Source organism: Mycolicibacterium helvum, from assembly GCF_010731895.1.
In the GTDB taxonomy this organism is placed as follows: Bacteria; Actinomycetota; Actinomycetes; order Mycobacteriales; family Mycobacteriaceae; genus Mycobacterium; species Mycobacterium helvum.
Genome location: NZ_AP022596.1, coordinates 6021732 through 6078018 on the forward strand (window position 1 = coordinate 6021732; position 56287 = coordinate 6078018).

The following is a 56287-nucleotide window of genomic DNA, read 5'->3' on the forward strand; positions in this document are numbered from 1 at the left end:
TCGGTGTCGATCAGGCCGCGAACCTCGGCGGCCTCCTTGTACCGCTCATGGTTCGGGTCGGTGATGCCCGACAGCGGGATGTCCTTGGCCATGATCGGCGGCGGCAGCGCCTTGGTGATCCGGTCGGCGATCGCGAAGCCCGGCTGCCCGTAGTGGACGCGCGCCGAATCCTTCAGTGCCGCTTTGGTCTTGATGGTGCCGAAGGTGATGACCTGGGCAACCCGGTCACTGCCCCACTTCTCGGCGGCGTAGCGCACCATCTCACCGCGACGGCGGTCGTCGAAGTCGATATCGATATCGGGTGCCGACGGACGTTCTGGGTTGAGGAAGCGCTCGAACAGCAGCCCGTGCGGGATCGGGTCGATATTGGTGATGCCGAGCGCGTAGGCCACCAGCGAGCCGGCGGCAGATCCGCGGCCGGGGCCCACCCGGATATCGATCGAGCGCGCGTAGTTGATCAGGTCGGCCACGATCAGGAAGTACGACGGGAAGCCCTTGCCGCAGATGACGTCGATCTCATAGCTGGCCCGTTCGGTGTACTCCGGCGGCACCACATCCGGAAAACGGCGCCGCAAACCGGCATCGACCTCGTGGCGCAGCCAGCTGCCCTGGTCGTGTCCGTCTGGCACCGGGAAGATCGGCATCCGGTCGGCCGGGGCCCACACGTCGGCATAGGACTGCACCCGCTCACCGATCAGGAGCGTCGAATCGCAGGCCTCCGGCACCTCGGCGTCCCACAGCGCGCGCATCTCGGCGGCCGATTTCAGGAAGTAGCCATCGCCGTCGAACTTGAACCGGTTGGGGTCTGAGAGCGTCTTGCCGGTCTGGATGCACAGCAGCGCTTCGTGGTTGTGCGAGGCGTCGCGGGTCACGTAGTGGCAGTCATTGGTGGCCAGCGCTGGAATGCCGAGCTTGCGACCGACGTCGAGCAGGCCCTCGCGGACCCGGCGCTCGATCGACAGCCCGTGATCCATCAATTCCAGGAAGTAGTTCTCCGCGCCGAAGATCTCCCGCCACTTGGCGGCCGACTCCAGCGCCTCCTTCTCGTGGCCCAGCCGCAACCGGGTCTGCACCTCACCGGATGGGCAGCCGGTGGTGGCGATGATGCCCGAGGCATGCTCGGCGATGATCTCGGCGTCCATCCGCGACCACTTGCCCAGCTGACCCTCGAACGAGGCCAGCGTCGACAGCTTGAACAGGTTGCGCAGTCCGGTGGCGTTCTCGGCGACCATCGTCATGTGGGTATAGGAGCCGCTGCCCGACACGTCGTCACTCTTCTGGCCCGGATCACCCCACAGGATGCGGCGGGTGTCGAACCGAGAACCGGGTGCGATGTACGCCTCGACACCGATAATCGGCTTGATGCCGACCTTGGTGGCCGCGTTGTAGAACTCGCTGGCCCCGAACATGTTTCCGTGGTCGGTCATGCCGATGGCGGTCATCTCGAGGCGCTGCGCCTCGGCGAGCATGGGCGTGATCTTCGCGGCCCCGTCGAGCATCGAGTACTCGGTGTGGTTGTGCAGATGCACAAAAGATCCGGCAGACGTTCCATTACCCATAGGCCCGTCAGTCTAGAGCCGCCGACCGACAGCCTTCGGCGTGTCGCTGCACGTGTCTGGCCGGTGGCGGCAATTCTCCTGGGATCTCTTCCACCCACGCGGGCGGCACTGGTAGGCAGAGCGTATGTTCGCGCCCAAACCTCCGCTGCGCAGTGTGGGGACCGACCCCGATTACCGGTTCACGCTAGCCAACGAGCGAACGTTTCTGGCCTGGTTGCGCACCGGGCTCGCGCTGCTGGCCGGGGCCGTCGCACTGGCCAGCCTGGTCCACGATTTCGGCCCTCGACCGTTCCGGATCGCCATCACCGTACTGCTGCTGGCGTTAGCGCTGACCGTCACGATCGGCGCCTACGTGCGATGGGATCGCACCGAACGGGCGCTGCGCGAGAAGCGGCCCCTGCCGAACGATCCGCTACCGCGAATCATCGTCGCCGGCGTCGCGATCATCATCGTGGCGGCCGCCGTCCTGGTTTATCTCGCCGAATTCAGCCGGTAGATGGAACCGGCGGGCAGGAGCGAAGCGACCCGGGGAATGGAACCGGCGGGCAGGAGCGAAGCGACCCGGGGAATGGAACCGGCGGGCAGGAGCGAAGCGACCCGGGAGCCGGCGGACGAGCAACTCCTGGATGCCACCGCAGTGGCGGAGCGAACGGCGCTGGCCTGGCAGCGCACGCTCATCGGTTCGCTGCTCATCGGCGCGCTGGTCGTGCGGTGGAGCGTGACCGAACACTTCCCACCGTGGCCGGGCGTCGTCCTCATCACGGTGTCCGCCCTGGCCAGCCTGCTTCTGGTCGGCCGGCGCTATCAACGGGTCCGCGGCACCGTGCTCGCCGACCAGACACCGCTGTCGCGCTATCTGGTCCCCGGGGCCACCACCGTCATGATCGCGCTCATTCTCGGTATCGGCGCGGGCATGGCGCTGGAGTACACCCGCCGCTAGCCTTCGTCAGGCTTCGTCCTTCAGCATCCGGGCGATCTCTCCTGCCTGCTCGGCCGTCACCTCACCGGAGAGCTGCAGCACCGCACCGTCGATCTTCTCGGTGATCTTCGGCGCCCACACGACAACGCCGGCCCGGACGAACGCGACCTGCTCGTTGATGTGGGCAGCCGTGTAATCAGCGAAAGCTCGAGCCGATTCTTCGGTCATGGTGACCTGCACGGTCTGCTTGGCGGTCAGCGGGTTCAGGAACGAGTCGACATCGGTCAGTTGGAGCGTCAACGCTTGCGGCCCCAGCTCGTACACCGCCGACTGGAGGACGTCACAGATGCGCAGCGGCGCATCCGGCGGTGTCGGCGGCGGCGGGTCGCAGTCCCCGGGTCGGATGACGAATGCACCGCTCACCGGGCGCAGCGCCAGCGGCTTGATGGTCAGCGGGGGCGGCGTGGTCGTGGTGGTGGTGGCCATCGCCGTGTCGGTTTGCTTGCTCAGCACGCCCGGCGTCAACAGCACGCCGACGACCGGTACCACGATGGCCGCTGCCGCCACCGCCGCAACGATCGCGATCAGGATCCGCCGATTGCGTTGAGAGTTGTCAGTCATGCACTCCTCGATCTGCGTTCTCGTTGGCTCACATGGGCACCGGCGCACCGAAGCCGGGAATGATCCCGACCGGAATCACCGCCAGCAGGATGGCGCCGACGGCGAACACGATCAGGGTGCGACGGGTCGGCGGCTGGTCGACCTCCGGCTGATTGCGGGTGTACAGCAGGAACACGATGCCGAGGTCGAAGGCGATGATGACCCACCAGCGGACCCAGTCCACTCCCATGGCGAACACCGGCAGGATCATCACCAGCCCGATCAGCAGGGTCAACGGCCGTCCCCGCAGGATCGCGCCGAACCGCCGCAGAGGGACGCCCGCAACGTGGCCGATCGCCAGCATGCTGATGGCCAGTGTCACGACCCCGTAGACGGTCGAGCCGGCCAGCGCGACGACGCCGATGCTGCCAACGAACCGAAGCCCCTCGACGAACGTCATATCGAACAACGGCAGGAAGGCCCGGCAGAACCAGTCGTGGTAGTCGACGTAGTAGTGAAAGCCGCGCAGGAGCTGGCCGATGGTGGGCTTGCCGGCCAGCGGATGGTTCATCGGCCCGTGCTGCACCAGCTGGCACAGCTGGGCCGACACCTTGTGCTTACCGAAGGCGGCCAACGCCATGGCAGTGACGATCGCGGGCCCGAGTGCCAGCACGACGCTGACCCGAAACGCCTTGGCGTCCAGCCGGTCCGTCAGCACCGTCAGCGCCGCCAGCGCGCCGAGGCCGAACAGGAACGGGGTGGCCTCGTGGATCAGTGTCAGTACGGCCAGCACCAAACCGTAGACGGCACTGGAGATTACGGTCGCACGGGCGGTGGTGACCCGGGTCAGCGCAATCGCGAACCCGACGAGCGCGGCACCTCCCAACAGATCGGTGCGCGCCGAAAACAGGCCGAACGCGAACCCGAACGGCAGAACCGGAATCAGCAGGGCGAGCAGCCGCCGGCGCTCCGAACGGCCCGACCTGACCGCGACCGACCAGGCCACCGCGGCGAGACCGAGCACGAAGAACACGGTCGGAACCCAGCGCAGCACGGCGAGCGCACCGAAGTAGTGCGCCCTGGGAAACAGCCCGAGGATCTCGCCGGCCAGTCCACGCCGAATGAAACCGGTGGTGTAGTCAATGGCGAAGTAGGAGTACCAGTAGCCGTCGGGGACCACGGTCAGCGCGATCGTCAGCAGGATCGCGGCCCACACCGCGAGCAGCACGGTGAACGTGAGGAAAAAGCCACGCCGGCCACCGGTCTTGACCGCGGTGTCCGGCATCTATCCCCCACTGACTTGCGACGGCCCGTGCCGCCGGGCGCGGCCAGGCCGCGTCGATGAGTATAGGTTGCCGCTGTTGACGCGAACCCGTGCGATGCCCCGAAGGACCGTCAGCGAAGGTCGACCGCGCGTTGTGGGGCAGACCGCTCCAAACGGGCCCGGCGCAGCGCGTCACCGCTGAACACCAGCAGCGCCAGCCAGATCAGCGCGAAGCCGACCCAGCGCGCCGGCGGCATCGGCTCATGGGCCACCACCACGCCCCAGGTCATCTGCATGGCGGGGGTCAGGTACATCAGCAGACCGAGGGTCACCAGCGGCAGGCGGTGGGCGGCGGCGGCGAACAAGAGCAGCGGGATCGCGGTGATCGGACCCGACAGGATCATCAACGCGATATGACCCGGGCCGTTGTTGGTGAACTGGCCGTGCCCGGACAGCTGCAGCACGGCGATGTAGATGATCGCGAACGGCGCCGCGATCGCGGCCTCCAGGCCCACACTGACCCGCGGGTCGGTGGGCACCACCTTCTTGACCGCGCCGTACAGCCCGAAGGTGAAGGCCAGGCCGAGCGCGATGAACGGCGGTCCGCCGACCTCGAAGCCCAGCAGCACCACCGCAGCCAGCGCAATCAGCAACGCCACGATCTGGGGCCGGTTGAGCCGCTCGTGAAAGATCAGCACCCCGAGCAACACGCTGACCAGTGGGTTGATGAAATAGCCAAGAGCCGCGTCGACCACGTGACCGTTGTTGACGGCGTAGACGTAGATGACCCAGTTGCCCGATATCAGCGCCGACGCGCAGACCAGCAGCAGCCAGGTGCGCCCGGCGATCGACCGCAGGTCGGCCAGCTTGCGCATGGCCACCACCACGCCGACCATCAAGACCAGTGTCCAGACGATCCGGTGGGCCAGAACCTCCAGTGCGCCAGCGGGTTTCAGTAACGGGAAGAACGCCGGGAACAACCCCCAGGATCCGTACGCACCGATGCCGTAGAGCAGCCCGCCGGGCTTGGTGTCCGGTTGGCCATCCGTCACGAGTCGACGCGCAGCAGGTCCAGTGCGTGCTGCAGATCGGCCGGGTACGGGCTGGTGACCTCGAAGTGCCTGCCGTCGGCCGGATGGGCGAACGCCAGCGACCGCGCGTGCAGCCATTGTCGTTCCAGGCCGAGCCGCTTGGCCAGCACCGGATCGGCACCGTACGTCAGATCGCCGGCGCACGGATGGTGCAGTGCGGAGAAGTGCACCCGGATCTGGTGGGTGCGACCGGTTTCCAGGTGGATGTCGAGAAGGCTTGCCGCCCGAAACATTTCAACGGTGTCGTAGTGGGTGATGCTGTGCCGCCCGGTTTCGGTCACGGCGAATTTCCAGTCGTGACCGCGATGCCGGCCGATCGGCGCATCGATGGTGCCACTGGAAGGATCCGGATGGCCTTGCACCACAGCGTGATAACGCTTGTCGACGGTGCGGGCCTTGAAGGCGCGCTTGAGCACCGTGTAGGCCCGTTCGGACAGCGCGACCACCATGACCCCTGAGGTGCCGACGTCGAGACGGTGCACGATGCCCTGGCGTTCGTGGATACCCGAGGTGCTGATCCGGAACCCGGCCGCGGCCAGCCCGCCGAGCACGGTGGGACCGTGCCAGCCGACCGTCGCGTGGGCGGCCACGCCAGGGGGCTTGTCGACGGCGACGATGTCGGCGTCGGAATACAAGATTGTCATGCCCTCGATCTCGACCGGCGTGTTCTCCGGCGGCGGGGCTTCCTCGGGGATGTGGACCTGCAGCCACGCGCCCGCCTCGAGCCGGTCGGACTTGCCGGCCCGCACGCCGTCGAGCTCGACGCCGCCGTCTTCGGCGATCGCGGCCACCGCTGTGCGGGACAGTCCCAGCAGCCGGGCCAGGCCAGCGTCGACCCGCATGCCGGCCAGACCCTCGGGGACCGGCATCGACCGTTCTGCCATCAGGCGGTCTCGGCCTTGTCGTCGGTCGCCGCTTTGGCGTCGGTCTTGGCGGGCTCGCTCGTCCGCCGGCCGGTGGTGTCGAAGTCGTAGCCGAACAGGGACAGGACCACCAGCAGGATAGCCCCGCCGACCACCGCCGGGTCGGCCACGTTGAACACCGGCCACCAACCGATGGACAGGAAGTCGACGACGTGTCCGCGCAGCGGGCCGGGCGAACGGAAGAACCGGTCCATCAGGTTGCCCAGCGCGCCGCCGAGGATCATCCCCAACCCGAGGGCCCACCACGGCGACACCAGGCGACGGCCCATCCAGAAGATACCGACCACCACACCGGTGGCGACCAGCGTCAGCACCCAGGTGTAGCCCGTGGCCATGGAGAACGCGGCGCCGGAGTTGCGGACCAGGGTCCAGGTGACCGTGTCGCCGATGATCGAGACCGGTTGCCCGGGGGTCAGCCACCGCACCGCCAGCACCTTGGTGATGACGTCGAGGGCCAGCACCACGGCCGCCACCGACACCAACAGCCGCAGCTGCCGCGGCGACGATTGCGGCTCGGTGCTGCCCGGGGATTCGTCGGTCACTCCCCCATCATTCCCTAGACCTGTCACTGGGCTGCTTTCCGGCCGGTGCGCCATGATGGCGGGCATGCCCCGACTTGTCGTCGTCACCACCGGCGGAACCATCGCCACCAGCGCCGACCGCGAGGGTGTGCTGCGACCCGTGCACGGCGGTGCGGAGCTGGTGTCGGGCTTGGATGCGCAGGTCATCGACCTGTTCACCATGGACAGCTCGCAGCTGACGCCCGCCGAGTGGCTGCGGATCGGCGCCGCCGTGACCGAGGCCGCGCGTGCCGCCGACGGTGTCGTGGTCACACACGGAACCGACACGATGGAAGAGACCGCGCTGTGGCTGGAGCTCACCTACAGCGGCTCCGCGCCCGTGGTGGTGACCGGCGCGGCGCTGCCGGCCGACGCCCCCGACGCCGACGGGCCGGGCAATCTGCGCGACGCCCTCGTCGTGGCAGCCAGCCCGCTGGCTCGGAATCTGGGAACGCTGATCTGCTTCGCCGGGGCGGTGCGGCCCGCTCTTGGCACCACCAAAGTGGGCGGCCCCGGTCTGTTCGGCGGTCGCCCGCCGCTGGGCGTGGTCAGTGACGGCCTCTTCGGTGTCACGGGCGGCAACCAACGGGCCTATCTGGGCCCAGCCACCGACGCCGCGCGGGTAGACATCGTGGCGGCCTACCCGGGCGCCGACGGTGCGGCCATCGACGCGTTCGTCGACGCGGGTGCGGCCGGCCTGATCGTCGAGGCAGCGGGTGCGGGAAATGCCGGCACCCCGATCGTCGAAGCAGTGCGGCGCGCTGGTTCCCGCGGCGTAGCCGTTGCGGTGACCACGCGGGTGCCCGGGGGCCGCACCGCCGCCCGCTACGGACCGGGCCACGACCTGGTCGAAGCGGGGGCGGTGATGGTGCCGCAGCTGCGCAGCAGCCAGGCCCGGGTGCTGCTGATAGCGGCGCTGAGTCTGGGGCTACCCGTGGGCGACGTCATCGCCCGCTGGGGCTGACCGGTCCAGATACTCGCGCCAGTCCAGGCTGTCCACCGGATTGGCTTTGAGCAGCCCGGGCTCGGCGGCGCTGAATGTCCGCATCACGCCGGGGCCGCTGCCGCGGGTCTCGAACCGCACGCTCACCACACCGTGCCCGGCGCCCTGAACCCAGCCGTGACCGAAGCCGGCATGGCTGACGTCGTCGCCGACGCGCCAGCCGCCGGCATCGGCTGCGGGCACCGACACCGGCACCGGCACGTGGGTGTCCAACGTGTCAGCCACCGCTGCCTCCAGGTGTTCGAGATCGGGGAACAACGACTCTTGGCGAACATCGGATAGTCCCGAAAAGCCAACGCCGAGAAGGCGAATAGGGCCGACCTCACGAGGGTCGAGTAGCAGCCGGTGCGCGGTGGCAGTCAGCGTGCCGACATCGCCGGTAGCGTACGGCAGCGTCGCCGAGCGGGTCAGGGTGGACATATCGGAGCGCTTGAGCTTGACCGTGACCGTACGGGCGCCGCGGCCGTCGCGCTCCAGACGCCGGTGGGCATGCTCGGCGATCGGGCTGATGGCATCGCGCAGCTGCTCGATCGTCGTGAGGTCGGCGGGGAACGTCGACTCGGCGCTGATCTGCTTGGCTTCGGCACGTTCGGCCACCGGCCGGTCATCGATCCCGCGGGCCAGCCGGTGCAACGCCGGGCCGACGGTGGCGCCCAGGATGCTGGCCGCTTCGGCGTCGGACAGGGCGGCCAGTTGTCCGACCGTGTCGATGCCGAGCCGGTGCAGCTTCTCCTCGGCCACCGGGCCGATACCCCACAACCGGCGCACCGGAAGCCCGTCGAGCAACCGACGTTCCTCGTCGCGGCGGACCACCCGAAACCCATCGGGTTTGGCGAGTTCCGAAGCGATCTTGGCGACCTGCTTGCCCGACCCCGCCCCGACCGAGGCCACCAGTCCGGTCTCTTCGCGGACCCGCCGGCGCAACCGGACTGCGAATTCCTCGACCTCCGCGGCGCTGGCCCCGACCAGTTCGGCCGGTTCCCCGAATGCCTCATCGAAGGACAGCTGCTCGAGGACCGGCACCATGGCGCGCACGGTGTCCAGCACCCGACGGCTGGCGACGCCGTAGACCACGCCGCGGGGCGGCAGCACCACCGCGCCGGCCCCGACCAAACGGCGGGCCTGGTGCATCGGCATCGCCGAGCGGGCACCGAACACCCGGGCCTCATAGCTGGCCCCGGCAACCACACCGCGGCCACCGAGCCCGCCGACCAGGACCGGCCGGCCGCGCAACGTGGGGCGGGTCAGCTGTTCGACGGACGCGAAAAACGCATCCATGTCGAAATGCAGGACCCAGCGCTCCATGGATTGATGCTATTGCCCGCCGAGTGACCAGTTATGACACGGCATTTACTCCTGGGAAGACGCACCGATAAGCCCCACGGTCGGCGCAACCTAGGCGGCGAGCACTCCCTTGGCGCGCAGGATCGGAAAGACGCCTTCGGCGAACCAGTAGGCCTCTTCCAGGTGCGGATAGCCGGACAGGATGAACTCGTCGAACCCGACGGTGTGGTATTCCCAGATCAGGTTGGCGACCTCTTCGTGGCTACCGACCAACGCGGTTCCAGCTCCCCCGCGGACCAGGCCCACACCGGCCCACAGGTTCGGATAGATCTCCAGCTTGTCGGTGCGCCCACCATGCAGGGCCGTCATCCGACGCTGCCCCTCGGACTCCGAGCTGGCATGCAACTTGGTGGCCTGCTCGATCTGGTCGGGTGTCAGCTCGCTGAGCAGCTCCTCGGCAACCGCCCACGCCGCGGCCGAGGTGTCGCGGGTGATGGTGTGCAGCCGGATACCGAAGCGCAGCTTGCGCCCGCGCGCCTCGGCCAGCGCGCGCACCTCGTTGATCTTGGCCGCCGCGGCCTGCGGCGGTTCACCCCAGGTCAGATAAACATCCACGTGCTCGGCCGCGATCGGCAGCGCCGCGGGAGAAGAGCCGCCGAAATAGAACTCCGGCAACGGGTTCGGTGGCTCTGATACTCGCCCGTCGCGAACTTTGTAGTGTTCCCCGTCGAAGTCGAACGAGTCCTGGGCCCACACCGATTTGACGATCTCCAGGAATTCGCCGGTGCGCGCATACCGCTGGTCATGGCTGAGCCAGTCACCGAACCGTTGCTGTTCCACGTCATCGCCGCCGCTGACGATATTGAGCAGCAGTCGACCGTCGGAGAACCGCTGCAGCGTCGCCGCCTGTTGCGCGGCCAGGGTCGGCGGTACCAGGCCGGGCCGAAACGCCACCAGGAACTTCAGTCGCTCCGTCTCGGCCAACAACGACGCAGCGGTCAACCAGGCGTCCTCGCACCATGTTCCGGTCGGCGTCAGCACCCCTTCGAAACCGAGCCGGTCAGCCGCCCTGGCCACCTCGGCCAGATACCGCCGGGTCGGCGCGCGGTACCCGTCCGGAATCGTGTGGTGCGCCGATGCGTGCGACGCACCCACGATGGACCGGCTGTCACCGTTGGTCGGCAGGAACCAAAAGAACTTTGCAGGCACGTCGCCCTCCTTAGTTGGCGCTGATGAGGACGGGCTCGAGCACGCCGGCATAGCGGCGGTCCACCCATTTGGAGAAATCGGGCGCGGACTGAATCTGACCCGACTTGGCGAATAGATCCGCAATCTTCTGCTCCGAAGCTACCACCTCGTCACTCAGGGCCGTCGGCAGCCGGAGGCTCCTGCCCTGCGACACTTCCGCAGCCTTTGGATCCAATCCGACTGCCGCAGCGTATTTTTCGGCCCACTCCTGCGGGTGATCCTGAGCCCACTTCGCAGCCTTTGCGAATCTGACGAGCAGATCGGCCAACGCGCTGTTGCGCTTGGGATCGGCCAGTGCCGCATCCGAGGCCACGCCGAACCAGTACCCGTTGGTCACGCCCTTGGCCGCAGCGATGCTACGGACCTTCAATTGCTGCTCGGCTTGCGCGGTGAACGGATCCCAGATCGCCCATGCGTCGCCCTGGCCGGCCTGGAACGCCGAGAACGCGTCAGCAGGTTGCAGGAAAACCAGTTTCACGTCGGCAGGCGTCAGTCCCGCCTTGTCCAGCTGACCGAGCACGTTGCCGTGCGCTGAGCTGCCCTTGCCCACCAGGATGCTCTTACCCCGTAGGTCGCTGACCGAGGTGATCGGCGAGTCCGCGGGAACCAGAATCTGGTCGCCGACGCCGCCGCCGTTGTAGGCGGAGACCACCTTCACTTTCGCATTCGACGCCGCGCCGAAAATCGGAGGCGTGTTGCCGGTGATGGCGAAGTCGATCTTGCCCGCCGTCGCCGCTTCGATCTGCGGCGGCCCGGATGTAAACGTGGAGAAGGCGATCTGGTACGGCAGATTGTCCAGCGCACCTGCTGCGCGCAGCAGGGACTCGGTACCGCCCTTCTGATCGCCGACCTGCAGGACGAGTCCGGACAGCTCGGTCAACGGCACCGTCGCCGGCGCCTGCGACACCCCGGTGTTTTCCTGGCGCGACACGCAGCCCGTCAACAACAGACCCAATACGGCCAGCGCGACCATCAAGCGACGAAATACCCTGGGATACAAGCTTGCTCCTGTCAGATCTGGACGCCGAGTTGCTCGAGCAACTCGACTCGATGGTTGTCGGTCGCGGTCGACGAGCTGCCCGGCGGCCGCCGCGGGTCGGTGATCGCCGTCTGATACACCACTTCCCCGGCTTCCAAGACCAGCACCCGATCCGCCAGTCCGACAGCTTCATTGACGTCATGGGTAACCAGCAGGACCCCGAATTGATGGTGGCGCCACAGGTCGAGCAACAACGCGTGCATGCTGAGCCGGGTCAGCGCATCCAACGCACCGAACGGTTCGTCCAGCAGAAGCAGCCGTGGCTCGCCCACTAGCGCCCGTGCCAGCGAAACGCGTTGCGCCTGACCGCCAGACAGGGTCAGGGGCCAGGAACCGGCACGATCGGCCAGGCCAACGTCGGCCAGCGCCTTGTCGGCCCGCGCCGTCACCTCCCCGCGGGGTAGCCGGGACCGCGTCAGCCCGTAACCGACGTTGGTGCGCACTGTGCGCCACGGGAACAGCCGTGGCTCCTGGAACGCCAGCGCGGGTGCACCGGCCACCTGACGCTCACCGGTGTGGTCGTTCGACAAACCGGCGAGCACACGCAGCACGGTTGATTTGCCTGAGCCGCTGCGCCCCACCAGCGCGACGATCTCCCCGGCACCGACGGTCAGCGACACGTCCCGCAACACCTGATGCTCGCCGTACCACTTGTCGATGTTCCGAAGCTGCGCGGCCACCCCGGTTGTGCGTTCGGACGTCACAGTCATGACCGATACCTCAGTGCTCGACGTTCCAGTGCCCGCACGACGGCATCGGTCGTGATGCCAAGCAGCGCATAGACGATCAGGCCGAAAATGATGATGTCGATCCGCAGGAAGTCACGAGCGTTGTTGATCAAGTAGCCAATACCCTTGTCGGCGTTGATCTGTTCGGCGACGATCAACGTCAGCCAGGCAATCGCCAATGATTGGCGCAGGCCGACCAGCACCTGTGGGGCTGCGCTCGGCAGAATGATGTGAGTGAACCGCTGACGGAACGAGAAGCCAAGCACGTCAGCCGTTTCGAACAACTTCGGGTCGACCTGACGGATCGCCGAGAACGTATTGAGGTACAGCGGGAAGCTGACCCCGAGGGCCACCAACAGCACCTTGGGCAGCTCGCCGATACCGAACCACAGAATGAACAGTGGGATCAGACCCAGGTGCGGCAACGCTCGCAGCATCTGCATGGGTGGGTCGACGGTCGCCTCGGTCCACCGCGACAAGCCGACCGCCGTGCCCAGCCCGATCCCCAGCAACCCGCCCAGTAGCAGCCCCTGCACCACCCGCACACCGGAGACCTGCAGCGCGTCGGCAAGCTGACCGTCGCCGATGAGCTCCACTCCCGCCTCGGCGATCAGCGAGGGGGCAGGCAGGACGTCCTGAGAGATCACCCCGAGCGCACTGCCCACCTGCCACAGCGCCAGCAAGACCACCGGCGAGGCCCACCGCACGATCGTCCACTTCCGCTGCCTGTGTTGAGCACGCGCACGGGTGCCTACCGGTAGGACCGGCGGGGCGGGCGTGGTCACGATGTGGAGTCCCTTGGCTGACGCGTGAGTGGCTGGCGATAGGCATGCAAAACCGCAACATCGCGGCGTGCCTCGACCCTAGGAACGACCGACCCGTTTGGTTAAGGGTTTGATTCGCGGTGACCTAAAGCAGCCGGCGTTGACCGTCGAGAGCCAGCCTCAGCGCCATCCGTCGGCAGCCTTGGCGGCCTTGACCAGCGCATCGCACAGGTCACGCAGCTCGTGGGTGGCCGCGCCCTCGTCCACCGCGATCGCGACGTCCTCGGCGGCGCAGCGCACCTGATAGACCCGATCGGACAGCTCGGCGGCCTCGTCGGCGGAGAGCACCACCGCATCCTCGGGAATCGCACTGCCCTTGACCAGGGCACGCTGTTCGTATGCACGCTGCCGGCACGACTGCCGGCAGTACTGCCTGCGTCGGCCCATCCCGGCGTCGGCCACCTCTCGGCCGCACCACCGGCACGGCTGAGAGCGGGTACGACGCGTCACGCCTTGTGACTGTAGACGGCCGGGCGCGGTGATCCCGGTATCATGGGGGGCCGAGTCGGGAACCGCAGAGTGTGGTCTTACGTTGACTACCCGGACTTCATAGAGCGTTGTACTTCATAAAAGAGTCGTGAGGAGAGTTGACGATGGCTGATCGTGTGCTGAGAGGCAGTCGGCTCGGAGCCGTGAGCTACGAGACCGACCGCAACCACGACCTGGCGCCGCGTCAGATCGCGCGGTACCGCACCGAGAACGGTGAGGAATTCGAGGTTCCGTTCGCCGACGACGCCGAGATTCCTGGCACCTGGCCTTGCAAGAACGGCCTGGAAGGCACGTTGATCGACGGCGATCTGCCGGAGCCCAAGAAGGTCAAGCCGCCCCGCACCCACTGGGACATGCTGCTGGAGCGCCGTTCGGTCGAGGAGCTCGAAGAGCTGCTCAAGGAGCGCTTGGACCTGATCAAGTCCAAGCGTCGCGGAAGCTGACCTAGCGGACGACGCCGCGGGCGCGGTCCACGCGCCCGCCGATGCCCCACTGGGCGACCTTGACCATCGCTTCGCGAATGTTCGAGCCGCTCATTTTCGACACCCCCAGTTCGCGCTCACGGAACGTGATGGGCACCTCTGTGACGGTGAAGCCGCTGTTGATCGTGCGCCAGGTGAGGTCGATCTGGAAGCAGTAGCCCTTGGAGTCGACCGCCGACAGGTCGATCTTCTCCAGAACCTCGCGCCGGTAGGCGCGGTAACCGGCGGTGATGTCGTGGATGCCGACACCGAGTAGGACACGCGAATAAGTGTTGGCGGTCCTGGACAGCACCAGCCGTCGGTAGGGCCAGTTGCGGACCGTCCCGCCCTGAACATAGCGCGAGCCGATGGCCAGGTCGGCGCCATTGTCGATGGCGTCCAGCAGGCGATAGAGCTGTTCGGGAGCATGGCTGCCGTCGGCGTCCATCTCCACCAGCACGTTGTACTGCCGGCCCAGCCCCCAGGCGAACCCGGCAAGGTAGGCCGCACCCAAGCCGTCCTTGGCGTTGCGGTGCATCACGTGGATCCGGTCGGGATCAGCCAGGGATAGTTCGTCGGCGAGATCACCGGTGCCGTCGGGGCTGCCGTCGTCGACGATCAGCACGTGGACGTCGGGGCGTGCCGTGTGCACGCGGCCCACGATCAGCGGCAGGTTCTCCAGCTCGTTGTACGTGGGGATGATCACCAGGGTGCGCTGGCTGGGAAGCTCAGCGCCCGTTTTGCCCCGGTCGGTCATGACTCTCCTTTGTCGTGCTGTCCGGCCAGGGCTGAGGATGATTCACCCTGCTCCGGCGGGTTGTCGCTATCGTCGCGGCCCCCGGACATACTGCTTGCGTCCCCTTCCCGCTTTCTGCGGCGAATCGGACGTATGAACCAACCATTGTGCAGCATGGCGGCCATCAAAACGGCAACAGCGGCTCCGACCAGCACCCATTGCACCAACGGGCCCCATCGGGTGGCTAGCGTTTGGCTGGTCTTGAGCCGCACCACGACGTCGAGATAGGCCGGCGTGAAGAACTGGGTCCGAGCCACCTCACGGCCGTCCGGCGCGATCACCGCGCTGATCCCGGTGGTGCCGGCCACCACTACGTAGCGGTCGTGCTCGACGGCCCTGGCGCGGGCGAACGCCAGCAGCTGTTCGCTCATGTTCTGGTCGAACGTCGCGTTGTTGGTGGGAACTGCCAGGACCTGCGCGCCGTTGGTGACCGACTCGCGAAGCGCCCGGTCGAAGATGACCTCCCAGCAGGTCGCCACCCCGACCGGCACCCCGGCGGCGTGCACGACGCCCGAGCCGGTACCCGGCACGAAGTACCCGGCGCGGTCGGCGAACGACGACAGATGGCGGAAGAAGCCTCGCCACGGCAGGTATTCGCCGAATGGCTGGATGATCTGTTTGTCGTGGCGCTCCCCTGGTCCGGCGACCGGATCCCAGACGACGGCGGTATTCGACGCCGTCGGGTTCTGCGGGGTCCAGTCCGGGCGGGCGATGACAGTGCCGACCAGGATCGGCGCGCCGATCGCCTGCGCGGCCACGCTGATCTGTTGGGCGGCGTCGGCATTGGTGAACGGGTCGATATCCGAGGAGTTCTCCGGCCAGATCACGAACTGCGGCTGTGGCGCCTTGCCCGCGTGCACATCCTCAGCCAGTTGCACGGTTTGGCGGACGTGGTTGTCCAGGACGGCGCGGCGCTGGCTGTTGAAGTCGAGCCCCAGTCGCGGCACGTTGCCCTGGATCGCGGCCACCGTGACCGTCGGCTCGTTGCCGGCACCGCCGGCGGCGCGGCGCACCTGCGGCGCGGCCACCGCGGTGGTCAGCAACACCGCGGTGATGCACAGGCCGGGCAGCAGTACGCCTGGCAGCGACGCGGGCTCGGATGTCTCGGCCGTGCCACTGCGCTGCAGCCAGCGCACGATCTCGCTCGTCAACGCGGCCAGCGACGCGCCGAGCAGGACGATCCCGAACGACAGCAGCGGTACCCCGCCGAGCTGAACCAACGCCAGGAACGGCCCGTTCGTTTGACCGAAACCGACTACCCCCCAAGGGAATCCACCGAACGGCACCGTCGACTTCAGCCATTCCTGCAGTGCCCACATCAGCGCGAGCCACAGTGGCCAGCCTGGCAGCCTGCGCACCATGACGGCCAGTGCACCGAACAACGCCGGGAAGATCGCTTCCATCGCCGACAGCGCCAGCCAGGGCACCGGGCCGACCAGTCCGCTGATCCATGGGATCAGCGGGATGTAGAACGCCAGCCCGAACAGGTATCCGTAGCCCAGTCCGCCGGCCGGTGTGGTCTTGGGGTGCAGCAGTACCCAGCTGAGCATTCCGAAGCTCACCACTGCCGACCACCACCAGCCGATCGGCGGGAAGCTGATGCACAGCAGCAGCCCGGCGGTCACCGCAACCAGTAGCCGCATCAACCGCGGTGGCAGCGCGGTGCGCAACCATGTGAGCAGCCGGCTAGCCATGCAGCACGACACCTCGATGGACCGTCTGGCGGCAGTGCGGCAGCGGGTCGCCGGGGTCCAGCCGCGGCAACGCGGGCACCCGCGAGCGAGGGTCGGTGGACCACCGCTGGACGTTGTCGGAAGGAGCACTCACGTCCAGCTCCCCGCCGAGATCCCACACCGCGTACGACGCCGGCGCGCCAGGCACCAACGTGCCGCTGAGCCCGTCGCGCTCACCGCCGGCGCGCCAGGCGCCTCTGGTTGCAGCGGCAAAGGCTGCCCGCATGGAGATCGCGCTTCCCGGGGTTTGATGACGGCTCGCCGCACGGACGGTTGCCCAGGGGTTGATGCTGGTCACCGGGGCATCTGAACCGAACGCCATGGGCACGCCTGCCGATGCTAACAGCGAGAACGGGTTGAGCAGGGCGGCTCTGCCGGAACCGAGCCGGCGCGCGTACATGCCCGTGCTGCCGCCCCACAGCGCGTCGAAATTGGGCTGCATGCTGGCGATGATGCCGCAGCGGCCGAGCATGGCCGCCTGCTCGGCACTCACCATCTCCAGGTGCTCCAGCCGGTGCCCGCACCGGGCGACGGCCGGCGCCCCGAACCGCTCGACCAGACCGGCCACGGCGTCGACCACCGCGCGCACCGCCGCGTCGCCGATCACATGGAAGCCGGCGGTCACGCCGGCCTCGGTGCAGGCGATCAGATGCTCGGCGATGCCGTCGGGGTCCAGGTAGCAGTTACCGGTGCTGTCCGGCGCATCGGCGTACGGCTCGCACAGCCACGCGGTGTGAGAGCCCAGCGCGCCGTCGACGAACAGGTCGCCGGCCAGTCCGCGCGCCCCGGTCTCCTCGATCAACGCCCTGGCCTGGGCGGCGCTGGAGACAGCTTCACCCCAGTAGCCGATGACCACGACGCCGTGCTCGGTGGCGCGCAGCTCCTGCCAGTCGTCAGCCCCACCGATATCCGGTCCGGCGCATTCGTGGACGGCGACGATGCCCGCGGCAGCCACCGCATCCAGTGCGGCCCGCCGGGCGTCGGCGCGCTGCTGCGCGGTGAGCAGCCGACGAGCTTCGCTGCGGACGAGGTGGTGGGCGTCGGCCGACAGCGGTTTGTGCGGGTCGTATCCGGCGACCGCAGGCAAGCCGGGGACCAAGTCACGTAGCGCCGTCGAGGCCACAGCTGAGTGCACATCGACGCGGGCCAGGTAGGCCGGCGTCATGCCGGCGATGGCGTCAAGCTCCGCGGTGCTCGGGGCCTCGTCGCGCGCCCAGCCGGTGTCGTCCCAGCCGTGCGCCCAAATCGGCTGGCCCGGATGCGCCGCCATGTGCTCGGCGACCAGGGTCAGGCAGTGCTGTTTGGTTCTCGCCGAAGTCAGATCCAGCCCGGTCATCAGCAGGCCGGTAGAGGTCAGGTGGATGTGGCTGTCGACGAACGCGGGTGACACGAAGGCACCCTGTAGGTCGACGACCTGCGCATCACCGAATTGCGAACGGGCCACGTCGTCACTGCCGAGCCAGGAGACGACGCCGTCGCGGACGGCCATCGCGGTGGCATCCGGATGTGACGGGCTATGAATGCGCCCGCCGAGCAGCAGTGTGGTCACGGTGGATCAGTCTGCCCCGGTGTGGCGGGGCCGCAGCACCGGGTCAGAACTCGCGGTAGGCCGTCGAGCGCGGAACGATGTCGGCATCGTGGATGGGGCCAGAAACATGCCCGCCCTGCTCAACTACCTCGCCGTCGATGTAGTCGCCGCGCCCGGGATAGCCCGGCGCGGTCAGGTTCACGACGGTGACCCGGCGGGCGATACCGCGGGTGAGCAGCATCCCGGCCACTGGACGCACCACGCGGCGGGTCGGCGGCAGCAGCATCAGCGCACCGAGCGCGGTGCTGACCAAGCCGGGGATGAACACTCCGACGGTGCCGAGCGCGACGAGCATGCTGTCGGCCACTGCGCCCTGCGGGTCGTTGCGGGTGCGCTGTAGACGCAGGATCTGCCGCTTGACCTGGGATCCGGCCAGCGCAACGCCGACCACCGAGGTGGCCAGCAGGATGAGCAGCGTCCACCCGAGTCCGAGAGACCAGGTCAACGCGGCCAGGACGGCCAGCTCGACCACGGTGTAAAGGAAAAACGTCCGCATCACCATGCAAAGCCAACGAGCTGGCTCGGCCACCGGTTCCGGTGAGCCTGATAAGAGTCTGTGAGTTCTAGTGCGGGGTGATCTCGAGCGCGACGTGCACCTTATCGATACCGCCCCGGACCAGGCTGTGCAGATAGAACCACCCCGCGTGCTGCCAGTGGCGGCGCAGCACCTTGGTGTAGACACCGCGGGTCTCGGAGTCCGGGAGCACCCGAGCCGTCGCCTCGACCGGCTCGCCCTTCGGCTTTCCCAGCACTCCGCATTCGGCGATGGTCACCCGCGAGGTGTTGTGGATCCGCTTGACCTTCCAGGACACCCGGTCGGTGATCACCAGCAGACGGTCTGGTGAGCAGCAGATACTTGGCGCGTGCGACATCCTTGAAGGTGAGCGACATCGTTCAGGCGGCTCGTAATTCCAGGCCGATCGTCCGTTTGGCGCCGCCGCGCAGCTTGCTGAAGAAGTTGAAGACCTGGCCGACGATCCCGTAGCGCTTGGCGATCGCCTGATAGACGCGTTCGGTCTGAGATTCGTCGAGGATGCTCGCCACCGCCTCGACGGCATCGCTGCGGACGTTGCCGCGCATATCGCAGATCGCCACCGTCACCCGCGGGGTGTTGCGGATGCGCTTGACCTTCCACGCGTTCTTCTCGGTGATCACCAGGGCGGCATCCCCGTCGGGCACCACCCAGATCGCGGTCGGCTTCGGTCGGCCGTCCTTGGTGAACGTGGTCAGTGAGATGTACTTCGCCTTGACGACGTCAGCGAATGTAAGTGCCATGGGCCCAACCTATATCCCCGGGTCGCTTCGGTCTCCCCCTCGCCTTCTGCCGGGCCGTGCCCTCAGCCCGCTAGGTCCTAGCGCGCTTCCAAGTCCCCTTCAGTCTCGAGAAGCACCTGGCGCAAGCTGTCCAGCGTGGCCGGATCCGGGTTCTCCCAGAGCCCGCGGCCGACAGCCTCGAGGAGCCGCTCCGACATCCCGTGCAGCGCCCAAGGATTGGACTCGTTCATGAACTTGCGGTTCTCGGGGTCCAGCACGTATTTCTCGGTCAGCTGTTCGTACATCCAGTCGGCCATCACTCCCGCGGTGGCGTCATACCCGAACAGGTAATCGACCGTCGCGGCCATTTCGAAGGCACCCTTGTAGCCGTGCTTGCGCATCGCGGCCATCCACCGCGGATTGACCACGCGGGCCCGGAAGACCCGCGTGGTCTCCTCGGACAGGGTGCGGGTGCGCACCGCGTCGGGGCGGGTGTTGTCGCCGATATAGGCCTCCGGCGCCTGACCGGTCAGTGCCCGCACGGTCGCGACCATGCCGCCGTGGTACTGGAAGTAGTCGTCGGAATCGGCGATATCGTGTTCTCGGGAGTCGGTGTTCTTGGCGGCCACCACGATCCGGCGGTACTGCATCGACATGTCGTCGGCGGCGGGCTTCCCGTCCAGTTCCCGGCCGTAGGCGAACCCGCCCCAGGCGGTGTAAACCTCGGCGAGGTCGGCGTCGTCGCGCCAGTTGCGGCTGTCGATCAGCTGCAACAGGCCGGCCCCGTAGGTACCCGGCTTGGAGCCGAAAATACGTGTGGTGGCGCGTCTTTCGTCACCATGTTCGGCGAGGTCGACCTGGGCATGGGCGCGCACGAAGTTCTGTTCGACCGGCTCGTCGAGCCCGGCGACCAGCCGCACCGCGTCGTCGAGCATCGTGACAACATGCGGGAAGGCGTCGCGAAAGAACCCGGAGATCCGGACGGTCACGTCGATGCGGGGGCGGTTCAACTCGGTCAGCGAGATGGCCTCCAGATCGACGACGCGCCGCGACGCATCGTCCCACACCGGCCGGACGCCCAGCAGCGCAAGAACTTCGGCAATATCGTCACCCGAAGTACGCATCGCCGAGGTGCCCCACACCGACAGCCCGACGGATCGCGGCCAGTCGCCGTGGTCGGTGCGGTAGCGCGCCAGCAGCGAATCCGCCATGGCCACACCGGTTTCCCAGGCCAGTCGGGACGGGACCGCCTTGGGATCGACGGAGTAGAAGTTACGTCCGGTGGGCAGCACGTTGATCAGGCCACGCAGCGGCGAACCCGACGGACCGGCCGGGATGAACCGGCCGTCCAGTGCGCGCAGCACCTGGTCGATTTCCGCGGCCGTACCGGCCAGCCGCGGTACCACCTCGGTCGCCGCGAACCGCAGGATAGCCGCCACGCCCTCATCGTCGGTCAATTCACCGACGCGGCCCGCGTCCCAGCCGCTGGCTTGCAGCCCAGCCAGCAGGGCGCGGGCCTGGTGCTCGGCTTCGTCGACGCTGACCCGGTCGGCGGTGCCGTCTTCGGCCAGACCGAGGGCCTGTCGAAGGCCGGGCAGGTGCTGCTCACCGCCGAAGAGCTGACCGGCCCGCAGGATCGCCAGCACCAGGTCGAGTTGGGCCTCCCCGGCCGGGGCAGCACCGAGGATGTGCAGGCCGTCGCGGATCTGGACGTCCTTGATCTCGCAGAGCCAGCCGTCGACGTGCAGCAGCATGTCGTCGAAGGAATCGTCCTCAGGTCGTTCGGCCAGGCCCAGGTCGTGGTCCATCTTGGCCGCCCGCATCAGGGTCCAGATCTGCTGGCGAATGGCCGGTAGCTTGCCCGGGTCGAGCGCGGCGATGTTGGCATGCTCGTCGAGAAGCTGTTCGAGGCGGGCGATATCGCCGTAGCTTTCGGCCCGTGCCATCGGCGGAATGAGGTGGTCGACCAGGGTGGCATGCGCGCGACGCTTGGCCTGGGTGCCCTCCCCCGGATCGTTGACCAGGAACGGGTAGATCAGCGGCAGGTCACCAAGCGCGGCATCGGTCCCGCAGGCGGCTGACATGCCAACGGTCTTGCCGGGCAACCATTCCAGATTGCCGTGCTTGCCCAGATGCACGGCGGCATGCGCACCGAACCCGTGCCGTAGCCATAGATAGGTCGCCAGGTAGTGGTGGCTCGGGGGCAGATCGGGATCGTGATAGATGGCCACCGGGTTCTCACCGAACCCGCGCGGCGGCTGGACCAGGATCAGGATGTTTTCCGATTGGATTGCGGCGACGACGATCTCGCCGTCGGGATCACGGCTGCGGTCGACGAACAACTCGCCTGGCGGCGGACCCCAATGGGTGACCATCGCGTCGGTCAGCTCGGCGGGCAGCGTCGCGAACCATTCGCGATACTGAGCCGCGGGGATCCGGATGGGGTTGCCGGCCAGCTGGCCGTCGGTGAGCCAGTCGGGGTCCTGGCCGCCGCGTTCGATGAGCGCGTGCATCAGCGCATCGCCGTCGGAAGCGTCGACACCGGGAATCTCACCGATGCGGTAACCGGCGTCGCGCAGCGCGTGCAGCAGTGCCACGGCGCTGGCCGGGGTGTCCAGTCCGACCGCGTTGCCGATCCTCGAGTGTTTGGTCGGGTAGGCCGAGAACACCAGCGCCAGCCTCTTATCGGCCGGCGCGACCCGGCGCAGGGTGGCGTGTTTGACGGCCAGGCCGGCCACCCGGGCGCACCGCTCGGGGTCGGGCACATAGGCGATCAGGCCGTCGGAGTCGATCTCCTTGAACGAGAACGGGACCGTGATGATGCGTCCGTCGAATTCCGGCACCGCGATCTGGGTGGCGACATCCAGCGGGCTCAGACCGTCGTCGTTCGCCGACCAGGCCTCCCGAGAGCTGGTCAGACACAGCCCTTGCAGGATTGGGACATCAAGGGCTGCAAGGTGTTTGACGTTCCAGCTGTCATCGTCCTGGCCGGCCCCCGCGGTCGCCGGGCGGGCTCCGCCCGCGGCTAGCACGGTGACCACCATGGCGTCGGCAGTGCCAAGCAGTTCCAGTAGTTCGGGTTCGGGTGTACGCAGCGAGGTGCAGTACACCGGAAGCGCCCGGCCGCCGGCCTGTTCGATCGCCGCGGACAGCGCCTCGATGTAGGCGGTGTTACCGGCCAGCTGCTGGGCCCGGTAGTACAGCACCGCGATCGTCGGTCCGGCCGCCGGTGTGGCCGCCCGCTCCAGCACCCCCCAGGCCGGGGTGGCCGCCGGCTTGTTGAAACCGAATCCGGTCATCAACAGCGTGTCGGAGAGAAACGCGTGCAGCTGACGCAGGTTGTCCACCCCGCCCTGCGCAAGATAGATGTGGGTCTGCACGGCGATCCCGGCCGGCACCGTGGAGCGCTCCATCAGGTCGGCGTCCGGAGCCTGCTCACCGCTGACGACGACGGTTGGGCGGCCGCTGGCCACCACCGCGTCGATACCGTCCTGCCAAGCCCGGTAGCCGCCCAGGATGCGCACCACCACCAGGTCGGCGCCGTCGAGCAACTCGCCGAGTTCACCGTCGATCAGTCGTGCCGGGTTGGCCCACCGGTAGTCCGCACCGCTGGCACGGGCGGTGAGCAGGTCAGTATCCGACGTCGACAGCAGCAACACGGTAGGAGGCACCCACCATTCGTACCGCATGACCAGCGCCGAGCCCTATTCGGATCGTGGCTAGCGCAAGGGTGTACGGCGCGCCGGCGCGCCGAGACCATCGAGGTCATGACCAACTCCCTCGACGTTTCCAAGCTCGGCGCCAACATCGGCGCGGTGATCTCCGGTGTGCGCCTCGGCGGCGATCTTCACCCCGCCACCGTCGACGCGATCCGCGCGGCACTACTGGAACACAAGGTCATCTTCTTCCGCGACCAGCATCACCTCGACGACGACGGGCAGGTGGCGTTCGCCGGCCTGCTCGGGGTGCCGACCATCGCCCACCCCACCGTCACCTCGCGCGGCGACACCGTGCTGCCCATCGACTCGCGCTACGACAAGGCCAATTCATGGCATTCCGACGTCACCTTCGTCGACCGGGTACCGAAGGCGTCGCTGCTGCGCGCGGTGACGCTACCGACATACGGTGGCAGCACGGTGTGGGCAAACACCGAGGCCGCCTACGACCAGCTGCCGCCGCCACTGCGGGCGCTCGCCGAGAACCTATGGGCCACCCACACCAACCTCTACGACTACGTGGACGGCCACCGTGACGCGATCTCCGACGAAACCCGGCAGTACCGTGCCGAATTCGAGTCCACCTACTACGAGACCGAGCATCCGGTGGTGCGGGTCCATCCAGAGACCGGCCGGCGCGTGCTGGTGCTGGGCCATTTCGTGAAACGGTTCGTCGGGCTGAGCAACAGCGAGTCGGCAAGCTTGTTCGCGCTGCTGCAGAACCGGATCACCCGGCTGGAGAACACTGTCCGGTGGACCTGGCAGGCCGGTGATCTCGCGGTGTGGGACAACCGCGCCACCCAGCACTACGGCGTGGCCGACTACGACGATCAGCCGCGGTTCCTGCGCCGGGTGACGCTGGCCGGTGATCTCCCGGTTGACATCCACGGCGGGCGCAGCCGAGTAGTCGCCGGGGATGCGTCGCGCTACTCCGACGTTGTGACTCCCGATGTGGTTGCCGCACAGCGAGTTCCGGTCGGCTAGTCCTCGCCGTGCAGGAACGGGCTCAGCGCGATACCCATGGCGGCGACGACGGCGACGGGAGCCAAAAGCGGCAGCCACGACAGTCCTGACGGCAACGTGGTGGCCAGGATTCCCACCGCAGCGAAGCCGGTGATCCCGACGGCCGTCGGTCGCGTCACAGCGGTGTGCGTCAGCACCAGGTACGCCGCAGCACACACTCCCGACACCGCGGCCAGCATTGGCTGGGGTCCGGTGAGCGCGACGGCGCAGATCACCGCGAGCACGGCCACGGTGGCCGCAACCCGCAGGTAGAGCCCCGCCAGCACGGCGATCAGGGCCACCGTGACGGCGATCAGGCCCCGGCCGTCGGCGCCGACCGCGGCCGCACCGGCCATCACGACCCCGAAGACCACCGCCAACAGCCGCCGCGACGTCATGACCGGCGGCGGGCTCGATCGGGCACCAGGCTCATCGCCTGATCGAGGGTGACGTCCGCGGGCCAGGACACCACGTCGACGCCGATCACCAACATGTCGCGGTACATCGCCGAGCGCTGCAGCGCCCACATCCGTTCGAGGATCGGGTCGTCACCGTCGGTGAACGGCCAGCCCTCCAACACGTCGACCGCCACGACGGTGTGCCCCCGCTTGCACAGATCGATCAATGCCAGCGCGAACTCGGTGTCCAGCATGGTCGAGAAGCCGACGACGACCGCGCCCGGCGGGACGGCAGCCCGCGGCGCCAATGTTCCTGCGGTGTCTTGGTATTCGCTGCCCACTCCGAGTGCGGCGTCAAGTATCCGGTAGAACTGGCGGCGGCCGATGTCGGCGCCGAGCCAGCGGGGCCGGCGGCCACCGAGCCCGACGATGCCGGCCCGGTCACCGTTGCGCAGTGCGGTCTGCACCACCTGAGTGGCGCCGCGCAGCGCTCGCTCGGTGACCGCAGTCGCCGGACCGGCTGGTTGCGCGCTCATGTCGACGAGCACCACTACATCGGCGGCACGGTCGGTCAGCCGCTCGGTGACGTGCAGGCTGCCGCGGCGGGCGCTGACCGACCAGTTCACTGAGCGCAGCTGGTCGCCGGGCAGGTAGGGCCGGATGTCGGCGAATTCGACCCCCGGGCCGATATGCCGAGTGAGGTGGGTGCCCAGCCGGTCCGGCAGTTCGGTTCGCGGAATCCCGGTCGGCTGTGGGGGCGCGACCGGGAAGACGAAGAGGTCCGCGGCGTCGATGATCGCGCCGCCGATGAGCAGTCCACCGGCCGCGACAACCTCGACCTGGGTGCGCAGCGGGTAGCGGCCCCACCGTGACGCCTCGGCGGACACGGTCGTTCCCGCGCCATCGCCCTTGATCGCGTGAGTCTGCAGGCCCGGCACCGCACAAACTTTCAGCATCGCCACCGCGTCAGCCGACTCGCCGGCCAGCTCAGCGCTCAGCTGGATTCGCTCGTTCTCGAAACACCGCGTCATCGCCGGTCGGCCCAACACCGAGGCCGTCGCCGGCTTGTACTGCCACCCGATCGAGGCCAGCACACCGAGCATGGGCGCCACGAACGCGATCAGCTGCCACCGCGACCCGATCACCGCCACCGCCAGCGCGACGCCGGCGCACGTGGCGAGCGCCCGGGTCAGCGGCGATGCGGCCCAACGTAATACGGCATCGGTCTGGCGAGCGTCTTCCATCACTGGCCCTGGCCGCGCGCCCGCGGAACCGGCAGGCGTCGCAGCAGCTGCTCGACCACGTCGGAGCCGTGCACGCTGCGCACCCACATCTCCGGCCGCAGGCTGATCCGGTGGGCGATCGCCGGCACAGCCAGCGCCTTGACGTCCTCGGGTATCACGTAGTCCCGGCCCAGTACCAGTGCGCGGGCGCGGGCGAGTTGGACCAAGTCGAGTTCGGCGCGCGGGCTGGCGCCGACGGCCACCTGCGGGTGGCTGCGGGTGGCCGTCGCCACCGACACGACGTAGTGCAGGACGTCATCGTGCACCGACACCCGCTCCACCGATTCCCGCATGGCCAGAAGGTCTTTGGCGTCCACCACCTGATTGATCGTCACGTCCGCCGAACCTCGCTCGATGCGGCGGCGCAACATCGATGCCTCCTCGGCCTCGGAGAGGTACTTCAGGGCAACCTTGACCGCGAAGCGGTCAAGCTGAGCCTCCGGCAGCGGGTAGGTGCCTTCATATTCGATCGGGTTGTCGGTGGCCAGGACGATGAACGGGGAAGGCAGCGGATGGGTTTCGCCATCGATGCTGACCTGGCGCTCGGCCATCGCTTCCAGCAGTGCGGCCTGCGTCTTGGGCGGGGTCCGGTTGATTTCGTCAGCCATCACCAGATTGGTGAAGATCGGACCGGGCCGGAACTCGAAACGGCCGGACTGCATGTCGTAGATGGTGGAGCCGAGCAGGTCGGCAGGCAGCAGGTCAGGGGTGAACTGCACTCGGGTGAAGCGCAGCCCCAGCGCCGCGGCGAACGACCGCGCGATCAGGGTCTTACCCATCCCGGGCAGGTCCTCGATCAGCACATGCCCACCGGCCAGCACGGTGGTCAGGATCAGTGTGAGCGCGGCGCGTTTGCCGACCACCGCGCGCTCGATCTCGTCGAGCACCGCTTCGCAGTAGGCCGTCATGGCCGGAGCCGGCATCGTCATAGGTCTTCCATCCGTCGCAGGATCTCCTCGAGGGTCGCGTACCCGGGACCGGGTTCGCGACCGCGGCCGCGCGCAACATTATTGGGATCGACCCAGCCCCACAGATCGTCGCCGAACACGATGCGCCCGGTCGCCTGCAATGCCACCGGATCCCGCTGGCGGGTGGCGAGCACGAACTCGCGAGCCAGCCGGGGCCGCAGGTGCCGGTCCCAGTCGTCCCGGGTGGAATCCGCCCACCGAATCGTCGACTCGGTGCGAGACCTCCAGCGCCGCAATGCTTCCGCAGGATCGTCGTTGACCCCCTCGGTAGCCGGACGAGGTTGCGAAGCATCGAAACTCAGCCTGGCCGCCAGAAGGAACACCGCCACCGCCAGGCCCGCGATCGGTAGCACCCACTGCCTGCCGGCCAGCACAAGCGCTAGCACTTCAGCGCCCGCGACCAGGAACAACCCCCCGGCGACCAGTCTGATCACACCGGGCTCCTCAGCTCATCGAGGACTAGGCGAAGAGCGCGTTCGGCGGCTTCACGATGCCCCTCGTTCATCACGTGAGTGCTGAACCTGGCCTCGGCGAACAGCGCGACCAGCTCGGTCGCGCTGCCGGCATGGATCGCTTCGTGCTCGACGGCACGGGCCAGTACCTCCGAGGGGGTGTCCGATTCCTGGGGCGCCGCGCCGGGAGCGTTGGCCAGCGCATGTTCCATCGCTGCGTAACACGCGATGATGGCCTCTCGCGGTTCACGGCTGAGGTCGCCGACCTCGGCCAGGCCCCGTTCGGCCGCCAGGGCAAGCGATCCCGGGCCCGTCGGCACCGGCTCCTGCTCAGCGCCGCCCATCATCAGCGGCGCCGACGCCGCATCGCGGCGGCCGCGAACCCGGAGCACGATCATGCCGACGACCACGACCACCAGCAGGGCGGCCATGGCGAACATGAGGTACCAGAACACGGGGTTTGTGACGCCTGGCTGCGCTGACGGTGCAGGCGGGACGGCACCTCGGCCGGGCGGGACGGCGCCGGACGGCGCAGTGGTGACCGGCGAGGGTGCTCTGCCCCGGAGCTGCGGCAGGCGTAGCTGGACGAGCAGCGAGACGACCAGCAGCCAGGCCAGGATCGCGGCGAGGATGACCAGCACGAAGCGCCAACTTCGTCGCACGCCACCGCCTCCGCCGCCCGGGACCTCGTAGTGGGCAGACGGTCTGGCGCGGCGCGGGTCGCGCAGCGACGCCACGATCGACACGATGATCACCAAGAGGCACGCGACCACCAGGGCCAGGATCCCCAGCAGGCCCGCGGTGGGGTCGGCCGGTTGTTCACGGTTGGCCGATTGAGCCCCGGGCAGCTGTCCACGAAGTGCTATCCCGAGCAGCAGCACCACGGCGACCAGCGCAACCACCCGCATCTTCGCCTGCCGGTGATGCTCGAAGTCGATGGCAGCCGTCGCCATTGCCCGAACATACGCCCGTACGGTAGATGGGTGGACCGCTTGCGTGACGACGACGCGTGCCCCGGTGCCCTGCAGGTGCACCAGGCCGCCGACGGAGCGCTGGCCCGGTTGCGACTGCCGGGCGGGATGATCACCGCCGCGCAGCTGGAAGCACTGGCGCACACCGCGACCGAGTTCGGCAACGGCACGCTGGAGCTGACCGTGCGGGGCAATCTGCAACTGCGCGGGGTGCGGGATGCGACGGCTGTCGCGCAGGCAGCGGCCGCGGCCGGGCTACTGCCCTCACCCACCCATGAACGGGTGCGCAATATCGTCGCTTCCCCGCTGTCCGGCCGGGTCGGCGGCCTGGCCGATGCGCGGCCGTGGGTGACCGAACTGGACGTCTGCATCCAGGCCGACCCAGACCTGGCGCAGCTGCCGGGGCGATTCCTGTTCGGCATCGACGACGGCCGCGGTGACATCTCCGGGCTGGGCCCCGACGTTGGCGCACATGTTCTGCCCGACGGTGTGGCGCTGCTGCTGGCCGGGCGCGACACCGGAATTCGGCTTCCGGCGGGCGCGGTGGTCGCCACGCTGATCACGGTGGCGCGCCGGTTCGTCGAAGTCCGCGGAAAGGCTTGGCGGGTAGCAGAATTGGATGACCCGTCCGCGTTGGTTTCGGATTTCGTCACGACAGCGCCAGCCGGCGCGACGTACCCACCGGCGCTGCGTCCTCCGGTCGGCTGGATCACTCAGGACGACGGCCGAGTGGCGCTGGGCGCGGCCGTCCCGCTGGGTGTGCTGCCGGCCCGGCAGGCCGAGTTCGTCGCCGCCATCGACGCACCGGTGGTGATCACCCCGTGGCGCTCACTGCTGGTCTGCGATCTGGCTGAGGGGGTGGCCGACACGTCGTTACGGGTGCTCGCGCCGATGGGACTGGTGTTCGACGAGAATTCACCGTGGCTTGACATCAGTGCCTGCGTGGGCAGCCCCGGGTGCGAGAAGTCGCAGGCTGACGTGCGCGCCGAGGCGACCCGGGCGGCCCTCGACGGAGCTGTCGACGGGCACGTGCACTACGTGGGCTGCGAGCGGGCGTGCGGCAGCCCCCCGACCGGGCAGGTGTTCGTGGCGACCGCGGAGGGGTTCCGGCCAGCATCGCGCTAGGTCGTAGGGTGATCGCGTGCTCGACTACATCCGCGACGCCGCCGAGATCTATCGGCAGTCGTTCGCGACGATTCGTGCCGAAGCCGACCTGACGTCGTTTCCCGAGGATGTCGCGCGCGTGGTCGTCCGGCTGATCCACACCTGCGGGCAGGTCGATGTCGCCGAGCAGGTGGCGTTCACGCCCGGCGTGGTCGCTGCGACCCACGCCGCCCTGCTGGCCGGGGCGCCGATCCTGTGTGACTCGTCGATGGTTGCGGCGGGGATCACCGCCGCCCGCCTCCCCGGCGGCAACGAGGTGGTGTCGCTGGTCGCCGATCCGCGGGCCGCCGAGCTGGCCCAGCGCCGCGAGACCACCCGCTCGGCGGCCGGTGTGGAGCTGTGGGCCGACCGGCTGGCCGGGGCGGTGGTGGCTATCGGCAATGCGCCGACCGCGTTGTTCCGGCTGCTGGAACTCGTCGACGACGGGGTGCCCGGCCCGGTGTCGGTGCTCGGCGGACCGGTCGGGTTCGTCGGCTCGGCGCAGTCCAAGCAAGAGCTGATCGACCGTCCGCGTGGAATGGAGTACCTCGTGGTCAAAGGTCGTCGGGGTGGCAGCGCAATGGCCGCCGCCGCTGTCAACGCGATCGCGAGTGAGCGCGAATGACCCACGGCACGTTGTATGGGGTCGGCCTCGGCCCGGGCGATCCGGAGCTGGTGACGGTCAAGGCCGCCCGGATCATCGGCGCGGCCGACGTGGTGGCCTATCACAGCGCGCGGCACGGCCGCAGCATCGCGCGGCGCATCGCGGAGCCCTACCTGCGCGCCGGGCAGATCGAAGAACACCTGACCTATCCGGTGACCGTTGAGACCACCCAGCACCCGGGCGGCTATGCGGGTGCGATGGAGGACTTCTACCGGGAGTCGGCCGAGCGGATCGCCGTCCATCTGGATGCCGGACGCGACGTGGCATTGCTGGCCGAGGGTGATCCGTTGTTCTACAGCTCCTACATGCACATGCACACCCGGCTGACCGAGCGGTTCAGCGCGGTGATCATCCCTGGCGTGACGTCGGTGAGCGCTGCCTCGGCGGCGATCGCGACCCCCCTGGTAACCGGTGACGAGGTGCTCTCGGTGCTACCCGGCACCATGCCGGTGCGGGAGCTGGCCCGTCGCCTCGCCGACGCCGACGCCGCGGTGATACTCAAACTCGGCCGCTCGTATCCCCAAGTACGGGAAGCACTTTCGATGGCTGGCCGACTCGACGAGGCATTCTATGTCGAACGCGCCAGCACCGACGCGCAGCGAGTGCTGCCAGCCGGTGAGGTTGACGCCGACGGGGTGCCGTACTTCTCGTTGGCGATCCTGCCGGGCGGGCACCGCACGAAGCCGGCCACCGGTGGCGTCGCGGTGGTGGGCCTAGGCCCTGGCGACGTGGACTGGATGACGCCGCAGAGCCGCCAGGAGTTGGCCGCGGCCACCGATCTGATCGGCTACGGTCCGTACCTGGACCGGGTGCCTGCGCAGCCGGGGCAGCGTCGTCATCCCAGCGACAACACCGACGAACCGGCGCGGGCGCGGCTGGCCTGCGAGCTGGCCGAGCAGGGCCGGGCGGTCGCGGTGATTTCCTCGGGCGATCCGGGTGTGTTCGCGATGGCGACCGCCGTGCTCGAGGAGGCCAAACAGTGGCCGAATGTCGCGGTGCGGGTGATCCCGGCGATGACGGCCGCGCAGGCGGTGGCCAGCCGGGTCGGCGCCCCGCTTGGCCACGATTATGCGGTGATCTCACTGTCTGACCGGCTCAAGCCGTGGGATGTCATCTCCGCCCGGCTGTCGGCGGCGGCGCAGGCCGATCTGGTGCTGGCGGTCTACAACCCGGCTTCGAAGAGCCGCACCTGGCAGGTCGCCGCTATGCGAGATCTGCTGCTGGAGCACCGCGAACCGGGCACCCCAGTGGTGATCGGCCGCGATATCGCCGGTCCCGGTGAGTCGGTGCGGATCGTGCGGCTGGGCGACCTGGATCCGGCCGATGTCGACATGCGGTGCCTGCTGATTGTCGGCTCGTCGCAGACGCAGTGGTACGGCGACACGGTGTTCACCCCGCGGCGCTACCCCGCCTGACCTCAGAAATTTCTTTAGGCTCGTCAGCCACAGCAGTCACAATCCGGCAGAATCCGTCGGGACATCGAACTAATGTTCGAATTGTGTTGGAGATGCTGGACGATGTGCTGACCGCCTGGGACAAGGTGGCGGCACACCCGGCGAATGCCGTGACTGCGCCCGAACTCCTGTCGGTGCTCGAACGCGTAGAGCGGCTGCGCCGGATGCTTCCCGCGGTCGAACACACCGTCCTGACGCAGCTTAAGTCGCAAACAACACCCACTACTATGGGTGCCAAATCGTGGCGAGCCGTCCTCACCAACCGTCTCGCCATCAGCGGCGCCGACGCCACCCGGCGGATCAACGAAGCCGCCGAGCTGGGGCCACGGCATTCCCTGACCGGACAAGCACTTCCACCGACACTGCCCACGACTGCCGCCGCCCAATCCCGTGGCGAGATCGGCGCCGACCATGTGGCGGTTATCCGGTCATTCATGGACCATCTGCCCGCATCCGTCGATATCGCGACCCGCGAGCATGCCGAAGCTCAACTGGGCGGGCTGGCCGGCGGGCTCAGCCCGGAAGGTCTGCGCACGCTGGCTCATCAGCTGATGGCCATGATCAACCAAGACGGCAGCCTCGACGACGAGCGCGAGCAGGCCCGCAAACGCGGGATCGCCATCGGGCCGCAACAAGTCGACGGCATGAGCAGGATCACCGGCTGGGTGGATCCGGAAATGCGGGCGGCCATGGATGCCACCAACGCAAAACTCGCCGCCCCCGGCTACTGCAACCCCGACGACGAATCACCCTGCGTGGACGGGACCCCCACCCGCGAGCAGATCGAAAATGACTCGCGCACTTCGGGACAGCGCACCCACGATGCACTGAAGACCCTGTGTATGGCGATGCTGTCCTCAGGGCAGCTCGGTCAACACAACGGACTGCCAGTGACGATAGTTGTCACCACCACCCTCGAGCAGCTGACGTCCGCGGCCGGGCTTGCCCACACCGGCGGTGGCACGCACCTGCCCATGCCGACCGTTATCCGGATGGCTTCGCACGCCCACCCCTACCTGACCGTGTTCGAATCACCCAGAGAAATCCGGCTTTACCACGGACGCACCCGCCGCACTGCGAGTCCTGGACAACGCCTCGCCCTCTACGCGATCGACAAAGGCTGCACCAAACCCAATTGCACGGCACCTGCCTACCAAACCCAAGTCCACCACGCCACCCGCGACTTCGCCCGCGGCGGCAACACTGATATCCACGACCTCACCTTGGCTTGCGGATGCGACAACCGCATGGTCAACGACGGTCCCAACGGCTGGACAACCCGAAAACGCAGACGTGACAACAAGACCGAATGGATTCCGCCTCCGCACCTCGACCGCGGACAAACGCGGGTGAACTACCTCCATCACCCCGAGGAACTTCTCTGCTCCGACGACTAATGGGGCAGACCGGTGGCTATCGCTCGAGACCCGCAACCCAAGCCGCGGCTTCGTCGACGGTGCCGACTGCACCCACTCCGGCCGGCAGCGGCGGCCGGTCGATCATTACGACGGCAACGCCCAGATCGGCTGCGGCCTTGAGCTTGGCGTGCGTCAGCTCTCCCCCGCTGTTCTTGGTCACCAGCACGTCGATTCTGTTGTCCCGCAACAGTGCACACTCGTCGACGTAGCCGTACGGCCCGCGAGACAACAGCACCTCATGGTTGCGCGGCAGTACCACGGCTTCAGGCGGAGTCACGACCCGGATCAGGAACCACGCATGACTCGACGTGAACGGCCCCACCCCAGAGCGTCCGGTGGTGAGGAACACTCGCGAATACTGTTGGTCGGCGACGACCTGCGCGGCCTCGACATCGGAGGCCACCCGCGCCGCACCCGTCGCGTCCCACGCCGGACGGGACAGCACCAGGTGCGGCAAACCCCGTTCAGCGCACACCTGCGCGGCATGTGCGGTCATGGTCGCCGCGAACGGATGGGTTGCATCGACCACGGCATCGATCGCGTTGTCGCCCAACCACTGCCGCAAACCCGCCACCCCACCGAAGCCGCCGATGCGGACGGGTCCGGCCGGAAGCGCCGGGTCGGGCACCCGTCCGGCCAGCGAGCTGACGATGTCGTGGTCCGGGTGCAGCCGGCCCGCCAACGCCCGGGCCTCCCCGGTGCCGCCCAGCAGCAGGATCCGCATCAGTGCCGGCTTCCCCGGGTGCGCCCGGAGGAATACAGGTAGCTGTCGGTAAACCCTTCGGCAGCAAGCACATCTCCGACGACGATCACCGCGGTTTTGGTGATCTGCCCATCGTGCATCTGCCCGGCGATATCCGCCAGGGTGCCGCGTAGCACGACCTCCTGCGGCCAGCTGGCGAAGGCGACGACGGCGACCGGAGTATCGGGCCGGTAGCCGCCCGCCAGCAGTTGCGGCACGATCGCGTCGATCCGGTGAGCGGCCAGATGCAGAACCAGCGTGGCGCCGGGCGCCGACAGCGTGATCAGATCCTCGTCGTCGGGCATGGCCGTCGACAGGGTGGACACCCGGCTCAACGTCACGGTCTGCGCCACGCCAGGAACCGTGAGCTCCCGCCCGAGCGCGGCGGCGGCAGCAGCGAATGCCGGCACACCGGGGACGATTTCGTAGGAGATCCCGAGCGCGTCGAGCCGGCGGCACTGCTCGGCCAGCGCACTGTAGATCGACGGGTCGCCGGAATGCAGGCGCGCCACGTCGCGCCCAGCGGCGTCGGCATCGGCCAGTTCGGCGATGATCTGCTCGAGAGTCAGCGGACCGGTATCGACGATTTTGGCATCGGCGGGACACAGCGCCAGCAGATCCTCGGGCATGATCGAACCGGCGTACAGGCACACCGGGCAGCGCTGGAGTAGCCGCTGACCGCGCACAGTGATCAGGTCGGCCGCGCCGGGCCCGGCGCCGATGAAGTAGACCGTCATGGCTTGCGCACCACCCACTGAGTGACGGGCATGGCGGGCCGCCAGCCGGTGAAGCCACCCACGGCCTCGCCACGATAGTGCTGGAAGCGTCGCAACTGACCACCAAGGTTCGAATAGTATTGCAGCAGAACCATTTCAGATTCTGCCGTCACAGTGTTGACAACCAGTCGACCGCCGCTGGGCAATCGCTGCAGACACGCGTCGAGCAGGCCCGGTGTCGTGAGGCCACCGCCGATGAAGATCGCCGCCGGGGTCTGCACACCGGTGACGCCACCGTCCGTCAGTTCAGCGTCGGCGAAAGCTTCGGGCGCCGCACCACGCACCTCGACGTTCACCCCGAACATGAAGGCGTTCGCGGCGATCCGGGCACGTCGCACCTCATCGCGTTCGAATGCCACTGCTGCGCAGGATGAGCCGCTTCGGCACCACTCGACGGCAACGCTTCCCGAACCGGCACCGACATCCCACAGCAACTCGCCGGGGCGAGGAGCCAATGCCGCCAACGTGACCGCACGCATCGACTGTTTGGTGAGTTGCCCGTCATGGGCGAGCACATCGTCAGGCAGCACCGACAACAGCCGCTCGTCAGGCAGATAGCGCACGGCGACCACGTTCAGATCATCGACGCCGCCCGGCGGTGTGCTGGCCCAGACCGCTGCGGTGCCGTCGCGCCGGCGTTCGGCCGGGCCACCGAGCTGCTCCAGCACCGTCATCGGTGAGTCGCCCCGGCCCGCGTCGGCGAACACAGTCGCCAGCTCGCCGGGTCCCGAACCGTCGCGGCACAGCACGATCGCCTGGCCGCCGCGGCGCACCGCGGCACGCGGCTGCGCATTCATCAGGCTGATCACCTCGGTGTCCTGGACCGACCACCCGAGCCGGGCGCACGCAAGCGTCACGCTCGACACGTGCGGCAGCACCGTCACCCGGTCGGCACCGCACAGCCCGATCAGCGACGCGCCGACGCCGTGCAGCATCGGGTCCCCGCTGGCCACCACGTGCACGTCCCCATCGAAATCGCGGATCGCATACAGCGCGTCCCGGAACGGTCGGCCCCAATCCCTGCGCTCCGCGATGACCGATTCGTCGAGCAGGTCAAGCTGACGCTTGGACCCATAAATGACTGTGGCCCGGTTTAATTCGGCGCTCGATGCCGGCGTGAGCCCGGCCATCCCGTCGGCCCCGATGCCGACCACAACGATGCGGCTCATCTCGGCATCCTGCGCCACACAAACTGCGGCAACATCCGAAACGCGAAAGCCAACACCGCGAGCGGCGCGGGCACCCAGACCGTGCGCCGGCCCTTGTGCAGTGCGCGAACCGTCGCGTCGGCCACCTGAGCCGGCGTACTGGACAGCGGCGCGGGTTCCATGCCCTGCGTCATCCGCCCGATGACGAAGCCGGGCCGCACGATCAGCAGCCGCACCCCGCTGCCGTGCAGGGCATCCGCCAGCCCGTTGGCGAACGCGTCGAGCCCGGCCTTGGCCGAGCCGTAGACGTAGTTGGCGCGCCGCCCGCGCACCCCGGCGATCGAGGAGAACACCACCAGCGCACCCGTATCGGCCGCGCGCATCGCAGTAGCCAGGCGGGTCAGCAGGTTCACCTGCGCGACGTAGTCGGTCTGCACGACCGCGACGGCATGCTCGGCGTCGGCTTCGGCGCGGGCCTGATCGCCCAGGATCCCGAACGCCAGCACAGCGGTGCCCATCGGACCATGCTCGGCCACCAGCGCGTCCACCAGCGGGCCGTGCGAGGCAAAATCGTCGGCGTCGAACTCGATGGTGTGCACTGCCGTCGCCCCAGCGTTGCGCAGCGCGCTGACCTGCTCATCGAGCTGGTCAGCACGCCGGGCGGCCAACACAACCGTCGCGCCGGACGCCAGCCGCGCGGCGACTTCGACGCCGATTTCGCTGCGGCCGCCGAAGATCACGACCGGACCGGCCCCCGTGTCATTCACACCTCGAGATTATTCACTGCGCTAGCCTCGACCTTGATGGCGAACTCAACGACCCGGCTGACCAGCGACGCGCTGGCTTTCCTCACCGAACGCCACCTCGCGATGCTGACAACTCTGCGCTCGGACAATTCACCACATGTGGTGGCTGTCGGTTTCACCTTCGATCCCAAGACCCACATCGCCCGCGTCATCACCAGCGACGGCTCGCAAAAGGCGATCAACGCTGAGCGATCCAGAGTCGGCGTGCTGTCCCAGGTCGACGGTGCCCGCTGGCTCTCGCTCGAGGGCGCAGCCAGTGTGAACCGTGATCCGGCCGCAGTCCGTGACGCCGAGCTGCGCTACGCCCAGCGCTACCGCACCCCGCGCGTCAATCCCAAGCGTGTCGTCATTGAGGTGCACGTCACCCGGGTGCTGGGCTCCTCGGGACTGCTCGACCACTCGACGAGCTAGACCGGCACCACGGTCAGCTCGTGCGGGCCGGTGTTGACGGCCAACGCGCCGTCGGCAGTGACGATCACGATGTCCTCGATGCGGGCGCCCCACTGGCCCGGGAAATAGACGCCCGGCTCGACGGAGAACGCCATGCCCTCGGTCAGCGGCAGGTCGTTACCCGCCACGATGTAGGGCTCCTCGTGCACCGAAAGCCCGATGCCGTGCCCGGTGCGGTGCACGAAGTACTCGGCCAGCCCGGCATCGGCCAGCACGTCGCGGGCCGCGGCGTCGACCTGCTCGGCCGTCACACCGGGACGCACCGCCGCGACCGCGGCGGCCTGTGCGCGCTGCAACACCGCGTACTGTTCGGCGATCTCGGCGCTTGGCTCGCCGAGGCTGTAGGTACGAGTGCAGTCGGAGTTGTACCCGGGGGCGTACGGCCCGCCGATGTCGACGACGACGATGTCGCCGGCCTGCAGCACCCGATCCGAGCATTCGTGATGCGGGTCGGCGCCGTGCGGACCGGAGCCGACAATGATGAATGCCACCGATGAGTGCCCCTCGGCCACAATCGCTTTGGCGATATCGTCAGCGACGTCGGCTTCGGTGCGGCCAGGCACGAGAAATTCGGGCACGCGGGCATGCACCCGGTCGATCGCGGCACCGGCCTTGCGCAGCGCGTCGATCTCGGCCGGGTCCTTGACCATCCGCAACGAGCGCAACACATCGGTCGCCAACACCGGCACCGAGCCGAATCGTTCGGCCAAGGGCAGCAGGTGCAGCGCAGGCATCGAGTCGGTCACCGCGACGCGGGCGTGTCCGCCAAGGGCGACGGCAACCACGTCGTAGGGGTTTTCGCCATCCACCCAGTCCTGCACCGGCAGTCCCAGCTCGACGACGGCGGATTCCTTCAGCGAGGCCAACTCGAGGCGCGGCACCACCATGATCGGCTGCCCGGTAGCGGGCACCACCAGCGCGGTCAGCCGCTCGAAGGTCTGGGCCGCCGAGCCGACGAGGTAGCGCAGGTCGTAGCCCGGGGTGATAACCAGACCGGCCAGCCCGGCATCGGCGGCCGCGGCTGCTGCGGCGGCGAGCCGGCGGGCATAGACATCGCTGCTGAAACGGCTGGCTGCGTCGCTGGCGGTCATGCCAGCCAGATTAGCCGCCGCCCGGGGATGAGGCGGTACTCCACGACAGCCAGGTGGTGTTCTTGGCGCCCGACAAGGGGTTTACCGCGGGTTCGGTGAGATTTACTCTGGCTGCGCCCAGTACCCGGTACCGCCCTGTGGCGACGATCTCGCCAAATGCACGGCCCGGCCCCGTGGTCTGCCGCCCGCCGCAACAATGCGGGCGACGAGTTCTTCTTCCGACATCCCACCCCAGACGCCAAAGCCTTCCCTGAACGCCAGGGCGTAGGCACCGCACTCCCGGATCACCGGACACGCTTCGCAGACGGCCCGCGCTCGGCTCAGGCGACTTCTGCGCCGCCCCGCGCGCTCCCCATCGGGGTGAAAAAACAGCTCCGGATCCTCATTGCGACAGCGCGCGGCGTCACGCCAATCCGCCGACGGGTCGCGCACATGCCCAGGCGGCCGAGCTTGCGTCCCGTCCGGATACTGCGGCACCGTGGCGGCCAGCAACGCTGCGGGCGTCATGGGGTCTCGGGAGTCCGGTCGCGCACAGATGTGCACGAATCTATGAAACCACGCAGTATTCGACGCGACATTTCGTTGTTCTCCCAATCGATTTCGGGATGCCACTGAATCGCGGTGAGGGGTTGGTGCACGGCCTCATAGGCTTCGATGAGCCCGTCGTCGGCGTATGCGGTAGCCACGAAAGCCGATGCGAGGACCCGGATGCCCTGATGGTGTTGACTGTTGACGGCAATCCGGCCCTCTCGATCGAGCCATTTCGCTATCCGGCTACCGGCTTCGACTCCGATGTCATGCGCGATGGAGACGAGGTCGTCTTCGGTCCGTCGGTGCGCAATCTCCGACGGATGGTCCCGGGGCAGGTCGGCGTAGAGCGATCCGCCGCGCGCGGTGTTGACCAATTGAGCACCGCGACAGATCGCCAGCGTGGGAATTTGGCGTCGCCAGGCCGACTCGAAGGCGGCAATCTCGTTGCTATCGCGGGTGGCGTTGACCGGCCCGATGCTCGGATCGTTGCGGTCGGCGCCATACCGCGTCGGTTCGACATCGACTCCGCCGCTGAGCAGCAGACCATCGACGTGTTCGAGCAGCCGGGATATGGGCAACGCTGCTGTGCCGCAATCGATTGCCAGTGGGATGGCACCACAGTAGTACAGCCCCTCGAACATCCGCCGCCAGTGCACCAGCTTCGGCAATTCCGGACTACTGATGGTGACCGCGATGATCGGCTTCGGACCTGCGCGACGACCGGCCTCCGTGGGCGGGGATGGGGTCATTGTGGGTAGCTACCTTCCGACGATGAGCGTGCCGGACTGCGGGTGCGACGTCAGGACAACCGCACCGCAAGGCGGCGAGCAAGTTTGGTGGCCAGGATGTAAGGCGTTGCACCGAAGGGCCACTGGGACACGATTTTCCCGGTACCGGCGCGGAAGTAGTTGTTTGTCGTCGCCCACACCGTCTTGGCCAGCTGCGCTTGGATGAGTTCGTTGAATAGGACGAACGCCGACCTGCGCACCTCGATGACGGATTTGCCGGTTTTCGCCGCTTTGTCGATCAGGCCTGCGGCGAAACCGGCCTGAGCTTCATAGAAGGCGACCAGCGGCACCGAGTTGGTGTTGGGTCCATACATGATGAAGAAGTTCGGGAAGTCCGGGACCATCATGCCCAGCAGAGCTTCTGGTTCACCATTCCACGTTTCGTGAAGATCAGCTCCATTCTCACCATGTACCTCGAAGTTGCCGAGGTAGTTAGCGGCATCGAAACCAGTTGCCATCACGATAATGTCGAGGTCATGTTCGTCGCCGTTGGCATCGATCGCACCGGTGGGGGTGAGACCTTTGACTCCGTGCGGCACCAGAGTGACCTTCGGGTTGCGCAATGCGGCGTAGTACGTGTCGCTGAGCACGGTGCGCTTACCCTCGAATCCGAACTTCGGCGTGACCAGTTCGAGCAGGTCGGGCCGGGAGCTCAGTTCGCGGTACAGGAAGGCTTGCGCCTTGGCGTGGCGCCGCTTGTGATCACGACCACCGACCCTGGCGTGTCCGGAACCGAGCTGGCGGCGGTCGTACTCCAGATATAGCCGGTACCGTCGCCACGCATACACAAGCGGGTTCCGGTTGAGCCGGCGTTCCCGCGCCGTGAAGGCGCGGGATTCCTTGGGCAGGATCCAGTTTGGTTCGAGTTGGAAGATCTTGACCGCAGCGGCGACTTTCTCGGCTTCGGTCACGATCTGCACTGCCGAGGAGCCGGTGCCCACCACCGCGACCGACTTGCCGGTCATGTCCAGCCCGTCGACCCAGCGCGACGTGTGGCACATCGCGCCCTGGAAATCGTTGTCCGCGCGAGCGAACGGCGGCAGCAAGGGAATGTTGAGAAATCCCACCGCGCTGATCACCGCGGTGAAAATGCCGTGGTCGGTACCCGACGACGTTGTCACGGTGTAGGTGTGGTCCTCGTCGGACCAGGACACGTCTTCGACCGACTCGCGGAATCGGATCCGGCGCGTGAGATCCCATTTGTCGGCGACCCCTTCAAGGTAGCCGAGGAGCTCATGCCAGTCCGCGTGCGTGCGGGTCCAGTCATGACGCTCGAACGAGAACGAATAGATATGCGATTCGAGGTCCACCTCGGCTCCGGGATAGCGGTTATACCACCAAGTGCCACCCAGGCCCTCCGCCTGCTCAAAAATCACGAAATCTTCAATGCCCTTGCGTCGCAGTGCGACACCGGCGGCGATACCGCTGAAGCCGGCACCGATGATCGCCACGCGTGGTGTTAACTGCCTGTGCATCGGGGTTCTCCTCGTGAAAGTTGACGCCTCAAGCTCGACGTCAAAATATCTATAGGTTGAGTATTTAGACCTTTTATGAAGTTGTCAATAGCCGCTGGTCGCAACAGGGCATGCTGGTTACTTGATCTGAGCGATCCACCCGCCATCAACGACCACGTCGGTGGCGGTGATGAACGAGGCCTGCTCAGACAGTAAGAACGCCACCGCATTGGCGATGTCGGTGGGCAAACCGAGCCGGCGCAGCGGGGTGCGGTCCTCCATGTTGGCGCGCCGAGCAGGGTTCTCCTGGTACAGCGGTTCGATCATCGGAGTCAGGATCGCGCCTGGGCACACCGTGTTGACCCGAATTCCCTCCGGCCCCAGCTGCAACGCCAAGCTGCGTGACAGGGACACTACGGCGGCCTTGCTGACTTGGTAGGCGTCGAGGGGGGAATCCATACCTCGAAGTCCCGCAGTGCTGGCCACGTTGACGATCGCCTTGCCCTGGCCGCGGCGCAACAGCGGAATCGCGGCCGTGGTCAATCGCCGCAGAGCGTGCAGGTTGACCCCTAACGTCAGTTCCCAGACGCTGTCATCGACATCCAGGACTGAACCGTCTCGATCGAACAGTGCGACCCCGGCCGCGTTGACCAGATAATCCAGGGCGCCGGCGGGCACGTGCGCCACCAACGTGGGAATGTCTCCGTTCATCAGATCGAAGCCCAGATAGTCGATCTCCACCGGCAACTCGTCGGGGCGTGGCTTGATGTCAGTGGCCAGAACATGGACGCCGTCGGCAGCCAACCGTATTGCGGTGGCCAGGCCGATCCCGCCGCCGGCACCGGTGACCAGTGCGGTGGCAGTCACGACCGGACCGGGTTCAACGCCGCGGCCAACTGCCCACCGGCGAATGTCATCGCCTCCGTCGCGGTGGGAAACACTTCGTCCAACCCGAAGAATCCGTGCACCATGCCCTGCGTCAGGTGGGTCTGGACCGGCACGCCGGCAGCCGTCAGCGCGGCGGCATACAGCTCGCCCTGGGGCCGGATCGGATCGCATTCGGCCAAGATGATGGTGGCCGGCGCTAGCCCGGCAAGGTCAGCATCGAGAACGTTCACCCGCCAGTCGGTGGCCGCATCGGGTGCGGGTAGGTAATTGTCCTGGTGCCACTGCAATTCGTCACGCTCGAGCATCACCCCGTCGTAGTTGGGGTCCATTCCGCGGGCGAGATCCGTAGTGGTCACCGGGTAGATCAGCAGTTGGTGCCGCAGCGCCGGGGTGCCAGTGTCACGGGCGTGCAGAGCGACCGCGGCAGCGAGATTGCCCCCGGCACTGTCGCCCGCCACGGCGAGGTGACTGTGGTCGATATCGAGCCCGGAGGCCGGATCGGCCGCCCATTCCAGCGCATCAATGGCGTCATTGACCGCGGCGGGAAACCGCGCCTCGGGTCCGCGGCGATATCCCACCGAGAGCACCGCGGACCCGGCTGCGTTGGCCAGCAACCGGGTCGCGGTGTCATGGGAGTCGATGCTGCCCAGCAGCCAACCACCGCCATGGAAGTAGACAGTCAGCGGCAACACCGCGGTTTCCTCCGCCGGTAGGTAGAGCCGCCCCGGGACCGAGTGCCCATCGCGAGTGGGGATGGCCACGTCGACCACCCGGTGGACCGGCGGTTTGGCCAGCGCGCCGAAGGTGTTCTCGAAGTTCTGCCGGGCGGTCTCGACCGGCAGCAGGTGAGCGTTGGGTCGGCCCGAGGCCTTGGCGTCGTCGAGCATCTTCTGCGCGATCGGGTCGATGGGCATATGCGTCTCCTCAGAATCGAAGCGGTAGGGCGGTTGACGGGCAGCGCTTCAGACGCGCTCGTAGTAGCGGCGGCATTCCCAGTCGGTGACCGTGTGGGAGTCGAACGCGGTCAGCTCGTGCTGGCTGGACGTCAGAAGATGTTCGAAGACTTCGTCGCTGAATCCGGTCCGCAGCATCTTGCATTCGGCGAAGCGGTGCAGTGCGTCGTGCATCGATGTGGGAACGAGAGTGATGTTTTCGCCGGTCCAGGCGTTGCCGTCGAAGATCTCCGGGATCGGTAGCTGCCGCTGGATCCCGTCGAGGCCGGCGGCGATAGTCGCCGAGTACGCGTAGTACGGGTTCACATCCCCACCGGGGATGCGATTCTCCACCCGATAGGACGGTCCATGGCCCACCAACCGGAAGGCGCACGAGCGGTTGTCATTTCCCAGCGCAATGGCTGATCCGGCGAACTGATCGGGCTGGAATCGCTTGTAGGAGTTGATGGTCGGCGCGAACATCAGCGTGATATCGGCCGCGTGAGCGAGCTGGCCGGCTATGAAGGCACCGAACTTTTCCGACATGCCGCCGGCCGGTCGCGACGACCAGCACAGACTCTCGTCCATGTCGGCATCCCACATGCTGACATGCAGATGACACGAGGACCCGACATCATCGATCTTGGGCTTTGCCATGAATGTCACCGTCAGGTCTGCGGCGTGGGCGAGCTGTTTGACGCCGTATTTGAACAGGACATGCCGGTCGGCCATTTCCAGGGTGTCGCAGTAGTCGAGGGTGACTTCCTGCTGTCCCAGGCCCCATTCCGGTTTGGAGGATTCGATGGACACACCAAAGTCCGGCATCTGGTTGCGGATGCGTTCGATGAACCAGTCGTCCCGACTCGACTGGATCATCTGGTAGTCCGAACGGTAGTCCGAGAGCATCTTCAGGTTCTGATAACCCAGGTCCCACGCCTCGCGAGGCGGTGTGGCTGCAAGGTAGAACTCCAGTTCGGAGGCGAATTTGAAGCCCAAGCCCTGTTGGCGAGCACGCTCGATCTGATCCCGCAGGATGGTCCGCGGAGCTACCGCCAGCATGGTGTCTGACCCCGGTTCGAACGCGTCGCAGATCACCAAGGCGGCGTTCGGTTCCCACGGAACCCGCCGCAGTGTGCTCAGGTCGGGTACCAGGCGAATATCGGCCCACCCGTTGGCGGCGTTGGACACCGGCAGGTCCAGCGGATTCATCTCCAAATCGACGGCGAAGATGAAGCTGCTGGCGTTGATTCCGTCACCGGCGAGCCCGAGCGAACGGAAAGCCTGAATGGTCAGGCGTTTACCGACCAGCCGACCGTAAGGATCGGGGGTCGCGCAGATCACCGTGTTGAGCTCTCCGGCATCGGCCAGGACGGTGAATTCGTCGATGCTCAAGCAGTTGTCAGCGGTATTCATTGGTGCTCCAGGTGACGGTGGTGTTCCCACGCGGTGATGGTTTGACGCTGCCACTGGTCGTAGTGTCGAGCTTCAGCCCGTCGAGTCGCGGCATAGGAACCGCAGAACGGCTTGCCGAGCGTGTGGGGCAGCCAGTGTGAGTCTTCGAAGGCGGCGACCGCGGCGTGCAGATCGAGGGGCAGCCCAGCGGCGGCATGCCCCGCCGCGGGCAGCTCGAGCCGCTCGGTCAGACCGTACAGCCCTGCGGCCAGCACTGCGGCGGCCACCAGGTAGGGGCTGGCGTCCGCTCCGGGCCGCCGGTGTTCGACGCGTGCAGATGCGCTGTCGCCGAGGATAACCCGGCACGCGGTACTGCGGTCGTCATGCCCCCAGGCGGCGACCGCAGGGGTGAACATCTCGGGATCGATGCGTTTGAACGAGTTGACGTAGGGATTGAGCATGGCGACGGTGTCGGGCATGCCGGCCAGCAGGCCAGCCAGATAGTGGCGTCCGTGGTCGGACAACGCGCGTCCGCCATCGGAGAACACGTTGGCCCCGGCACGGGACAGACTGGAATGCACATGCCCGCCAGCACCGGACTTGTCGGCGAAGGGTTTGGCCATGAAGCTGGCGTGCAATCCGCGTTCAGCGCAGAGGTCGCGCAGATACTGGCGAGCACGCACCGCGTTATCGGCTGCCCGCAGCGCAGACTCGGGCGCCAGGGTGAACTCGAAGAATCCCGGCCCGAGTTCGGCGTGGAACATCTCGACGGTGATTCCGATGGACTCCATCCGGTTGATGAACTCGATGGCCAGCTCTTCGGCTTGCGCCGCACGGGTCAGGCTGTAGGCGTTCTCGGTACCACCGAACGCCCGCCGGTCCCGCGCATCTCGGTGGTCGCCGTGGAACAGCCAGAATTCGTACTCGAAACCGAGCACCGGGTCCAGGTCCAGGTCGGCGTAGCCGGCCAGCAGACGGCGCAGGGTGTGGCGGGGCGACATCTCGACAGGCTGTCCGTCGGACCCGACCAGGTCGGCGATCACCGCATCGGTGTCCGTACGCCAGAGCAGGTCGATACGGGTGGTCTCGTCCGGGCGCAGCGTCGCATCGGGATATCCGTTGTCGGCGTTGCTGAACGGCGTGTCGGTCACCTCGTCGGTTATCGAGAGGCCGTAGAGGATTGTGCACATCGCCAGCGCCGTCGGCGCGTGAGTCTTGGTGGACCGGACCAGCTTTCCGCGGAGACCGAGGTCATAATCGGGGATCTCGAGTTGTGTCATCCGCACGCGTTCACTCATGGGCTGCTCCTTGTGTGCCGTCGCAGCGACGCGGCCGACACGACGGGTCTCGGCCAACACGCTCGTAAACCCAGTCGGGGATATCGGCGGGATTGCGGTATACCCACCACGTGCACGAACTCACCGGAGCATCCGGGTTCCATTGTGGCGCATCGATGACGCGAGTCGGATAGCCCAGACGATCGATGGGCATGACCTCGTTGAGCTGACAGCAATGCACACAGTACGAACAGATGCCGACGGTATTCCAGGCCCAGTCATGCGGCTGCGTGGTTACCGCGAAGCTGAACGGTGCGCCGGCCCTCGGGTTCCCGTCGGTGATCCGGCCATCCAGTGATCGACCGCCGGAACCGCATGGCGCGAAACGAAACCCGATGCGGTCGGGCTCGTCGATGATCTCGATGTCGCCCTGACGACCAGTACCGCTGAGATGGGCGTGGAAGCCGTCAACGATCGCAACCATGAGCTGATGGGCGGACTCGGACCACGGCTGGTGGGATTGGCTGTAACGGCGGGCATGAATGTCGTACCAGTCGGCCATCAGGAAGTCCCACAGCCGCCCGAGGTTCTCCTCACCGCCCAGGCGTACGGCGATGTCGACGAGTCCGGACACCCGGTCCACGGCGCGGTCGTGGATGCCCAGCCAGACGGTGCGGGCAGATTCGATCGCATCGAGGGCCTGTGGGGAGCCCGCGCGGCACGCGTCAGCGGCGTCGGCCACCAGGGCGGTGAACTGTGGCCATTCGGCCTGGATCCCGGTCATGGCGCGCTCGCCGATCAGCGCACCGAGGTCGACGATGGCAGCCTCGAGGTCGGCGCCGGGCACACCGCCGTCACGCAGCCAAGCCGCTGTCGCTTCCGGCCAGCGCTGGTAGATGTCGCGTAGTTCGTCGGCTTCCAGGACCGCGACTTCCACAAGGGCGGCCGCGGCTTCGGTGTCACCGGCGGCAAAGTGCTCGGCGGCGCTACGGAACGTGCCTTTGGCCAGCTCTGCCCAAGACCCGAGGCGGGCATCTCGCCCCAATGCCGGTTGGTAGCCGACGGGGTGCAGCGGGGAGGTGTCGATCGTCATGTCAGTTCGAACCCACCGTCGACCCGCAAGTCGGTGCCGGTGATGTAACTGGCTTGATCGGAGAGCAGGAAGGCGACGGCATGGGCGATGTCGGCAGCGGTGGCGAACCGTCCGGCCGGGACCCTGGCGGCCAGCGATGCCGGCAGCACCCCGGTCTCACCGTGAGCGGCCGCCATCGGGGTCGCGACAAATCCCGGCGAGATGCTGTTGACGCGCACACCATCGGCGGCCAGGGCCCGGGCCGCGGTACGGGTCAGTTGCGCCAACCCTGCTTTGGAGGCCGCGTACTGCGGCGTGGGGTCGGGATCGGTCAGTGCGACGACCCGGTCGGCTTCGATAGAGGTGATATTGACGACCGCGGCGCCGACTGCATTGCGCAACGCCGGCGCCAGGGAGTCAATCACGTTGTAGGCGCCGATGAGGTTGATCTCCAAGGCTCGCAACCACATCGCGCGATCAACGCCCACGAACCCGGTGTTGTCGAGAACACCGGCGCAGTTGACCACATAGGAGATGTCGTCGACAGCGACCCCCGCCTCGCTCAGCCGCTGCGTCAGGTCGGGGTCGCGGACGTCGGCAGCCAGAGCGAGTTGCAGCTCGGCACGGTGGCGCGGCCGCGGCGCAGGAGGTCGTACATCCAGAGCGATGGTGCGGATCCCCGCATCCAGCAAGAGATCTGCGACGGCAGCGCCGATGCCCGAAGCCGCGCCGGTGACGATCGCGTCCCCGCCGCTGAAGGTCAGCGGCAACGACTTGGTCGGTACTCCCGTCATAGGGACTGCCTGAATCGTCGGCGGTGCTCGGTCATAGCATCGGCGAAGCACTCCTGCGGTGCGCGGATTACTCCGGCTCCGATCTGGCCACCGTCGCGGCCGGCCAACCCGACATCCATCACCGGCAATATGCCCGTGTCGAGCACCTTGCGGGCATCGATCCCGGTTGGGGTGCCTCGGAAACTGAACTGCGGGATCCGGTAGGTGTTGTTTTCGCCATAGGTAATGGCATACATCTCGAGGTTACGGTCGATCATCACTTCCGGTGAACCGCCCTGGTACTCCTGCAGCGACAATGCGCAGGCTTGCGCGAATCCGCCCAGCCCGATGGTCTCGGTGATCGGGGACTCCCCGCCCATCCAGGTGATCTCGTCTTCGGTGTGACCGGCAAACAGCTTGCCCTGGTGAATCGGCGGTGGCCCTTCAAACCAGGTGTTCCCGGTACCGGCCAGCTTGATAGCGAAGCCGCGGCAGGAGAACGCCATTGCCGAGACCAGCGTGGCGCCGGGTACGACCATGGCGTCGGCCGAAGCTTTGGCTGCCGCCATCGACAATCGCAGAAAGAAGTAGTCGTTTTCGGCCAGATGCAGCATGGCTTCCCGAACCCCGGGAACCCTGTCGTCGACCATGTCCAGGATCGCCGGCAAGATCTCGCGGTTGAACAGAATCGATGCGGCGGCGTTACGGCTGTGCACTTCGTCGCCCATGCGCAAGGCACGAGCGATCAGGGGTTTGAGGGCGACCCCGCCTTGGCGGCGGATCGCCTCGCCGACGACGGGAGCAAGTTCATTGTTGACTTGCAGAAGCCGCTGGTGCACACCGTCGTCGTAGCAACCGTAGTTCAGCCGGCGCGGCTCCTTACCTTCGTAGAAGTTGCAGAAGGCTCGGTTGCCGTGGGTGCGGTTCTCCACGACAAACACGGGCATGGACGCGGTGTAGATGCCGGCGAGCGAGCCGACCGCGGAGTGGTCCTGGCACGCACCTACTTCGATCGCTCCGGTCTCGAACCGTTCGATGGCCTCATCTCGATCCGCGGCCAGACCTTCGAACAGCGCGCCACCGATCAGTGCATCACGCTGGCCGCCCACATATTGCGACCATGGCATCGGGGCACCCGAGGTCAGCACCAGGTTGTCTCGATACCCCGGCAGCACCTCGCCTGCAGGCTTGACATCCACGACCCAGGGATCGGCGTCGTTGAGCCGGGTGAACGACTCGACGTTCGCCTCTTCGATGGAGCGGAAACCCGGCGCAGCGCCACGTTCGGTACTCACCATGCGACGACGCCTCCGTCGACGAGCAACGTTTGAGCGGTGATGAACGAGGCGCGAGGTGACAGCAGGAACTCGACGGCCTCGGCGACCTCTTCAGGCTCACCGATTCGCTTGAGCATCGCGTAACTGGCGCTGACCTCTTCGCCACCGGACACCCGAGCCATCGAGGGGCTCATCGGTGCGCGAATGACACCGGGTGCGACATTGTTGACCCGGATTCCCCGCGGAGCCAGTTCCTCAGCCAGGTAGCGGGTGTAGGCGGCGATGCCAGCCTTCGTCGCGCCGTATACCGAGGCGCCACGGAAGCGGCCGAAGTGCCCGGTGAGGCTACCGATGTTGACGATGGCGCTGCCCGCTGTGAGCAGCGGCGCGACTGCATCGGTGACACGCGCCATCCCGGCGATGTTCACCTGGAACATCAGCTCCAGCTTCGCCTCATCCAACTCCCCCAGGAACGAATCTCGGAGAATCCCAGCACAATTGACCAGACCAAACAGCGACTCGCCATCCTCGACCACTGAAGACACTGCCGAGTTGACGCTTTCACGGTTGCTGATATCCATCGCGACTGCGAGCGTTCCGGTCAACCCCTCCTGCTCGACATTGAATGCGTCAATGGACGGCTTGAGGTCGGCAGCGACTGGCACATATCCGCTTTGCAGAAGCCGGCGACAGATGGCCTGCCCGATGACGCCGGCTCCTCCCGTCACGATGACTTTGTTGCTCAACGTCTCTTCCTTCCCGAAAGCGTGTCGTCCATCACGTGTTTGACCAGTCTCATCGATAAAGACCTATTGGTCAAGTTTTTAGGTCTTTAAATAAGCGCGTTGCTCGTGGCGTTCCGCGGGTCAGATCTTTGGTCTATAGGGCGAGGCAATGACCATTCCTGGCGGCGCGCTGCGCTAACCTGTCGATAACACGGGAAGGGGCCGACATGGCGGCAGACAGCGGGGCGGTCCTCAGTCCCGTTCGGCAGATACCGGCTCACGAGCTGGTGGTCGATCAGATGCGCCGCGCTTTGGAGCTCGGGCAATTCCGCCCCGGAGACCGGTTGCCCACTGAGCGCGAGTTGTCCGAGATGCTTGATGTTTCGCGCACCACGGTGCGCACGGCGGTGGCCGTGCTCGAACGCGAAGGTCTCATCGGAGTGCGCCGTGGCCGCGGCGGCGGCTTCACCGTGCTGTCGCCGCAGATCGACACCGCAGAAATGCGCCGGGAGCTGCGCAACAACAAGCGCGCGATCCGCGACGCATTCGACTACCGCATCATCGTCGAGACCGGCGCCACCCGGCTGGCGGCCTCGCGGCGGCGCGCCGCGCACCTGAGCGCCCTGCACAAATTGCTCGCCGGCATGGATGCGGCCTTGGAAGTGGCGCTCAGCGATCAGTCCGCCCAGCACACCATCGAATTCCAGACCCTGGACTCGGCGTTTCACATGGGCATCGCCCAGGCCGCCGAAAACGATCGACTGCTCGATGCAGTGGCCGACGCGCGACGGCGCATGTGGGTGCCGGTTGGCGCGATTTTCGGCCGGCTGGAGACGAACGCCAACGATTACCACTCCGCGATACTGGAAGCCGTCGAAAAGAAGGAACCCGAACTGGCCGCCGCGCAGATGGAGGCTCATATCAATGACACCCGGTGCACCATCGAAGCCTGGCTCAAGCGCTGAGAATCCTGGTTAGTCAACGGGTTTCGGGAATCTCAGGCAACGTCTGGCCGCCATCGACGATCAACGACTGTCCGGTCACGAATCCAGCCTGCTCACTGGCAAAGAACATCGCGGCCGCTGCGACGTCGGCCGGTGCCCCCAACCGGCGCTGGGGGATGGCTGCCACCATGCCGGCGATGGCCTCCTCCCCCAGCCCGTCGAGCCCTTCTGTGGCGATACTGCCGGGGAGGACCGCGTTGATCGTGACACCGTCCGGAGCCAATTCCAGGGCAGCCGAACGCACAAATCCCAGTTGGGCAGCCTTGCTCGCCCCGTAATGCCCCAGCCCGGCGTAGCCCGTTACCGGTCCGGTGATCGAAGACGTCACCACCACCCGGCCCCGACCGCTGGCCCGCAGCGCGTCCCGACATGCCTGCACGCTGAAGATGGTGCCGGCGACATTGGTGGCGAAGATCGACCTCAGCCCGTCATCGTCGAGTGCATCCAGGTCGCACTCGGGGTAAATCCCAGCGTTGGCGCACAACACATCCATACCGCCGAGGATTCCGACGGCGTCGGCGGCCATCCGGTGACATGACTGCCGGTCAGACACATCCGCGACGATCGAATACACCCGCGCGCCGTGGACACTCAAGCGCCGTACCGCGGCATCGAGCTTGTCTGCCGATCGTCCGCTGATGACCACGGCCGCCCCGGCCTCGGCGAAGCCTCTGGCGATACCGACACCGATGCCCTGGCTTCCGCCGGTCACCAGCACTTTCATCGTCGACCAGTCGGTCACTTCAACAATCCCTTTCGTGGATACCGTCACACCACGCCCTGCTGCGGACTACTTGACGGGGTGTTCGATCTGGTGGTCGTCGAAGACGGTCGACCCGATGCGCTCATACAGATCCGGACGCGCTTTGCGCCAGTACAGTGCCAGCCCCAACGAGAACGCGAACAACCCGACCACGATGTAGGGGATCAGCTTGAAGAACAGCGTTCCCGACGCCGAACCTGCTGCCGCGGTGATGTTGGAGGCCATCAGGTAGATGACGTACACCATGCCGGCTCCACCCAGGATGGGCGCCAACAACGTCCGCCACCAGCTGGCGGTCTCGGGATGTTGCTTCTTGACATGGAAGTACACAACGGTGGCCACCGAGGACATGGTTTGCACGATCAGCAGGCAGATCGTCGCCAGGATGCCGACCAGCACAAAGAGCACAGCGTATGGGTCAGCGCCACTGACGGCACAGATGATCAGCACGATGCCGGCGAACACGCTTTGAGTCAGCGATGCAATCCACGGCGACGCATGCCTGGGGTGAGCTTCGCCGAGCCGGCGCGGCAGCAGACCGTCCCGACCGAAAGCGAAGAGATAGCGGGCCGCGGAGTTGTGAATCGCCAGCGCGCAGGCGAACGACCCGCCCAGCACCAACCACTCGAAAACGGTGACTGCCCAATGCCCCAAGTACAGCTCGGCCGGCGCGTAGAGCATATCGAACGGCGTTGGGCCGGAAGCTAATTCGACAGCTTTCGCGGGCCCGTTGCCCACGATGACCCCCCAGGCGATGAACGTGTAGAACACTCCGATGCTGATCACCGCGATAATGGTGGCGCGCGGGACGATCGTCTTCGGGTCCTTGGACTCCTCACCGTAGATGGCCGTCGACTCGAACCCGACCCAGGACCAGAACGCCATCAGCAAGCCGAGCCCGACCACTCCCCCAGATACGCCATTGGTGCTCAACGCCGTCAGCGGATTCAACGAGGTGAAGCTCATCCCGTCGGGATGATGCGCCAGCGAGGCCACCGCGCTGATGCCGAGCACGGCCAGTTCGGCCACCAGGACCACCCCTAGCACCTTGGCGGCTACCGAGATGTCCCAATGCGACAGCACCGCGATGACGACAAGGCAGATGACGGCGTAGAAGATCCACGGCAAGTCGATCCCGAACTGAGCCGTGAAGGCCTGGTCAGCAAAAGCGGAGAAGATACCGATCAGACCGGCTTCCATGATCATGTAGGTGAACATCGACATCACCCCGGCGGGCAGCCCGGGGATCTTTGACCACCCTCGCGACACGAACGTGTAAAACGCGCCCGCAGCCGTGATGTGCCTGGCCAATGCGACGAAGCCGATACTGAACACCAAAAGCACAACGGTGGCGATGATGAAACCACCAGGCGCCCCTAGGCCGTTGCCGAAACCAACCGCGACAGGCAGATTGCCTGACATCGCCGTGATCGGCGCCGAGAACGCCACCACCATGAACACCACACCGGCCAAGCCGATCGCGCCTCGCTTGAGAGTGTGTCCACCTTCGGCGCCACCGGTGGCGTCGACCGCCTGTGCTGGTTTGACGGCCATAGAGCCCGCCTTTCGTATCGGGGGTGACCTACATCACCGCTGACGGCGAGCGTAGATCCTTAAAGAACTAAAAACAAGACCTATAGACCATATGTTGATAGTCGTGACATGCTGTTAACGGCGTTGAAGACAGTAAAGGTCTTAAACCCCAGCCTTTGGAGCAAAACCGATGTCTATGTCCGACGGGATGAAAACGATGGCAACCTGCGCGGAACCATCAACTGAGGCCGAAAGGCTGACGGCTCATCTCAATACCGCTGCGAAATGCGGGCAACGCGCCTCCATCACCGGGACCGTGAGCAGCCAGATCCCCGCCTTGGCCGCAGTGCCCGCCACCAAGTTTGCGATGGCCGTCGCCACTGTCGACGGAGCGCTGCTGCACACCGGCGACAGCGCAGAACCGTTCTCGATCCAGAGCCTGTCGAAGCTCTTCGCTTTGTGCGTGCTGCTGCAGCAATGCCCCGACGCATGGCTCGAGATCGGCTGGGGCCCCACCAACGCCGGCTACGGATCCGTTGCCGACCTGGAACGTAACAACGGCAGGCCCGCCAACCCCTTCGTCAACTCCGGCGCGATCGTCGTCACCGATCGCTTGATCACGCACCGCGGTGACCCGGTTGGCGCAACCATCGGCTTGCTCCGCAGTGTCGATCCGCACGCCGCCGTCACCTCCGACGCCAGGGTGGCGCTGTCAGAGACACTGACCGGGCACCGCAATTCGGCCATCGCGCATGTTCTGGCCGAGCACGGAGTGCTGCAGAATCCGATCGACCACGTCCTGCAGCAGTACTTCGGCCAGTGCGCGATCACAGCCAACGTCCAGACCATCGCCCGGGCAGCACTTTTTCTGGCGGACCGGACCGGCAACAACAACCCACTTGACGAAGCCTCGGTTCGACGGGTGAACGCCGTCCTGCTCACCTCAGGCATGTATGGCGCCGCCGGCGACATTGCCTACCGGATCGGACTACCCGCCAAGAGCGGCATCGGCGGCGGGATCGTGGCCATCATGCCCGGCCGCGGCACCATCTGCGTGTGGAGCCCACCCCTGGACCGCGACGGCAACTCCGCAGGCGCGATTGCCGCCATCGAAGAATTCGCCCGCCTCGCCCGGTGGTCGGTCTTCTAAGCGGACCAGGCAGGATGGCTGGCATGTCTGCACCGGTGTTACTCCTCGACGGCGCCAGCATGTGGTTTCGTTCGTTCTTCGGCGTGCCTTCGTCCATCACCGCGCCCGACGGCAGGCCGGTCAACGCTGTGCGGGGGTTCCTCGACAGTGTGGCGACACTGATCACCCGGGAACGCCCCAACCGGCTGGTGGTGTGCCTCGATCTGGACTGGCGCCCGCAATTCCGGGTCGACGCGATCCCGTCGTACAAGGCGCACCGGGTCGCCATCGAGAAAGACCCTGAAAAGGCAACCGGTGAAACAGATTTGGAGGAGGTTCCGGACGAGCTGAGCCCGCAGGTCGAGATGATCATGGAGCTGCTCGGCGCATTCGGGATCGCCACCGCGGGCGCAGCGGGTTTCGAGGCCGACGACGTGCTGGGCACGCTGGCCACTGCCGAAAAGCGCGATCCGGTCGTGGTTGTCAGCGGTGACCGCGATCTGCTGCAGCTGGTGGGCGACGACCCGGTGGCGGTGCGGGTGCTCTATCTGGGCCGGGGACTGTCGAACGCGACGAAGTTCGGGCCGGCCGAGGTCGCCGAGCGCTACGGAGTGCCGCTGCATCGGGCGGGGTCGGCCTACGCCGAACTGGCTCTGCTGCGCGGTGATCCGTCCGACGGGCTACCCGGGGTGCCGGGCGTCGGGGAGAAGACCGCGGCCACGCTGCTCGCCCAGTACGGCTCGCTGGCCGACATCCTGGCGGCCGCCCACGACCCGAAATCCAAGCTATCCAAAGCTATTCGCGCCAAGCTGCTGGCCGCCACCGATTACATCGAGGCAGCCGGCCCGGTGGTGCTGGTGGCCCGCGATGCGCCCATCGAGTTCTCCACTGCCGACGATCGGCTGCCGCTGGCGGCCGCCGACCCCGCCCGCGTCGCAGACCTGGCCCACGCGTATGGCGTCAGCTCGTCGATCGCGCGCCTGCAGAAAGCGCTCGACGCGCTGCCCGACTAAGCCGGATTCATACCGAGATTGACGCTAGCGCGGACGCTTCTCGAACTGACCCTCGCCAGCGTCGACCTCGGCGCAGCGAAAGCTTGAGCAGAACACTGGCTGAGTACAATCTCGGCACAAATAGCGCGGCAAAGCCTACTTCGGCCGGCCGACCTCGTATGTGCCCTTGTCGTCCTGGAACGTCACCGTCACCTGGCGCTTGGTGCCGTCGATGCTCACCTCGCAGGTGAAGGTGTCACCCTTCTTGACCGTGGGGTTCGCACCGTTGTTGCACTTCACGTCCTTGACGTTCTTGGCGCCGTAGCCGTTGGTCTCGTCGGTGAGGATCTGCTGCACGCCGACCTGAGCCTTGCCGATATCCAGCTTGGTTGTGACGAAGAAGCCGGGCTTCCAGAAGCCCATCACCAGCACGACGGCGACGACGATCGCGGCCAGCACACCGACCACGGCGAAAATCACAGTCGAGGACTTCTTGGCGCCTTCCTCCCCGACGGGCGGGTAGGGAGCGTACTGACCGGGATCGCCCGGTTGCTGCGGGTACTGGCCGTACTGCGGCTGACCGTACTGGCCTGGCTGGGCAGGCTGACCGTACTGGCCCGGCTGGCCGTAGGCACCCGGGTTGTATTCGGTCGGAGCCTGGTACGGCTGTTGCGGGTACCCCTGCGTCGGCTGCTGACCGTACTGCGGGTACTGCTGCTGGGTATAGGCGGGCGGTTGCCACGCCGGGGGCTCGCTGGTCGGCTGCTGCCAGGCCGGCGTCTCACCGCCCGGCGTCTCCGGCTGCGGCCAGGCCGGCGCAGCGGGTGCGGGCTGCTCGGAGCCGGGGGCGGGCTGATCCTGACCCTGCGCGGGCTGGCCCTGCCAGGGATTGGGGTCAGATCCCTGCGGTCCGCTCATCGTCTCTCCTTGATCTGGTAGCGATTCGCCGCTCCCACCGTAGCGTTTGCACAACCCTACCCGCCATCAACAGCGACGACGCCGCGCCGAATGTCGTCAATGGCACGTTTCGCGGTGCTCCGCAGGCCGGCTTCCGGCCCGGCGTTGCGCACCTGGTCGAGCAGGTCGAGCACCTGACGACACCACCGCACGAAATCGCCCGCAGGCAGTGGCGTGCCCCCACCAGCCACATCGGAGGCCGCCAGGGCGGCAGCCAGGTCGCCGGTCGTCGCCCAGCGGTAGACGGCGGGGACGAATCCCTCGTCGGGCTCGCGGGTCGGGGCGATCCGGTGCCGATTCTCGTCGGCGCGCAGCTGCCCGGACAGCCGTCGCGTCTCGACCAGTGCGCGGCGCACCTTCGGGGTGGGCATATCGATCGCGTGCGCGGGTGTTGGTCCGTCGCTGCCGCGGGTTTCGAACACCATCGCCGAGAGCACCGCGGCCAACTCGGCCGGCGCCAGCCCCTTCCAGACTCCGGTGCGCAGGCACTCGGCGACCAGCAGGTCGCTCTCGCTGTAAATCCGCGCCAGCAGCCGGCCGTCGGCCGTCACCCGCGGGTCGCCCCCGCCGGTTCCTATCCCCGAGTCGCTTCGCTCCTGCCCGCCGGTTCCTTCAATGAACCCGCGCTCGGTCAGCAGTCCCACAATCCGGTCGAAGGTGCGGGCCAATGAGTTGGTCGCGGCACTGACCTTGTTGCGGATCTGCTCGTTGTCGCGTTCCACCCGCAGATAGCGCTCGCCGATACGCACCTTGGCTTCCCGGTCGGCGAGCCCATGCACCGAGTGCTTGCGCATCGCTTCGCGCAGCGACGCCAGCTCCGGGTCGATATCGGCGGGCTCGTCGCTCTCGCCACGGCGTCGACGGGCCGAGGGCACCATCAGCCCGGCTGACGCCGACAGCAACGCTGACGCCAGGTCCCTGCGCACCCTCGGCTGACGATGCTCGATCCGCTTGG

General features: G+C 67.0%; 56 protein-coding genes and 1 pseudogene (2 of these 57 only partly in view). 13 read left to right on the forward strand and 44 right to left on the reverse strand.

What is annotated here, in order from left to right:
* On the reverse strand, positions 1 to 1559 hold the beginning of the coding sequence (dnaE, locus tag G6N38_RS28345; protein WP_163751411.1) for a DNA polymerase III subunit alpha. It extends 1996 nt beyond the left edge of the window; 1559 of the gene's 3555 nt are visible here — the first part of the coding sequence; it begins with the start codon at positions 1557 to 1559; the stop codon falls past the left edge of the window.
* A gap of 124 nt (positions 1560 to 1683) precedes the next feature.
* Here dnaE and G6N38_RS28350 point away from each other — a divergent pair, with 124 nt between their 5' ends.
* Both G6N38_RS28350 and G6N38_RS28355 read left to right on the forward strand, forming a co-directional pair.
* Entirely contained in the window at positions 1684 to 2055 is a 372-nt protein-coding gene (locus G6N38_RS28350; RefSeq protein WP_163751412.1) for a YidH family protein, read from the forward strand.
* 141 nt (positions 2056 to 2196) lie between these two features.
* A complete protein-coding gene (locus G6N38_RS28355) occupies positions 2197 to 2499 on the forward strand; it encodes a DUF202 domain-containing protein (RefSeq protein WP_246227492.1) in 303 nt (100 codons plus the stop codon).
* A 6-nt stretch (positions 2500 to 2505) separates the two neighbouring features.
* Here G6N38_RS28355 and G6N38_RS28360 read toward each other — a convergent pair whose 3' ends face one another.
* From G6N38_RS28360 to lspA, 5 genes are all read right to left on the reverse strand, one after another.
* Positions 2506 to 3099 (reverse strand): SecDF P1 head subdomain-containing protein, encoded by a 594-nt coding sequence (locus tag G6N38_RS28360; RefSeq protein WP_163751414.1) that lies wholly within the window; start codon positions 3097 to 3099, stop codon positions 2506 to 2508.
* A 28-nt stretch (positions 3100 to 3127) separates the two neighbouring features.
* Positions 3128 to 4363: an Rv1490 family membrane protein gene (locus tag G6N38_RS28365; RefSeq protein ID WP_163751415.1), complete on the reverse strand. Its 1236-nt coding sequence runs from the start codon at positions 4361 to 4363 to the stop codon at positions 3128 to 3130.
* A gap of 110 nt (positions 4364 to 4473) precedes the next feature.
* Entirely contained in the window at positions 4474 to 5394 is a 921-nt protein-coding gene (rarD, locus tag G6N38_RS28370) for an EamA family transporter RarD (protein WP_170314137.1), read from the reverse strand.
* A complete protein-coding gene (locus G6N38_RS28375) occupies positions 5391 to 6317 on the reverse strand; it encodes an RluA family pseudouridine synthase (RefSeq protein WP_163751417.1) in 927 nt (308 codons plus the stop codon). Before G6N38_RS28375 ends, rarD begins: the two co-directional genes overlap by 4 nt.
* Positions 6317 to 6952, reverse strand: coding sequence for a signal peptidase II (gene lspA / locus G6N38_RS28380; protein ID WP_170314240.1), 636 nt, complete (start codon positions 6950 to 6952; stop codon positions 6317 to 6319). The genes G6N38_RS28375 and lspA overlap by 1 nt, the downstream gene beginning before the upstream one ends.
* A 10-nt stretch (positions 6953 to 6962) precedes the next feature.
* Here lspA and G6N38_RS28385 point away from each other — a divergent pair, with 10 nt between their 5' ends.
* Positions 6963 to 7880, forward strand: a complete 918-nt coding sequence (locus tag G6N38_RS28385; RefSeq protein ID WP_163751419.1) for an asparaginase — start codon at positions 6963 to 6965, stop codon at positions 7878 to 7880.
* On the opposite strand, the gene G6N38_RS28390 is transcribed toward G6N38_RS28385, so the two are convergent.
* The 6 genes from G6N38_RS28390 to G6N38_RS28415 all read right to left on the reverse strand — a co-directional run bounded on the left by G6N38_RS28390 (position 7845) and on the right by G6N38_RS28415 (position 13492).
* Positions 7845 to 9224 (reverse strand): DNA polymerase IV, encoded by a 1380-nt coding sequence (locus G6N38_RS28390; RefSeq protein WP_163751420.1) that lies wholly within the window; start codon positions 9222 to 9224, stop codon positions 7845 to 7847. The two genes, G6N38_RS28385 and G6N38_RS28390, sit on opposite strands and share 36 nt — an antisense overlap.
* Positions 9225 to 9314: 90 nt before the next feature.
* Complete coding sequence (locus G6N38_RS28395; protein ID WP_163751421.1) at positions 9315 to 10412, reverse strand: LLM class flavin-dependent oxidoreductase; 1098 nt, start codon at positions 10410 to 10412, stop codon at positions 9315 to 9317.
* A gap of 10 nt (positions 10413 to 10422) precedes the next feature.
* The gene (locus G6N38_RS28400; RefSeq protein ID WP_163751422.1) at positions 10423 to 11424 is read right to left on the reverse strand and encodes an ABC transporter substrate-binding protein; all 1002 of its coding nucleotides are present in this window, start codon (positions 11422 to 11424) and stop codon (positions 10423 to 10425) included.
* A gap of 38 nt (positions 11425 to 11462) precedes the next feature.
* Positions 11463 to 12200, reverse strand: a complete 738-nt coding sequence (locus G6N38_RS28405; protein WP_163751423.1) for an ABC transporter ATP-binding protein — start codon at positions 12198 to 12200, stop codon at positions 11463 to 11465.
* Positions 12197 to 13003: an ABC transporter permease gene (locus tag G6N38_RS28410; RefSeq protein ID WP_179968457.1), complete on the reverse strand. Its 807-nt coding sequence runs from the start codon at positions 13001 to 13003 to the stop codon at positions 12197 to 12199. The genes G6N38_RS28405 and G6N38_RS28410 overlap by 4 nt, the downstream gene beginning before the upstream one ends.
* A gap of 159 nt (positions 13004 to 13162) precedes the next feature.
* Positions 13163 to 13492 carry a hypothetical protein gene (locus G6N38_RS28415; protein WP_163751424.1) on the reverse strand — a complete coding sequence of 110 codons (330 nt, stop codon included), beginning with the start codon at positions 13490 to 13492 and terminating at the stop codon, positions 13163 to 13165.
* A gap of 143 nt (positions 13493 to 13635) precedes the next feature.
* Here G6N38_RS28415 and G6N38_RS28420 point away from each other — a divergent pair, with 143 nt between their 5' ends.
* Positions 13636 to 13974, forward strand: a complete 339-nt coding sequence (locus tag G6N38_RS28420; RefSeq protein ID WP_102807615.1) for an RNA polymerase-binding protein RbpA — start codon at positions 13636 to 13638, stop codon at positions 13972 to 13974.
* Position 13975: 1 nt separating this feature from the next.
* On the opposite strand, the gene G6N38_RS28425 is transcribed toward G6N38_RS28420, so the two are convergent.
* From G6N38_RS28425 to cobN, 7 genes and pseudogenes are all read right to left on the reverse strand, one after another.
* On the reverse strand, positions 13976 to 14749 hold the full coding sequence (locus tag G6N38_RS28425) for a polyprenol monophosphomannose synthase (protein ID WP_163751425.1): 774 nt from the start codon (positions 14747 to 14749) through the stop codon (positions 13976 to 13978).
* Positions 14746 to 16482, reverse strand: a complete 1737-nt coding sequence (lnt, locus tag G6N38_RS28430) for an apolipoprotein N-acyltransferase (RefSeq protein WP_163751426.1) — start codon at positions 16480 to 16482, stop codon at positions 14746 to 14748. The genes G6N38_RS28425 and lnt overlap by 4 nt, the downstream gene beginning before the upstream one ends.
* The gene (locus G6N38_RS28435) at positions 16475 to 18070 is read right to left on the reverse strand and encodes an amidohydrolase (RefSeq protein WP_163751427.1); all 1596 of its coding nucleotides are present in this window, start codon (positions 18068 to 18070) and stop codon (positions 16475 to 16477) included. Before G6N38_RS28435 ends, lnt begins: the two co-directional genes overlap by 8 nt.
* A 43-nt stretch (positions 18071 to 18113) precedes the next feature.
* On the reverse strand, positions 18114 to 18605 hold the full coding sequence (locus G6N38_RS28440) for an FxsA family protein (protein WP_163751428.1): 492 nt from the start codon (positions 18603 to 18605) through the stop codon (positions 18114 to 18116).
* 67 nt (positions 18606 to 18672) lie between these two features.
* Positions 18673 to 19000 (reverse strand): annotated as a pseudogene (locus tag G6N38_RS28445) (PPOX class F420-dependent oxidoreductase).
* 3 nt (positions 19001 to 19003) lie between these two features.
* A complete protein-coding gene (locus tag G6N38_RS28450) occupies positions 19004 to 19384 on the reverse strand; it encodes a PPOX class F420-dependent oxidoreductase (protein WP_163751429.1) in 381 nt (126 codons plus the stop codon).
* A 77-nt stretch (positions 19385 to 19461) separates the two neighbouring features.
* Positions 19462 to 23052, reverse strand: a complete 3591-nt coding sequence (cobN, locus tag G6N38_RS28455) for a cobaltochelatase subunit CobN (RefSeq protein WP_163751430.1) — start codon at positions 23050 to 23052, stop codon at positions 19462 to 19464.
* Positions 23053 to 23130: 78 nt separating this feature from the next.
* On the opposite strand from cobN, the gene G6N38_RS28460 reads away from it, so the two are divergent.
* Complete coding sequence (locus G6N38_RS28460; RefSeq protein ID WP_163751431.1) at positions 23131 to 24063, forward strand: TauD/TfdA dioxygenase family protein; 933 nt, start codon at positions 23131 to 23133, stop codon at positions 24061 to 24063.
* Here G6N38_RS28460 and G6N38_RS28465 read toward each other — a convergent pair.
* The 5 genes from G6N38_RS28465 to G6N38_RS28485 are packed head-to-tail and all read right to left on the reverse strand — an operon-like array spanning position 24060 to position 28135.
* Positions 24060 to 24479: a hypothetical protein gene (locus G6N38_RS28465; RefSeq protein WP_163751432.1), complete on the reverse strand. Its 420-nt coding sequence runs from the start codon at positions 24477 to 24479 to the stop codon at positions 24060 to 24062. The two genes, G6N38_RS28460 and G6N38_RS28465, sit on opposite strands and share 4 nt — an antisense overlap.
* Entirely contained in the window at positions 24476 to 25723 is a 1248-nt protein-coding gene (locus G6N38_RS28470) for a DUF58 domain-containing protein (RefSeq protein WP_163751433.1), read from the reverse strand. Before G6N38_RS28470 ends, G6N38_RS28465 begins: the two co-directional genes overlap by 4 nt.
* Entirely contained in the window at positions 25723 to 26691 is a 969-nt protein-coding gene (locus tag G6N38_RS28475) for an AAA family ATPase (RefSeq protein ID WP_163751434.1), read from the reverse strand. The genes G6N38_RS28470 and G6N38_RS28475 overlap by 1 nt, the downstream gene beginning before the upstream one ends.
* Complete coding sequence (locus G6N38_RS28480; RefSeq protein WP_163751435.1) at positions 26688 to 27164, reverse strand: hypothetical protein; 477 nt, start codon at positions 27162 to 27164, stop codon at positions 26688 to 26690. Before G6N38_RS28480 ends, G6N38_RS28475 begins: the two co-directional genes overlap by 4 nt.
* Positions 27161 to 28135, reverse strand: coding sequence for a DUF4129 domain-containing protein (locus G6N38_RS28485; RefSeq protein WP_246227493.1), 975 nt, complete (start codon positions 28133 to 28135; stop codon positions 27161 to 27163). The genes G6N38_RS28480 and G6N38_RS28485 overlap by 4 nt, the downstream gene beginning before the upstream one ends.
* Positions 28136 to 28165: 30 nt before the next feature.
* Here G6N38_RS28485 and cobG point away from each other — a divergent pair, with 30 nt between their 5' ends.
* The 4 genes from cobG (at position 28166) to G6N38_RS28505 (ending at position 32811) form a co-directional block, all read left to right on the forward strand.
* A complete protein-coding gene (gene cobG, locus G6N38_RS28490; protein ID WP_163751436.1) occupies positions 28166 to 29278 on the forward strand; it encodes a precorrin-3B synthase in 1113 nt (370 codons plus the stop codon).
* A 16-nt stretch (positions 29279 to 29294) separates the two neighbouring features.
* Positions 29295 to 29921: a precorrin-8X methylmutase gene (locus G6N38_RS28495; protein ID WP_163751437.1), complete on the forward strand. Its 627-nt coding sequence runs from the start codon at positions 29295 to 29297 to the stop codon at positions 29919 to 29921.
* Positions 29918 to 31375 carry a precorrin-2 C(20)-methyltransferase gene (locus G6N38_RS28500; protein ID WP_163751438.1) on the forward strand — a complete coding sequence of 486 codons (1458 nt, stop codon included), beginning with the start codon at positions 29918 to 29920 and terminating at the stop codon, positions 31373 to 31375. Before G6N38_RS28495 ends, G6N38_RS28500 begins: the two co-directional genes overlap by 4 nt.
* A 92-nt stretch (positions 31376 to 31467) precedes the next feature.
* Complete coding sequence (locus tag G6N38_RS28505) at positions 31468 to 32811, forward strand: HNH endonuclease signature motif containing protein (RefSeq protein WP_170314241.1); 1344 nt, start codon at positions 31468 to 31470, stop codon at positions 32809 to 32811.
* Positions 32812 to 32827: 16 nt separating this feature from the next.
* Here the strand turns inward: G6N38_RS28505 and G6N38_RS28510 are convergent, their stop codons facing one another.
* Genes G6N38_RS28510 through G6N38_RS28525 form a run of 4 tightly spaced genes read right to left on the reverse strand, consistent with a single transcriptional unit; the run spans position 32828 to position 36265 of the window.
* Entirely contained in the window at positions 32828 to 33556 is a 729-nt protein-coding gene (locus G6N38_RS28510) for a cobalt-precorrin-6A reductase (protein WP_163751440.1), read from the reverse strand.
* Positions 33556 to 34311 carry a precorrin-4 C(11)-methyltransferase gene (gene cobM, locus G6N38_RS28515; protein ID WP_163751441.1) on the reverse strand — a complete coding sequence of 252 codons (756 nt, stop codon included), beginning with the start codon at positions 34309 to 34311 and terminating at the stop codon, positions 33556 to 33558. Before cobM ends, G6N38_RS28510 begins: the two co-directional genes overlap by 1 nt.
* Positions 34308 to 35519, reverse strand: coding sequence for a precorrin-6y C5,15-methyltransferase (decarboxylating) subunit CbiE (gene cbiE, locus G6N38_RS28520; protein WP_163751442.1), 1212 nt, complete (start codon positions 35517 to 35519; stop codon positions 34308 to 34310). Before cbiE ends, cobM begins: the two co-directional genes overlap by 4 nt.
* Positions 35516 to 36265, reverse strand: coding sequence for a decaprenylphospho-beta-D-erythro-pentofuranosid-2-ulose 2-reductase (locus tag G6N38_RS28525; protein WP_163751443.1), 750 nt, complete (start codon positions 36263 to 36265; stop codon positions 35516 to 35518). The genes cbiE and G6N38_RS28525 overlap by 4 nt, the downstream gene beginning before the upstream one ends.
* A gap of 36 nt (positions 36266 to 36301) precedes the next feature.
* On the opposite strand from G6N38_RS28525, the gene G6N38_RS28530 reads away from it, so the two are divergent.
* Positions 36302 to 36715, forward strand: coding sequence for a F420-dependent biliverdin reductase (locus tag G6N38_RS28530; protein ID WP_163751444.1), 414 nt, complete (start codon positions 36302 to 36304; stop codon positions 36713 to 36715).
* Here G6N38_RS28530 and G6N38_RS28535 read toward each other — a convergent pair.
* The 12 genes from G6N38_RS28535 to G6N38_RS28590 all read right to left on the reverse strand — a co-directional run bounded on the left by G6N38_RS28535 (position 36712) and on the right by G6N38_RS28590 (position 48975).
* Positions 36712 to 37845: a M24 family metallopeptidase gene (locus tag G6N38_RS28535; protein ID WP_163751445.1), complete on the reverse strand. Its 1134-nt coding sequence runs from the start codon at positions 37843 to 37845 to the stop codon at positions 36712 to 36714. The two genes, G6N38_RS28530 and G6N38_RS28535, sit on opposite strands and share 4 nt — an antisense overlap.
* A 102-nt stretch (positions 37846 to 37947) precedes the next feature.
* Positions 37948 to 38352, reverse strand: coding sequence for a WhiB family transcriptional regulator (locus G6N38_RS28540; RefSeq protein WP_163752516.1), 405 nt, complete (start codon positions 38350 to 38352; stop codon positions 37948 to 37950).
* Positions 38349 to 39125: a gamma-glutamyl-gamma-aminobutyrate hydrolase family protein gene (locus G6N38_RS28545; RefSeq protein WP_163751446.1), complete on the reverse strand. Its 777-nt coding sequence runs from the start codon at positions 39123 to 39125 to the stop codon at positions 38349 to 38351. Before G6N38_RS28545 ends, G6N38_RS28540 begins: the two co-directional genes overlap by 4 nt.
* Before the next feature lie 50 nt (positions 39126 to 39175).
* Positions 39176 to 40639, reverse strand: coding sequence for a flavin-containing monooxygenase (locus G6N38_RS28550; RefSeq protein ID WP_163751447.1), 1464 nt, complete (start codon positions 40637 to 40639; stop codon positions 39176 to 39178).
* 117 nt (positions 40640 to 40756) lie between these two features.
* Positions 40757 to 41485: an SDR family NAD(P)-dependent oxidoreductase gene (locus G6N38_RS28555; protein WP_163751448.1), complete on the reverse strand. Its 729-nt coding sequence runs from the start codon at positions 41483 to 41485 to the stop codon at positions 40757 to 40759.
* Positions 41482 to 42420, reverse strand: coding sequence for an alpha/beta hydrolase (locus G6N38_RS28560; protein ID WP_163751449.1), 939 nt, complete (start codon positions 42418 to 42420; stop codon positions 41482 to 41484). The genes G6N38_RS28555 and G6N38_RS28560 overlap by 4 nt, the downstream gene beginning before the upstream one ends.
* 48 nt (positions 42421 to 42468) lie before the next feature.
* A complete protein-coding gene (locus tag G6N38_RS28565) occupies positions 42469 to 43851 on the reverse strand; it encodes a glutamine synthetase family protein (protein WP_163751450.1) in 1383 nt (460 codons plus the stop codon).
* Positions 43848 to 45128: a glutamine synthetase family protein gene (locus tag G6N38_RS28570; RefSeq protein ID WP_163751451.1), complete on the reverse strand. Its 1281-nt coding sequence runs from the start codon at positions 45126 to 45128 to the stop codon at positions 43848 to 43850. The genes G6N38_RS28565 and G6N38_RS28570 overlap by 4 nt, the downstream gene beginning before the upstream one ends.
* On the reverse strand, positions 45121 to 46200 hold the full coding sequence (locus tag G6N38_RS28575) for an aldehyde dehydrogenase (protein ID WP_163751452.1): 1080 nt from the start codon (positions 46198 to 46200) through the stop codon (positions 45121 to 45123). The genes G6N38_RS28570 and G6N38_RS28575 overlap by 8 nt, the downstream gene beginning before the upstream one ends.
* A complete protein-coding gene (locus G6N38_RS28580) occupies positions 46197 to 46973 on the reverse strand; it encodes an SDR family NAD(P)-dependent oxidoreductase (protein ID WP_163751453.1) in 777 nt (258 codons plus the stop codon). The genes G6N38_RS28575 and G6N38_RS28580 overlap by 4 nt, the downstream gene beginning before the upstream one ends.
* On the reverse strand, positions 46970 to 48250 hold the full coding sequence (locus G6N38_RS28585; protein ID WP_163751454.1) for a YlbE family protein: 1281 nt from the start codon (positions 48248 to 48250) through the stop codon (positions 46970 to 46972). Before G6N38_RS28585 ends, G6N38_RS28580 begins: the two co-directional genes overlap by 4 nt.
* Positions 48244 to 48975, reverse strand: a complete 732-nt coding sequence (locus G6N38_RS28590; protein WP_163751455.1) for an SDR family NAD(P)-dependent oxidoreductase — start codon at positions 48973 to 48975, stop codon at positions 48244 to 48246. Before G6N38_RS28590 ends, G6N38_RS28585 begins: the two co-directional genes overlap by 7 nt.
* Positions 48976 to 49181: 206 nt before the next feature.
* Between G6N38_RS28590 and G6N38_RS28595 the strand changes: the two genes are divergently transcribed.
* Positions 49182 to 49919, forward strand: coding sequence for a FadR/GntR family transcriptional regulator (locus G6N38_RS28595; protein WP_163751456.1), 738 nt, complete (start codon positions 49182 to 49184; stop codon positions 49917 to 49919).
* A 13-nt stretch (positions 49920 to 49932) separates the two neighbouring features.
* On the opposite strand, the gene fabG is transcribed toward G6N38_RS28595, so the two are convergent.
* Positions 49933 to 50700, reverse strand: coding sequence for a 3-oxoacyl-ACP reductase FabG (fabG, locus tag G6N38_RS28600; protein ID WP_407662851.1), 768 nt, complete (start codon positions 50698 to 50700; stop codon positions 49933 to 49935).
* 48 nt (positions 50701 to 50748) lie between these two features.
* Positions 50749 to 52275, reverse strand: a complete 1527-nt coding sequence (locus tag G6N38_RS28605; RefSeq protein ID WP_163751457.1) for an APC family permease — start codon at positions 52273 to 52275, stop codon at positions 50749 to 50751.
* Positions 52276 to 52570: 295 nt separating this feature from the next.
* On the opposite strand from G6N38_RS28605, the gene glsA reads away from it, so the two are divergent.
* Positions 52571 to 53404: a glutaminase A gene (gene glsA / locus G6N38_RS28610; RefSeq protein ID WP_246227494.1), complete on the forward strand. Its 834-nt coding sequence runs from the start codon at positions 52571 to 52573 to the stop codon at positions 53402 to 53404.
* 23 nt (positions 53405 to 53427) lie between these two features.
* Entirely contained in the window at positions 53428 to 54396 is a 969-nt protein-coding gene (locus G6N38_RS28615; protein ID WP_163751459.1) for a 5'-3' exonuclease, read from the forward strand.
* 135 nt (positions 54397 to 54531) lie between these two features.
* Here G6N38_RS28615 and G6N38_RS28620 read toward each other — a convergent pair whose 3' ends face one another.
* Together G6N38_RS28620 and G6N38_RS28625 are read right to left on the reverse strand one after the other, a co-directional pair.
* Positions 54532 to 55293, reverse strand: a complete 762-nt coding sequence (locus G6N38_RS28620; protein ID WP_163751460.1) for a DUF4333 domain-containing protein — start codon at positions 55291 to 55293, stop codon at positions 54532 to 54534.
* A gap of 56 nt (positions 55294 to 55349) precedes the next feature.
* Positions 55350 to 56287: the 3' portion of a DEAD/DEAH box helicase gene (locus G6N38_RS28625; RefSeq protein WP_163751461.1), read on the reverse strand. Its footprint extends 1876 nt past the window's final position; the window shows 938 of its 2814 coding nt (coding positions 1877–2814); its start codon lies off the right edge, out of view; its stop codon occupies positions 55350 to 55352.

Excerpts from the sequence above, each read along its gene's own strand:
- G6N38_RS28615 (WP_163751459.1), top strand. The coding sequence starts at position 53,428 with ATGTCTGCACCGGTGTTACTCCTCGACGGCGCCAGCATGTGGTTTCGT.
- cobM (WP_163751441.1), bottom strand. The coding sequence starts at position 34,311 with ATGACGGTCTACTTCATCGGCGCCGGGCCCGGCGCGGCCGACCTGATC.
- G6N38_RS28470 (WP_163751433.1), bottom strand. The coding sequence starts at position 25,723 with ATGGAAGACGCTCGCCAGACCGATGCCGTATTACGTTGGGCCGCATCG.
- G6N38_RS28460 (WP_163751431.1), top strand. The coding sequence starts at position 23,131 with ATGACCAACTCCCTCGACGTTTCCAAGCTCGGCGCCAACATCGGCGCG.
- G6N38_RS28595 (WP_163751456.1), top strand. The coding sequence starts at position 49,182 with ATGGCGGCAGACAGCGGGGCGGTCCTCAGTCCCGTTCGGCAGATACCG.
- G6N38_RS28575 (WP_163751452.1), bottom strand. The coding sequence starts at position 46,200 with ATGACGATCGACACCTCCCCGCTGCACCCCGTCGGCTACCAACCGGCA.
- cobN (WP_163751430.1), bottom strand. The coding sequence starts at position 23,052 with ATGCGGTACGAATGGTGGGTGCCTCCTACCGTGTTGCTGCTGTCGACG.
- G6N38_RS28350 (WP_163751412.1), top strand. The coding sequence starts at position 1,684 with ATGTTCGCGCCCAAACCTCCGCTGCGCAGTGTGGGGACCGACCCCGAT.
- G6N38_RS28475 (WP_163751434.1), bottom strand. The coding sequence starts at position 26,691 with ATGACGATGCCGGCTCCGGCCATGACGGCCTACTGCGAAGCGGTGCTC.
- G6N38_RS28580 (WP_163751453.1), bottom strand. The coding sequence starts at position 46,973 with ATGACGGGAGTACCGACCAAGTCGTTGCCGCTGACCTTCAGCGGCGGG.
- G6N38_RS28530 (WP_163751444.1), top strand. The coding sequence starts at position 36,302 with ATGGCGAACTCAACGACCCGGCTGACCAGCGACGCGCTGGCTTTCCTC.
- G6N38_RS28560 (WP_163751449.1), bottom strand. The coding sequence starts at position 42,420 with ATGCCCATCGACCCGATCGCGCAGAAGATGCTCGACGACGCCAAGGCC.
- G6N38_RS28365 (WP_163751415.1), bottom strand. The coding sequence starts at position 4,363 with ATGCCGGACACCGCGGTCAAGACCGGTGGCCGGCGTGGCTTTTTCCTC.
- G6N38_RS28620 (WP_163751460.1), bottom strand. The coding sequence starts at position 55,293 with ATGAGCGGACCGCAGGGATCTGACCCCAATCCCTGGCAGGGCCAGCCC.
- G6N38_RS28390 (WP_163751420.1), bottom strand. The coding sequence starts at position 9,224 with ATGGAGCGCTGGGTCCTGCATTTCGACATGGATGCGTTTTTCGCGTCC.
- G6N38_RS28550 (WP_163751447.1), bottom strand. The coding sequence starts at position 40,639 with ATGCACAGGCAGTTAACACCACGCGTGGCGATCATCGGTGCCGGCTTC.
- G6N38_RS28385 (WP_163751419.1), top strand. The coding sequence starts at position 6,963 with ATGCCCCGACTTGTCGTCGTCACCACCGGCGGAACCATCGCCACCAGC.
- G6N38_RS28450 (WP_163751429.1), bottom strand. The coding sequence starts at position 19,384 with ATGGCACTTACATTCGCTGACGTCGTCAAGGCGAAGTACATCTCACTG.
- G6N38_RS28545 (WP_163751446.1), bottom strand. The coding sequence starts at position 39,125 with ATGACCCCATCCCCGCCCACGGAGGCCGGTCGTCGCGCAGGTCCGAAG.
- G6N38_RS28565 (WP_163751450.1), bottom strand. The coding sequence starts at position 43,851 with ATGAATACCGCTGACAACTGCTTGAGCATCGACGAATTCACCGTCCTG.
- G6N38_RS28440 (WP_163751428.1), bottom strand. The coding sequence starts at position 18,605 with ATGCGGACGTTTTTCCTTTACACCGTGGTCGAGCTGGCCGTCCTGGCC.
- G6N38_RS28405 (WP_163751423.1), bottom strand. The coding sequence starts at position 12,200 with ATGACTGTGACGTCCGAACGCACAACCGGGGTGGCCGCGCAGCTTCGG.
- G6N38_RS28360 (WP_163751414.1), bottom strand. The coding sequence starts at position 3,099 with ATGACTGACAACTCTCAACGCAATCGGCGGATCCTGATCGCGATCGTT.
- G6N38_RS28465 (WP_163751432.1), bottom strand. The coding sequence starts at position 24,479 with ATGACGTCGCGGCGGCTGTTGGCGGTGGTCTTCGGGGTCGTGATGGCC.
- lspA (WP_170314240.1), bottom strand. The coding sequence starts at position 6,952 with ATGGCGCACCGGCCGGAAAGCAGCCCAGTGACAGGTCTAGGGAATGAT.
- G6N38_RS28570 (WP_163751451.1), bottom strand. The coding sequence starts at position 45,128 with ATGAGTGAACGCGTGCGGATGACACAACTCGAGATCCCCGATTATGAC.
- G6N38_RS28505 (WP_170314241.1), top strand. The coding sequence starts at position 31,468 with ATGCTGGACGATGTGCTGACCGCCTGGGACAAGGTGGCGGCACACCCG.
- lnt (WP_163751426.1), bottom strand. The coding sequence starts at position 16,482 with ATGGCTAGCCGGCTGCTCACATGGTTGCGCACCGCGCTGCCACCGCGG.
- G6N38_RS28425 (WP_163751425.1), bottom strand. The coding sequence starts at position 14,749 with ATGACCGACCGGGGCAAAACGGGCGCTGAGCTTCCCAGCCAGCGCACC.
- G6N38_RS28605 (WP_163751457.1), bottom strand. The coding sequence starts at position 52,275 with ATGGCCGTCAAACCAGCACAGGCGGTCGACGCCACCGGTGGCGCCGAA.
- G6N38_RS28400 (WP_163751422.1), bottom strand. The coding sequence starts at position 11,424 with ATGGTCGCGCTGGCCGTATTGGGTCTGTTGTTGACGGGCTGCGTGTCG.
- G6N38_RS28510 (WP_163751440.1), bottom strand. The coding sequence starts at position 33,556 with ATGCGGATCCTGCTGCTGGGCGGCACCGGGGAGGCCCGGGCGTTGGCG.
- G6N38_RS28420 (WP_102807615.1), top strand. The coding sequence starts at position 13,636 with ATGGCTGATCGTGTGCTGAGAGGCAGTCGGCTCGGAGCCGTGAGCTAC.
- G6N38_RS28375 (WP_163751417.1), bottom strand. The coding sequence starts at position 6,317 with ATGGCAGAACGGTCGATGCCGGTCCCCGAGGGTCTGGCCGGCATGCGG.
- G6N38_RS28500 (WP_163751438.1), top strand. The coding sequence starts at position 29,918 with ATGACCCACGGCACGTTGTATGGGGTCGGCCTCGGCCCGGGCGATCCG.
- G6N38_RS28485 (WP_246227493.1), bottom strand. The coding sequence starts at position 28,135 with ATGGCGACGGCTGCCATCGACTTCGAGCATCACCGGCAGGCGAAGATG.
- G6N38_RS28535 (WP_163751445.1), bottom strand. The coding sequence starts at position 37,845 with ATGACCGCCAGCGACGCAGCCAGCCGTTTCAGCAGCGATGTCTATGCC.
- G6N38_RS28540 (WP_163752516.1), bottom strand. The coding sequence starts at position 38,352 with ATGACGCCCGCAGCGTTGCTGGCCGCCACGGTGCCGCAGTATCCGGAC.
- G6N38_RS28585 (WP_163751454.1), bottom strand. The coding sequence starts at position 48,250 with ATGGTGAGTACCGAACGTGGCGCTGCGCCGGGTTTCCGCTCCATCGAA.
- cbiE (WP_163751442.1), bottom strand. The coding sequence starts at position 35,519 with ATGAGCCGCATCGTTGTGGTCGGCATCGGGGCCGACGGGATGGCCGGG.